Below are 48,071 nucleotides of genomic sequence, written 5' to 3'. Positions count from 1 at the left end.
TCTATTCTTTCTCTGCGCTGTGCTTATCTCAATGGTCAACTTTCCACTTGATATATGTGCAAAACTGAGATGCACCCCTTTCTTCTTCCTCTTTCCTTCTGCCTCCTGCCTCAAAAGTCCAATTTCTAGCTTAGCTGCTTTCCTTTAGATGCTTCCGATCTGGGAGCTTGAACTAATAAATCGCAGAGTGCGTAAGCACCCTGCGATTCACTCAAAACTACTCGTCAATTACTGCGGTTTTTGACCGTTTTGCATCCGGTTTTTAGCATTTTGCCGGCGCTGCTGCATCATTTGAGCTAATTGGCTGCGCTGTTCGGCAGTGAGCACTTCTCGCATTGCGAGTGTAATTTCAAATTGGACCTCTTCAAACTGCTGTCTCAATCCCATTATTTGACGGTGTTTTTCACGGATTTCGCTGGCATTTGCCGTGCCGGACATCATCGTGTCCAATTCTTGTCTGGCTTGGCGGACTGCTTGCATCCGCTGGGAAACTTGGTCTTTGTAGCGATCGCGAACTGCCTGCATTTGCTGCTTTTGGTCTGCGCTTAAATTAAGTTTCTCGAACATCCCACCTTCCCTGCCACCTGGTCGATTGGGACGCTGGTTTTGTGCAATTGTTTCCGGTTCTATGGGATTGGGAACTGCTATTGCTGCGGCTGTGCTGCCGAGAGTCAGCATTAAAACGGCTAGGGCAGAAATACGACGAATTGACATGAAAATTGCCTCTTTGATATTACTTATTTGTTGGCGGTTGACTGTCAGCACCCTGGCTGAAAGTCAACCAGTCTGTTTGTGAGCGATCGGTCATATTTTCTTGGGGAGAATCATGCAGTACGCCCTCCCAGTTAGTAACTAAAAATGCTTCTAACTGAGCTGTTTCCTTATCTAGCAATTGTGCAGTCTCAAACGCACGGTAGCCAGACCAAAAAACTAGCAAGCCAGCGGCGATCGCAGAAGGAAAAACCCACTTGGGAAAACCGATCCTTCTTGACCTCTTACTAGACCGGGTAAATTGGGGTTCTCGTAGATAATTGAGCTTTCTCTCACCCGCCTCATCCCTCTCTATTGCGGCTAAAAGTTTTTGCTCAAAATCAGGCGCAGCTTCTGGAAGGTTTGGGCGATGTTGCTTCAAGAAATCAACTAACTTTTGGTCGCTGCTTGGGTTATTCATAGCTCGCTGACACCTTCTTTTTGCAAAAATTGTCGCACAGCATTTCGGGCATAAAACACGCGAGATTTGACAGTTCCTGCTGGCAGTCCCAAAATTTGGGCTACTTCTTTTTGCGGGATGTCTTCTAGGTCGTGCAGCACCAAAACGCTGCGGTGTTCAAAGCTCAATTGATCCAGTCCCCGCTGCACTAAATCTTCATAGTGCAACTGCATCAAGTCGGATGTGTTATCTTTGAGAATAACCCCATCCATTACTTCTTGATTTTTAAGTTGGGAGTCAAAAGAATGCTGTTTAGCAAATGCTTGTCTTTGGTCGGAAGCCACATTCCAAGTGATTCGATAAAGCCAAGTAGAAAAGTTTTCCTGGTGCTTGAGTTTGGGCAATCCTTTCCAGACTCGCAGGAATACTTCTTGTGCTAAATCGTCAAGAAGTGACGGGCCGCAGAGTTGGTAAAGGGTTGACCTGACTTTGTGTTGGTAGCGTTTGTAAAGGTAGCGAAAGCAAGTGCGATCGCCCTTTAAACATTGAGCAACTAAGTCCGAGTCGGAACAGTCATCGGTTAAAACATTGGCTGGCACACCTAACACCTGTGAAGTCTCCCCCACCAGTTCGTTATCTGAAGTGTTTAGACAGGACAGCTCTAAAAAAGGTTCAAAGGATTTAAATTTTTTTTTCGACGAGGCGGCAGCTAGGGAAACGGCACTGCCGTGTCCTGATTTTTCCTGTAATTAACGGGTTTCGAGGTGTAAAGCCTGGGAACCCAGATCCAGAGTCCGAGCCTTGGTTGAGAAAATGGACGCTCTGACTCGCCCCAGAAGCGTTACTTTCGCTAAGCGCCTAGTAACAAGTAGAACCAGTAAAAATTTGCTCAGCCGGTAGGTACATGACAATGCCCATTGGTGTCAAGTTAATCTCAAATGTAGTGCGAGTCTTCTGTAGAGCGATTAAAACCCGATCCCCCCGCAACGATTCGGGGGGACAAGAATCTTCTCTTTCGTCCCCCTTTTTAAGGCTACCGCGTACACACAAGTGGATTATGAGCTACTTTCCACTCTTGCTGTTCAACCAATGCCTTGGTAGCAGGGTAGATTAATTGTATAAGTACCCTGATAAGGCTGTTCTCTTAAGTATGCATAAAGCAATTGTGACTTGTCTAATAACCGACGGTATTGTACAAGTGATTTAGAAAAGGTATATATAGCGGTTCTCAATTAAGGGAGGTACAAGTTTAGATTGAATAAGTGAATAACTGGGGAATTTACGAATCAATTAAAAAGTCCTCAACCCCCCAATTTGCCATCTAAATTTGTACATCATCTACCTGAGAAAAGCTATAGTAGACTTACCGCTTTTATTAACCTGAGACTTTGAGGCGATCGCCTGTCTGCGATATTGCTCGATCCAGGATTGAATTGCCAATTTAAATTCAGCTTTTTGTGCATCTTGAATTCCTTCTGGATCGAAGCGAGCGCAATAATGAATCTCAATCAACAATGCTAACTCTTCGAGACCATATAATTCCGGTTTTTCTTTTTTCAACCTCTCGATCCAATTTTTTAAAGACTCGGAAGGAGGGCGAATCAATCCCGACTCATTTAACGCCTGTTCGATTAAATAAAATTCCGATTTCTGAGTCAACGAATCTTTCTTATAAATAGCTTTTAGCCATCTTTGTTTCTTAGATAAAAGGCGTACATTTTTCTTAAAATTAGGATTACACCTCCAAAAAAATATTAATGCCAGCAGGATGACTCCCCCATACTTCAATCCATTGCTACCTGATAAATATCGCAACCCCAGCACAATTTTGTAACTCAATAGCGACCATACATCAGAGATAAATGCCCCTCGGGGAGCAGCAGCATCCTCCATGCTTTCCCAATCAGAAGGCGTAGGATCAAAAGCTTGCCATTTTCCCGCGATATAAGCCAAAGTCCAAGCATGAGCATGGCGACTCCTTACAATATATTGGTTCTCCAAAGAACTAAATTCGTGAACAGAATATCCAACAGCATAACGGGCTGGAATACCGAGTTTTCTCAGGAGCAGTGTGGCAGCGGTAGCAAAATATTCACAATGTCCAGAGCGAGTGTCCAGTAAAAATGTTGATAGAGGCGTAGCATCATTATCTTTGCCCCTCAGCTTCAGTGAATAAACGAAATTTTTTAGGAAAAACCACTCTATTTTATCTAATATTTCTGGTGGCGACTTTCCTTGAGTATTCACTTGACTGAGGATTTTATTAAGTGCAGCTATTTCTGATTTTGGTATTTGCAGGTCGTCTTCTGTAGGCGGGCTATCTACAGAATAACTATTATTAAAGTAGCTTCTATAAGCCAGCATATCAACTTTTCCCACCACTTTTATTGTGCCATATTTATTCTTTTCCATCTGATTGACAGGCAATGCGTCAATTTTAAAAGTTCCATCTGGCAGCTTTAATAAACCTTGGTTGCCTTGGAGTGTAGCCGAAATAGTAATCGTTGATGGATTGGGTAGTTGGTCACCTAAATCCCAAGTTGTGCCATTAATCTTTGGTTGTACGGGAACAAAGTTAGGATTTAAGGCGAGCCAAAGTGAAGAGTTGTAGCGATTATAAGTGGCTTCTCTTAGCAGTCGGGGAGGAGTCTGTTTAGCTTCAGGAGCAACTCTAAAAATTATTTCATTTGACTGTTTTAATAATCCCACTGACCCGATGTTCGTTTGTTTTTTCAAAAAATCTGTTTCTTGAGAGTTCCCCTGACTAAGCCATGAGATTGCTTGCTGTTCTACTGCTAGGTGAAGTTGGTGCAGGCCCATCTGTCCTATAAATCCTATACTGCCAGCAATTAACATCAGACCCAGCCAGAGAATAGATGAAAATCTTTTCGGTCTCACAAACCACAAAGCAATAGCAGTTAAGGCAAATATCCCAGCATAAAAAGAGCTCTCTCTACTGTTCGTCGCACTAGCGGATAGCAGACAACAGATAAAATATGGATAACTTAGATTCACCATCAAGGGGTTAAGTGGTGCTTTTTTTGTGGCTTTGTTTAGCCACAAAAACATTAGGCGTATATCCAGACTTGCCTTAACAAAATATACCTGAGTAGCTACCAGTGGAAAAAATACACCAGGAAGCCACTGCAACAAATTATATATCAAGTAAATAGAGCGGTTGGCGACAAGGAGATAAACCAGCAAACAGCACAAAAAAATCAGGCAGAAATTAGCAATGCGCCTAAAATCACTAGCTGAAAAATCCCACCGATAAGGCAACCAGTTAGCTGCCTCTAAAATCAGAGCAATTGGCAAAGCGAAAAACCATAGTCCCGTCTGCCAGCCCCAAAAAATTACACTAGCACCCAAAAGAAAAACTGGCATTTTCATAATTTCATTAACTCCTCTTGTATTTGACCTAGCTTTAAGATATGGCAGCTTGTTAAGTCATCTTTAATCAGCTCTAAATTTAAGCTATCTAATTGAGCGTCTGGCTCTGTTAAAATTAAAACTAATGTATGGATACCGCGGCTTCTCAGATAATTTACTAATGTTTTTCTAGGTTCGTCCCAACACAAGAATATACAAATACAACCACTTAGGAGAGAGACTTTCTCCATCAAAACTGAGGTAAGCGAGTCAAAAGCTTTATCCTGACAGGCAGCAACTGAGGCGAGAATTTCTAGCATTTTTTCAGTAGAGTTCAGCCCTCTACCAAAGGTAAAACAATAAGCTTCTTGAACGACAAACATCAAATCCAATAATGATTCTTGAGTCTGAACTTCATAGGATAATGAAGCCGCAATTGAGATAGCCTCTTCTAAAATTTCACTATATTTTACACTTTGAAATGTATCCAAAATTAGGGCGTGCCTCACAAAAAACTCATCCTGTTCTTCTTTGACCATTGGCTTACCTGCTTTTGCCCAACTTTTCCAGTGAATTTTGCGTAGCGGATCTCCCGCTCGATAATCCCGCAGAGACCTAAATTCCTCCGAATCTCCTACGGATGAAGCTAATGTTACGCCACCTGATTGATATCTTCTTGAGCCAGGAAGCTGAATTGGTGGTAAATGATATAGTTTTGGTAAAATTAAGATAGACTGGGGCAAGGAAATTGTTTTACAAGCATTCCAAATCCCAAAAGGATCTGACCTAGTAACTGTTAGACCAGTCACGCGGATAACACCTCTGTAGGACGGCGTAATTTCACATACCACTTCTGTTTTGCTATTGGGTAGGAGAGAAGGCAATTCTATGGGTTTAGCTGTGGCGCATTGTTTTCTAGAAATTAGCCACAGCCAACGATAATAGCCGAAGTATTTATCCAATGAATTGCGCTGTTCTTCACCTGGTTCAGGTGTTTCTGTAAATTCTTGAAAACTTGGCCAGGTGTCGGCAAAATTTTCCCCCATTTTCAGATTGTTTTGAGTCTGGCTAGTTTTGTTATGAATGAGAATACGGTATTTTAAAGTGACTCCAACAGTTGCAAACTTTGGCAAGAAACGTACTGCGTTGAAGCGGAAGCGAAAAAATCTACTGAAAATTATGGCTATTCCTATAATTGACAACAGGAAAGTAAAGATTTGATAAGTCACAGTCTGATTAGTATCTAATCCTAAAATTCCCGCTAAAAGCGTGCAGCTAAGCACTGCTAACCCATTGTTAGTCAATCGCTTCTTTCGCGATCGATTTACACGCGCACCGAAGCGAAAAATAGCGTATAAAACACGTTTCATTTTTTAGGCGGGTACAGGAATAGATTTGATAATTTCTTCAACAACACCTGGGGCCATTCTACCCGAAAAACGCGCTTGAGGTTCCATTACTAGGCGATGAGCGATGACTGATACCGCCTGTTCTTGAATATGTTCGGGGGTAACAAACTCATAGCCATCGAACAAAGCTAATGCTTGAGCAACTTTCATTAAAGCTAGGGAAGCTCTGGGACTCGCCCCTAGTTGTACGCCTTCGGCTGAGCGAGTTGCATTCACGATATCTACGAGGTAACGCTTCAATTCTTCACTAATTCTAATTTGCTTTACCTGCTGTTTTAAGCTAATTAAATCCTCTAAATTAACGCAGGTTTGAAGTGTATCAATAGGATGTTGATGGATTTGATCTCTTAACAGGTTAACTTCGTCTTCTGGCGAGATGTATCCTAGACTAAATTGAACTGCAAAGCGATCCATTTGGGCTTCAGGAAGTGGATAAGTGCCACGAGATTCTACTGGATTTTGAGTAGCAATGACAAAAAATGGGTCTTTAAGTTTGTGCAAATTTCCGTCAATGCTGACTTGAAATTCTGCCATTGCTTCTAGGAGGGCGGATTGGGTTCGCGGTGATGACCGATTGATTTCGTCAGCTAAGATAATATTAGCAAAAATTGGACCTTCGTGGAAATGGAACGTGCGTTGATTGGGGTCGAGCATGGATATGCCCAAGATATCGGATGGCAAAAGGTCAGGTGTAAATTGAATGCGTTTAAAGCTGACATCGACAGATAAGGCTAGGGCTTTAGCTAGGGTAGTTTTACCTGTACCGGGATAATCTTCTAGGAGGACGTGCCCGCCACTCACAAAGGCTGACAGCAATTTCCTGATTGCTGCTGATTGCCCTTTCACGACTTTTTGAATGTTGTTGGAAATCCTTTGATAAATTTCTCTGCCCGACTGAGAGTGATTTTCTGTAATTGCTTTATCCATTATTTATTGTGTTCGTAGCGTTCGGTTACTGTCCCGCTGATTGGCTTGTCCCGATTTAACTATTTACAGCATTTTTCCAATATGTATAAGTTTTTAAACCAATACTTTCTTTATTTTCATTATATATCTCGTCCAAACACCTGAAAAGAGCCAAAGCATAATTCTTCAATCCCAAAGTTGTCAAACTTGTGAGAATCCTAGTCAGCCGCAGAGAGTTGTGATTAAATGGTTCAATCCACTCTCTTTTTCTTGACAAATATTCCTCGGATTTGGCAATTACAATTTCTGCGTTTTCCCCTTCGCGGCATTCCAGCCCGTAAAATGCCAGCATGACTTTTAGAGATTTGACTAAGCGACTTCTCAACTCTTCAGTTGTTCTAAAAGCTTGAATTACCTCATCATTTAAAGTCGGAGCACTGGAATTAAAGCGGCTCTTTTCTCTCAGCGGAAACAGCCATTGAATGTAATTGTGCACGGATTCCAGCTTCTGGTAATCCCACGACCAAATATTCTCGATCGCCCGACCTTGTGAATCAGGCTGCTGACCGAGATAGAATGCTAAAATTTTGTTGTGTTTGGTTGAATCACTCATTGATAAGCTGTTTTTTATCTAAATTGTATTTTTGGGCGGGCGGCACGCCCACCCCACAACCAGAAAATTAAATTTTTGTGTGGAACAGGCATCCTGCCTGTTCTTCAAAATAGTTTTCTTGAGTCAGTTTTAAGCGACTTTAGCTATTAGCCAGGGGTTTAAACCCCTGGCTGCTTCGCCCACTTTACCGCAAAGTAACAAACTCTTCAGCAGTCGATGGGTGAATGCCAATAGTCGCGTCGAAGTCTTTCTTCGTAGCTCCCATATTAACAGCGATCGCCATTCCTTGAATAATCTCGCCCGCGTCTTTCCCAACCATGTGCACGCCCAAAACTCTGTCAGTATTAGTTTCAACGATTAACTTGACAAAAGTTTTCTCGTCTGCACCTGTCAAAGCGTGAAACATCGGTCGAAACTTGGCTGTGTAGCACTTAATTGAGTCGGGAAACTTTGCTCTAGCCTGCACTTCGTTTAAGCCGACTGTACCTGCTTCCGGCTGCGAAAATACCGCTGACGGGACATTTTCGTAACTGATTGCTCTGGGATTGTTGCCAAATTCAGTATCTGCAAAAGCGCGTCCTTCGGCGATCGCAATTGGCGTTAAATTGATGCGGTTGGTGCAATCTCCGACAGCAAAAATGTGCGGCTGACTGGTGCGGCTGTCTTTGGTAACTGCGATCGCACCATTATCGATTTCTACTCCCGCATTTTCTAAAGCCAAATTTTCCAAGTTCGGCAAGCGCCCGGTAGCGCACAACAGCGCGTCTACTACGAGCGTTCCTTCGGATTTTCCCGACAGAGTTAATTTTAAGCCTTCTGGAGTTTTCTCAATGTGGTTGATCGAGCTTTCGGTCAAAATGTTTATTCCGTGCTTAATCATTCCTTCTTGCACGTTGGTGCGAATTTCTGTGTCGAACTCGTTCAAAATTAAGTCGCTGCGGATGATTTGAGTTACTTCGCTTCCCAACCCATTCATAATGCAAGCAAATTCGACGCCGATGTAGCCGCCACCCCAAATGGCAAACCGTTTTGGCTGCTCTTTTTGCAGGAAGATTTCGCGGGAGGTGATCGCGTGTTCGATGCCGGGAATTGGGACTCTTCTCGCTTCTCCGCCGACTGCAATTAAGATTTTGGCTGCGGTAAATTTCTTGTCACCAACTTCGACGGTATGGGGATCAATAAATTTGGCGTATCCTGAGATTAATTCGACTCCGGCTTTTTCGAGGAAGCTGATGTGCAGTTTGCTCAGCCGCCGCACTTCTGTGTCTACGCTGGTGATGAGTTTTTCCCAATCAAAGCTGCTTTCTACTGGACTCCAACCGTAGCCCACCGCATCTTCGTAAAGGTGCGAAAATGTTGAGGCGTACACCATGAGTTTTTTGGGGACACAGCCGCGAATGACGCAGGTTCCGCCTACTAAGTCATTTTCGGCGATCGCCACTTTTGCGCCGTAGGATGCTGCTCGCTTGGAACTCGCCAATCCGCCGGAACCCGCACCTATCACAAACAAGTCGTAGTCGTATGTCATAATTGTCTGTACCTTTTTATCGCCAACTTACCAATTTTACGCTTTACTTTTCTTAATGATATCTCAAAAATTTATTGTTTTTTTTGGGGTCAACTACTTTACTTTTTGCCCTTAACGAGGTATTATTAAATAATAGGAATCTGTGCGTTAATATAAAATTGCTCACACTGCCATTACTAGAGTATAACACAAGCGAACGACAAAAAAAATATAAAAATTTTACTCTTTTGAGATCGCTACCAAGAAGGAAAGACCGAATTGTCGATCGCTCGTTATAGCCGAGTCGAACTCCGGTAAATCCCTGTAAAAAAGCGAAGCTTTGATGATATTCCCGATTTTTAAGGGGTAGTAGGGGGCAACAATCAGGCGGGCTCAGGGCTAATCGCAGCGCAGCGACAGAAAACTGATACTACCCTAACCTATCGGAGCAATCACGGGAGATTACTCTACTGTTTTTGATAATTTCATAAATCCTTGATAATTGCTATATTATAAACATAAATTTATTCTAGGGCTAGCTGTATGATTGATTGGCTGGTACTCTGGGGAGTGACGCAAGGAGTCGGCATTCTCGTCAAACCCATCTTAGAAGAGTTAGCAGTAGATGGCGCGAAGGAGTTTGCTAAAGATGTTTTTTATTCCGTGAAAAACGTCATATTTAGCGAAAAAGACCCCCGACAAGTCGCAGCGGGCAAAGCGCTCAAAAAGTTTTTGGAGTTGGTGCAACAGCAGTTAAAAATCGGCGGACTTCCTCCAGAGAAAATTAAGCTGTATATTAAAGATGGTAAACAGTTTATCAATAACAAGTCTGTTAAGAAAATTTTGGGCAAGGCTTTTGAGAGCGATCGCAAATCTCTAGATGCAAAACTTCTCGAACAAACCTGGACTCAACTAAATTTAACTTCTTTGCCGCTAAGATTTAAGTGGCAAACCATCGCCAATCAGTATCTCGCAGAAGTTCAAGAAATTCTCTTTGACTCAAAAGACTTGCGCGATATCTTGAATGCTCAAAATCTGGATAGCATTCAGAAAAATACTCAAGAAACGGCCGGGATTATCCCCGAATTTGACTTGAGGCAATATCAAGAAGCTCTGTGCGAGCGTTACAGCAATCTCAATTTAAGCAGCGTCGATCCCAATACCTACGATTATCGCGAAAAGCTGAAGGTTTGGGAAATCTTTATTTTCCAAGATGTGCGATCAATTTACGAATCATTTCTGCCCCAAGCTTACGAAATTCCTAAAGAACATCAACGGCGGCTGCAAGACAGCAATCAATTAGAGGCGATCGATCTAGAAAACTTAGAGAAATATCGGCGCGGTTATTTTTCTCAGCCCATCGTATCCGTGCTAGATGTTATCAATGACAAGCAAAAGTATCCCTACATTGTGATTTTAGGCGATCCGGGTTCTGGCAAGTCTACTCTGTTACAAACTTTAGCATTAAACTGGGCGCGCTCGCCCTTAAATAGCGTGACATCTCTGCCGATTCCGCTGCTAATAGAATTGCGGACTTACATTCGCAGCGTGGAATCAGGAGATTGCAAGAACTTCCTGGAATTTTTCCATCAAAGTCCGGGTTCAATTTGTCACTTGAATCAGCATCAATTGCAGGAACAGCTTAAAACAGGCGACGCTGTGGTGATGTTCGACGGGTTAGATGAAATTTTCGATCCGGGGAAACGAGAAGATGTAATTACGGCGATTCATCGGTTTACTAATGAGTATCCGCGCGTGCGAGTGATTGTCACGTCTCGGATTATTGGTTACAAACCTCAACGGTTGCAAGATGCAGGGTTTTATCACTTTATTCTCCAAGATTTGAACGCGGAACAAATTCAGGATTTTCTTCGCCGCTGGCACGAATTAACTTTTACTGATGCTGTGGGAAAAGTGCGAATTCGCGATCGCATGAAAAGAGCATTAGCGTATTCATCAACGATTCGAGATTTAGCGGGTAATCCCTTATTGTTGACGATTATGGCGATTTTAAATCGCGGACAAGAATTGCCGAGAGACAGGGCGGAACTTTACAATCAAGCTTCGCGGGTATTGCTGTATCAATGGGATGTGGAAAGGTCTTTAGTAGAGGATAGCAGGCTCGATCCGAAAACGATTCATGCTAAAGATAAGCAAGAAATGCTGCGGCGAGTCGCTTACAAAATGCAAGCAGCACCTGAAGGGTTGGCTGGCAATATTATTAGTGCGGAAGATTTGGAGGAGATCCTGACAGCATATCTGAAGAATAAAGATTTCCATCGACCGAAAGAGCGGGCAAAGTTGATAATTAACCAACTGCGAACTCGCAACTTTATTTTATGTTATTTGGGTGCGGATAGTTACGGATTTGTCCATCGAAGTTTTTTGGAATATTTCTGTGCGTCGGAGGTTGTATATCGATTTGAAAAAACGCGCCAACTTTGTTTAGATGAGTTGAAAACAGAAGTTTTTGGCAAGCACTGGGATGATGAATCTTGGCAGGAAGTTTTGTGCTTGATTGCGGGATTGATTGCTGGAAAGTTTACAGGGAAATTGATTGAGTTTTTGATTGAACAGCATGGGGTAGCTCAAAAGTTCAGCAATCTGTTTTTGGCGGCGAAGTGTGTGAATGAGGTGAGGGATAGAAAAGAGATTGCTTCGGTGGAGAGTCAATTGCTTGAACGCTTAAAAGAGTTAACCAAGTACAACTTCAAGTACCATTATAAGCGCGATGGAGACAAGGCACGTCTAGTGAAGGAAATTCGCACTCAAGCAGTAAGTGCGATCGCCTTTACTTGGAAAGATGACCCGGAAACCTTACCTTGGCTCAAACAACGCACTCAATCAGACCATAATTGGGATGTGGGATATGCAGCAGTCCAAGAATTAGCACGGGGGTGGAAAGATGACCCCGAAACCTTACCTTGGCTCAAACAATGCGCTCAATCTGACCATAATTCGGCTGTGCGACGTGCAGCATTCCAAGAATTAGTACGGGGGTGGAAAGATGACCCCGAAACCTTACCTTGGCTCAAACAACGCGCTCAATCTGACCATAAATGGGATGTGCGACGTGCAGCAGTCCAAGAATTAGCACGGGGGTGGAAAGATGACCCCGAAACCTTACCTATCCTCAAACAACGCGCTCAATCTGACGATAATTGGGATGTGCGCTCTTCAGCAGTCCTAGAATTAGCCCGGGGGTGGAAAGATGACCCCAAAACCTTACCTTGGCTCAAACAATTGGCTCAATCAGGCCATAATTCGGTTGTGCGACGTGCAGCAGTCCTAGAATTAGCACGGGGGTGGAAAGATGACCCCAAAACCTTACCTTGGCTCAAACAACTGGCTCAATCAGACCATGATTCGGTTGTGCGACGTGCAGCAGTCCTAGAATTAGCACGGGGGTGGAAAGATGACCCGGAAACATTACCTATCCTCAAACAACGCGCTCAATCTGACCATAATTCGGATGTGCGACGTGCAGCATTCCAAGAATTAGTACGGGGGTGGAAAGATGACCCGGAAACATTACCTATCCTCAAAGAATGCGCTCAATCTGACCATAATTCGGATGTGCGACGTGCAGCATTCCAAGAATTAGTACGGGGGTGGAAAGATGACCCCGAAACATTACATATCCTCAGAGAATGCGCTCAATCAGATGATCCTCCAGGTGCACAACTCTCCCTGTTTTCATAGGAAAAGTTGACCGAATTAGAGAATCTGTAATCTAAACAAAAAAAGTATTCACAAATTATGCTAGTTCAAAAATAGTTGAATTAATATCAAATAGTTCTCGGAGACAACCACTATGCAAGTCACGACCGAAGAAATTATTTATCCATGCAGCGACGGTCAACCAATGGCAGATAGCACAATTCAATACAAATTAATTGTCAAAATCAAAGAAGGTTGCGAATCGCTGTTTAAAAACGACCCAAACGTGTTTGTAGCAGCCGATTTACTGTGGTATCCAGTTGAAGGTAGACCAGATATTTCTCAAGCACCGGATGTTATGGTAATATTTGGCAGACCAAAGGGCGATCGACGTTCCTACCTGCAATTTAACGAAGATAATATTGCTCCCCAAGTTGCGTTTGAGATTCGCTCTCACAACGACAGACAAACCAAAATGTACAAAAAACTTTCATTTTACAATCGCTATGGAGTCGATGAATATTACCTTTACGATCCCGAAAACAACGATTTGAGCGGTTGGCAAAGAATTGAAGGAAACTTAGAATTAATTGATCCGATTGAGGGCTGGGTAAGTCCGAGATTGGGAGTACGATTTGAGTTGGGCGAAGCTGGATTAGAAATATATCGACCCGATGGACAAAGGTTTCTTTCCTATGCGGAATTGGAGGAACAGGGGGAATTAAACCGCCAGCGTGCCGAACAGGAAGCTCAAAGGGCCGAACAAGAAGCTCAAAGGGCTGAACAAGAAGCTCAAAGGGCCGAACGTTTGGCAGCAAAACTGCGCGAATTGAACATCGATCCTGAAAGCATTTAAGCGACAAATTGTTTAATTTAGGGCTTACGCATCAAGACCACAGAAACCGGGTTTTTTATGGTTTATGCGCGCTGTAGGGAATGATTTTCGTGAAAAAACCCGGTTTCTCACCACCCTTGTGTAAGTCCCATAATTACAACTTGTCCGACTTGTTTAAAGTCGCCAAGCAATCTCCATTCTTCGAGATTGGTTGACTCCAATCCGCTGCATTTGCAATGACGCCTGATACTGAAATTAGCGTCCAAACGATCGCCCTTCCACCCGCCAAAACCGATAAGAAGTGTTAAGTTAGTAGTTAGTTGTGTCGATCGCACAGAAAAAAAATGCCTGAACTACAAACCGATACATACCAAGACCTCGACCCGCAAGTCCTCTCAAAGCCCGTTGTTGTCGGTCTGGAAGAGGTAACAAAAGTTTACGGGATTGGCGACCTAGAAGTTCGCGCCTTAAACGGCGTCAGCTTGACCGTAAGACAAGGAGAATATTGCTCGATTATGGGCGCATCGGGTTCCGGCAAATCTACAGCTATGAATATTATCGGCTGTCTCGATCGACCTACGAGCGGCAGTTACTACTTAGACGGCGTAGATGTCGCCCAAATGCCCGAAGCAGAATTAGCCGGAATTCGCAATTTAAAATTAGGTTTTGTCTTCCAACAATTTCACCTGTTGCCTCAATTGACAGCCTTAGAAAATGTCATGTTACCGATGGTTTATGCCGGCATTCCCGCAGCAGAAAGACGCGAACGGGGAGTAGAGGCTTTAACAAAAGTAGGCCTGGAAAGTCGGCTGCAAAACAGACCGAATCAACTATCAGGAGGACAGCAGCAGCGCGTAGCCATCGCCAGGGCTATTGTCAACCGTCCCGTGTTGTTACTGGCTGACGAACCTACAGGTGCATTGGATACAAAAACTACTCAAGAAGTAATGGATATTTTTACCGAATTCAACGAAAGCGGCATGACTGTTGTTATGGTAACGCACGAACCGGAAGTGGCGCGCCAAACTCGCCGCGTTGTCTGGTTCCGCGACGGTCAAGTTATTCACAATAATCTCAATCCCGAAGAGCTTTCACACGCTGTGTTTTAGTATAATAGTCCGTGAAAAGCGAAAAGAAAATTGGGCGATAGAAATCGCTTCTAGACAAACGAAGCCCGCCTACGCGGACTGAAGAATTAAGAGGGTATCAGTCCTATGCAAGAGGACTTTAGCTATTAGACAGGGGTTTTCAGCCCCTGGCGGACTAATAGACAAAACACCAGATATTTGCTTAATGAAAAGCACTCGGAAAAGCTTCCCAAACTCGATCGACAAAATCTCTAAGTTGCCGAGATGCGATCGCACCATCCTTTTTCTCAGCATCCAGAGAATGCAACTGGGTCAACAGTGAAATTACCTCAGTATCTAAAGCCGCCCGAAACAAGCTAAGCGGCCAAAGCAAATCAGCACCATCTCGCAAATCTGATAAAGTGTATTCTGTGGGTGAATCCTTACCCGACACCGATACAACTAACATCAAAGGGCGCACCCAACAAACTTGACGTGCCTCAACCACTTGGATTACCTCGGAATGCAGGCACGCATCTCCACATTCTAAACTGACAATTTGACCAGGCTTAAAGTTCAAAGCACAACCCATTAATGCTCACACTTAATACAGACATAACAAAGCAGCCAAATAAGTGCTGCATCTCTCCACAGCACCCGAAAACATTATATCATAATTCCTTCTTCCCTCTTCCTTCTTCCTTCTTCCTTCTTTCTTCCCTCTTCCGACTGCCATCCGTTACATCCGTTACATAATCCGTTGCCGAACTTCCTTCTTCCTGACATCCGTTATATCCGTTACATCCGTTACAGAATCCGTTGCCGAACCTTCTTCTCCTCAACTTTCATCAAGCTTTTTAAGATCCATTTCGAGCTGGGCACTCAACAATCGTGCTTCTTTTTTACCACCGCCACCATTGGCATAATCCGCCACGGAAATCGGAGTACCGATCGCAATTTTTACCTGAGCACCCCATTGAGGAATGCGCGGGCGATAGCGGATACTCATCGGTACAATTTTCACCCCCAAACCCGGTTTGCTCAACTCTGCTTGCATTGCCAAACGCGCCAATCCCGGCTTAATCGGATGAACTTCGCCATCCTGAAAAATACCGCCTTCGGGAAAAATCACCAACATTTCCTTGTCGAGGAGTAGTTCCACCCCATAACGGAGACTGCCAATTGCCGGATGCTTAAGATCTACCGCAAACCCCCCCAAATTTCTGATGAACCAACCTTGCAGTCCTTTCACTTCATCAGCAGTTACCATAAACCGCAAATCGCGTCCAGTCACCTTCTGTCCCGTTGAATAGGGCATCATCAGGGCATCCCACCGGGAGCGGTGCGTAGGGGCTAAGATGACAGGCCCGTCTTTCGGCAAGTGCTCCTGTCCGGTTATCTCAATCTTGCCAAAATGAAACGGTAGGACAACATAGTGACCTAGCGGATAGAGCAAGGAGGTTAACCAAGGAGAAACGCGAGAGGTATTAGATGCTACCTTGGCAGGCATTGGCTTCACTAGAGATGATTTACTGGACTCAACGGCGATCGTGGCGGTGTGGGGCATAGCAATTAAGCTGCTGTCTCGAGATCTAAAGTCTAAAGTAAGTGACTGGACAAATCTTTAGTTTTTGGGTCGGGACACTTTTGCTATTGGCCTTGTACCGATCGAGCGATCGCGCCCGCAAGAGATAATCTCTAACAGGTAAAACCTCAGCCAACCGGACAGCACTAATACAAAGTAGTCGGCCGCCTGGAAAGCTCGATCGGGCAATTACGGATCTATTATTCCAGCTAAAGGGTCAAGTTCGATTAAACATCGCCCAGAAGAGAGTAAAAAATTTTACCTGTTAATTTTTCCGGCGCGCTTCAAACCAAGAAAGCAACTGATCGCGGCAAACAGACTCCATAATACCGCCGAGTACCTCTAAGCGGTGACACGAATGCGCGCTGTCTGGAATATTAGCCGCAGTCCGAATCGTGCCAGTTTTCGGGTCATCTGCTCCGTATACCAGCAGACGAATCCGAGCTTGGACGATCGCACCAGCGCACATCGGGCAAGGTTCCAGCGTTACATAGAGCGTGCATTGGTTAAGATGCCAGTCTTGCAAAACTTGGCCGGCCGCCCGCAAAGCCAAGATTTCAGCGTGAGCAGTCGGATCGCAGTCTCGCTCTCGCCGATTTTGCGCTTCGGCAATCAATTTGCCAGTACCGTCAACAATGGCAGCACCCACAGGTACTTCACCCGCATCACCGGCTGCTTGTGCCAGTTCCACAGCCCTAGTCATCCAGCGTTTGTGAATAAAATAAGTAGTATCACTAATAGACAATGGCTCAGTTTTAGAATTCACCTCATACCTACGTAACAGAAAAACTTAAGATCGAGAAAGCAAGTTACATTACAGCTTAATAGAAAGCCATTTTTAATTATGGACACCACCAGGATAAATACTGAAATTGTTGAGCTGTTGTGCCGCATTAGCCGGCAAAAGCTGCGCGAACAAGATATCACTCCTTTGGTAGTGTTTGTGACTGCTTTGATTTCCATCCTGCGCGGAGTGATGATTATTGACAGGACGATCGCAGTTGAAGAAGAAGAACGGCTGCAAAAGACTCTCAAAGCCTTTGCCAGCGGCGACCGCGATCGGGTAGAACTAATTCAGCGCCTTGTCAAAGGAGTCTCCAAACAGCAGGTTTACTTCAACCCCACGGAATTGCTAACCCTGACAGCTTTGTTCTCAGAATCAGAAAAACTGTTGCTTATCGGTTCCGGCTACGAAATGTCAGCGGCCGACGGACACATCGATATGCGGGAGCAAATGTACTTACAGTCGATCGCAAATCGGCTCGGCCTCGACTCCAGACACATTGCAGTCCTAGACACTTTATTTACTAAAGAAGGAACCCTCGACTCACAAGCTTTTGCCGAAGTTCAAGCTTTACTCGATCCCAGCGAATTTGAGTCCCGCGATCCGGTATTTGGCAAAGCAGCAAAGCACTTGCTGAGTATTTTACTCCGCAAATAATCCAGCGCATATAAATTTTGGGGCAGTAAAAGTAGTGAGAGGAATTCGAGGATTTGACGCTGTGTCCATTTGAGAAGGGACTTGGGCGCTCTTACCCTCCTCAAAAACCGCGTTGTTTAACCCCTACCAAGAGCGTGGCACGGCGTATGTTCGTAAAAAACCTGGTTTCGGCCTCAGTCCCGCTTTATTTTTTTTGAAAGAGTCGATCGACCCTTGTATCCCATTGAACCGAATGCCTCTAAAATCTAAAAGCGACTTGTCGCTGCCTTGATTGACTCAGCTCAATCTCAAATCTCAAATTGATTGATTATGCAAATTGAATGGCAAACCGCCAAAACCTACGAAGACATTCTCTATCACAAAAGCGGGGGCACCGCCAAAATTACCATCAATCGACCTCACAAACGGAACGCTTTCCGTCCCAAAACCGTGCAGGAACTGTGCGATGCCTTTACTGATGCCCGCGAAGACACAAAAATCGGCGTTGTCCTTTTCACCGGTGCGGGGCCTCATACAGACGGCAAATACGCCTTTTGCGCCGGCGGCGACCAAAGCGTGCGGGGTGCGGCGGGATATGTAGACGAAGGTGGCATACCCCGGTTGAACGTGCTCGACTTGCAGAAGTTGATTCGCTCTATGCCCAAAGTAGTAATTGCTTTAGTTGCAGGCTACGCAATTGGAGGGGGTCACGTTCTCCACTTAATTTGCGACTTGACGATCGCTGCTGACAATGCTATTTTCGGACAGACCGGCCCCAAAGTCGGCAGTTTCGACGGTGGTTTCGGAGCTAGCTATCTCGCCAGAGTTGTGGGCCAGAAAAAAGCCAGAGAAATTTGGTTTTTGTGTCGCCAGTACAGCGCGCAGCAAGCCCTAGAAATGGGTTTAGTCAACTGCGTCGTGCCCGTCGAACAACTAGAACTAGAAGGGATTCAGTGGGCTGCGGAAATTCTCGAAAAAAGTCCGATCGCGATTCGCTGCTTGAAATCCGCTTTTAATGCCGACTGCGACGGTCAAGCCGGTTTGCAAGAACTGGCGGGAAATGCCACTTTGCTGTACTATATGACCGAAGAAGGCGCCGAAGGCAAACAAGCCTTTTTGGAAAAACGGCAACCTGATTTTAGTCAATATCCTTGGCTGCCATAGCGGGAGGGAAAAATCAGTTTTTTTTATGCGCTCATATTAAAGTAGATACTGCTGATTTTTATGAGTTAGTAAAGCCAAATGCACCCGATCTTCCAAAAGTGTCAGTAGTGATACCAGTTCCCAAAAAGAATGAAACTGCTTTGTCAGATCCAAACCATGATAATGATCAGTGATTCCCCAATCGAAAATGGTATGACCTATCCTGCTGCCGACTAACTAAACCGAGACTGCTGCTGCCGATTTTTCGGTTAACGTTGTGCCTGTAAGCTGGCAGGCATGGCGATCGGAAAAAGTGACGGTGGCATCCTGCAGCTTCAGAGTCGATTCTTGCCACATTCCAATTTCTTCTATGTTTTCCCAAGATGACCTAAAAGGCGAAACCGCTAAAGCACAAGCTTTCCAGTGACTTTGAACCGGGCCGCCTAGTAAAGCGCAAACACCTCCGCGTCTGCCTTCAGGGGTATAGTGACGGCAGTGACCACAAGCTGAAGTTAAAGGTGAAGTTAAGGAGGTTTGCATAAAAGTTCTTAGGGAAATCATTTTCATCTCTAATTCTCCTTTGTAGAGCTAGCAGGTTTTAGAGCATCCCAACCTTTATGCTGTCTGGGTTGTAGCGATCCCCGAAGTATAATTAAATTTTATAATTTATTTATAATCTCGTTATATATAGAAACAATTAGCTCCGTGCTTGCTCATTGTATAGGTCAAAACACAGGTTAAAAGTTTATAAAGCCGTTAGGGATCAAGACAAAGTACAAATGCCCAACGAGTATGAGAGGTTACAAATAAGCGGTAGCTTAGAATACAAAAATTGGCTGAGAGTGTCGGTAAGCAGCCTCTGGGAAGTAGGAACAATTCAGTTTTCCAATGAAAATGAAAAATAGCTGCCGGCGATCGACAGCAGGTGATCGAGCCCCTGTTGCATTGACGCCAAAAGTAGCTAATCATAAAATAGGCAAGTTTTCAAGCTTCTTGTTTATATCTACAATCAAAAGATTCAAATTAATTCAGAGGCGGTAGGAGTTGTGCTAATGAGTAAGCGTTCTTCGGTGGAATCCCCAAATCATCAATCCTCTTCAACCCCAATCAAGCCTGCTTTGCAAGCAGTCCTGGGGAGTCTAGATGTAAACCTAGAAGCAGAACTGACAACATACAGAAGGCACAGGCGGCGGGCCGAACAGTGGGTGTCGCCCTCAGTTCGTACCGGCAAGCAAACAGCCACAACCGAGCAACAGCTAGCCCAAAATTTGGCGTCGGAGACTGCGGAAGAAACCCAGCAGCCGCTATCGCTGCCCCTATCCCTTGCCGGCACTCAGGGCGATGCCCCGCTAGCAACTACCAGGGGTGGCACAAAATTATCTAGCAGTGCTTTCGCACCCAACAATTATCTCGAATCAAGCGAAAAACTGATCGAAAGTTTGGACGAGTCAAAAGCTGAGCCTACGGTAGAACGCAGTTTAGCCGCCAGTTTGTTAACTCCCTTGGGACTGAGTTCGATGCTGCTGTTTTTGCTGTCGTGCACAGCTTTGGGCTACGCAGTCATGTACCCGTCAAATTTGGTTAAGATGGCAGGCCTGAACCGTTTCCTCGATCGCAATGCACCCTCTTCAAGCGACAGTCCCGCCTCTACTGCCATCTCAGATACCAGCACCAAGGAACTGCCGAAAGCTCCAAATCTGGTATCCAAGGAATTTGTCGAGCTAGATTTGAGCACTCTCAGCAATGTTAAGCCGACAGTCAGCCCGATTCCTTCCCCCTCACCAAAAGCATCAATTCCGCCAACCCCTCCAGCGCCTCCGGGCCCCAGCGGGGTTGTGCCGATTCCTACAGAAGACGGCAACCCCCCCAGAGGCAGGGAACAAGGACTCAACAATCTGAGTACGGCTTTGCTTCCCACTCCCAGCCCTAGCACTGCCCAGCCTGTGCCGACACTGCCAACACTGCCTACAACACCATCCCCAGCCCAGCCTGCCGCCACATCCCCGGCGACAGCATCCCCAGCCCAGCCTGCCGCCACATCCCCAGCCCAGCCTGCCGCCACATCCCCGGCGACAGCATCCCCAGCCGCCGCATCCCCGCTGGGAAGGCCTGCACGGGCGGCAGACGGTTTCTATTACGTTGTCACCGATTACACCGACGAAAAATCACTGCAGCAAGCCAGAACCGCAGTTCCCGATGCCTACGTGCGGAACTTCTCAAAGGGTGTCAAGATCCAAATGGGGGCTTTGAACGATGCTGCCTCAGCAGAACGTTTGGTTAAAGAACTCCAAGAAAAAGGGGTGAAGCCACAATACTATCAACCATAAATTAGGCAAAGACAATTAAACTAATGATCGGGGAGTAGGTTGGGCCGAGGCACGAACCCTCGGTTTCGCTTAACCCAACATTTGCTCAGTTTTGATGGGTAATGCTGGCGCCCTACCCATCTTAAAAATAATCATGACGACCTAACTTAGAGGGAATTAAAATTTCAAAATTAAAAATTAAAAAGACGATTGAGGAGTTTTCATTTTTAGTTTTTAATTCTGATTTCTCTGTCTTAATTCTAAAGTTGAAAATCGGGAGACTGGCAAAATGGGATTATTCGATCGCCTATGGCGAGTGATTCGAGCCAATATTAACAGTTTGGTCGGGGCAGCAGAAGACCCAGAAAAAATTCTGGAACAGGCTGTAATGGATATGCAGGAAGATTTAGTGCAGCTCAGACAAGCTGTGGCAGGAGCGATAGCAGCTCAAAAACGCACTGAACGCCAGTGCTCTCAAGCTGAGTCTACAGCAGCAGAATGGCATCAGCGGGCGCAGCTAGCTTTGCAAAAAGGCGAGGAAAATTTGGCGCGGGAAGCTCTGACCCGCAAGAAATCTTATCAAGAAACGGCAACGGCGATGAAAGCCAGTCTCGGGCAACAGAACGCTGTTGTGACTAAACTAAAAGAAAATATGCGGGCGCTCGAAAGTAAAATTTCCGAGGCCAAATCTAAAAAAGATATGTACATTGCCCGAGCTCGATCGGCCGCATCGTCGGAAAGGCTGCAAGAAATGATGGGCAATCTCAGTACCGGCAGCGCTTTGAGCGCGTTTGAACGGATGGAAGAGAAAGTCATGCAGCTAGAAGCTCGCTCCGAAGCAATCGCAGAACTCGGAACTAATGATTTAGAAAAGAAGTTTCTCTCTCTCGAAGGTGCCGACGATGTGGATACCGAGTTGGCGGCAATGAAAGCACAAATGCTTCCGGGCAACAATACACCCAAATTGCCGTCGAGCGAGCCACCCGCATCCTGAACCCCAGGCAACAGAACAAGAGTCAGGACGAGCAAAAACTTCTCAACAGCCTAGCTAGAGATGGCTCGAAGCCTGTTGGGGAATTCCCGGATCGACGTTAAACTCAATAGATATGTGCATGAATAAGCTTGCCTGCATCACATTACTCGATCGCTTTAAACTGGATTTATCTGTCTGCAAAAATTGCCAAAAACTAAATCGCACTAAAAATCTGACAAGAGTGAATTTCACAACTGCGGGCTAGGGCTATCAAGCCTGCTTTCCGCCTACTTCGTACACCTCACCCAGGAAAAATAGCATTATGGGATTATTTGACCGCATTAGCCGAGTCGTCAAAGCCAATCTTAACGATCTGGTCAATAAAGCTGAAGACCCGGAAAAGATTTTAGAACAGTCTGTTACGGATATGCAGGAAGACTTGGTGCAGTTGCGTCAGGCCGTTGCCAGCGCGATCGCCACTCAAAAGCGCACCCAGACTCAGTACAATCAAGCTGAATCTCAGTCTAACCAGTGGCAGCAGCGCGCTCAGCTAGCCCTGCAAAAAGGAGACGAGACTTTGGCCCGGGAAGCGCTGGTGCGCAAAAAGTCTCACGCTGAAACGGCGGCTACGCTCAAAGCCAGTCTGGATCAGCAATCGGCTCAGGTGGAAAGTCTCAAGCGCAATTTGATCGGTTTGGAGAGCAAAATTTCCGAAGCTAAGACTAAGAAGGATATGCTCAAGGCGAGGATATCCGCTGCTAAGGCTCAGGAACAGCTCAACAATACCATTGGCACCTTGAATACTGGTAGTTCAATGGCAGCTTTCGATCGCATGGAAGAAAAAGTTTTGCAGATTGAAGCTCGCGCGGGAGCTTCGGCAGAATTGGCCGCCGGCGGCAGCAATTTAGAGGAACAGTTCCGCTTGCTCGAAAGCGGCGGTGATGTTGACGACGAGTTGGCTCAGATGAAAGCTCAACTGACCGGGGGTTCTGTGTCTCAAGGTCAATTGCCGGCAGCGGGTAAAACGGCAGCAGCTAGTAGCTCGGAGTCGAGCCCGGTGATTGACGCTGAGTTGGAAGAATTGCGCTCGCAGCTCAATAAAATGTAGTAATCTGTATCAAAATTTACCTATTTCTCAAATCGCAGGTTTGATAGAATGCTCCGCCGACCTACAGGGCTAGCTTGGGAGGTCGGAGTTTTTTTTCGTCATTTTTGAACACACAAAAGATGGTTATTGTCAACCATCTTTATATTGACTTAAGGAATTAAGTGTTTAAAAAGTGATAGAGTAATTTTATTCCTTGCAAGACGGCTAGCTTGGGAGGTCGGAGTGTTGTTAGTTATAAACACAAAATAGGACTGCTGTCAACTATCTTTATATTGACTTAATAAATAAACTTTTTCTAAAGTGATATAGTAATTTTATTCCTTGCAATTGCGCCGGCCGCGCCCGAGCGTAAGTGTAAATAACTATCAAATATGGCTAATCTGTCATGCCCGTGCAATTTTCTAGAGGCTTTTGTAAAATCAAGTTTTTCAAGGCATTAGCACTTGGTTTCTCAATTGCAGCTATTTGCCCCGCACTGCTATCAGCTCTAAGTGTTAGCGAGTCGATGGTTGCTACCGACTCAGGGGTGCAAGCGCCAATTTTGCAGGATAATTTACTGTCTCAATTAAAACTAAATAAACAAACAGCAGACTATCACGATCGGCTTCGTGATTTATACTCGGGTTCAGAATTAGATAGAGGCAGTAAAGAGCAAGAAAATAGCATCCCGGAGTTCGAGCAATTGACCCAAAGCGAGGCCCCAGAAACTCTCCCTCAATTGCCGAATCGAGGAGAAAACAGACACGAATTTCCAATTCCCAACCCGCGGCTGTCAAATCCGGCTCCCCTCCCGTAACCCGCGCCACCACCGCTCTTGCTTTCAGCCGCACAGCTTTTGCGGTTTGCTATTCCCGCGCCGGCACAGCCTGCAGAATTCCTAAGATTCCGGGTACGATAAAAGTCGCTGGATTTGAAGTAGTTGGCAGTTGACTTACCGCGAGCCGATCGGGCAAAATCCCAGAAGAGAAATCGCGATCGGTATCAGTACCTGCAGGCGAGAAAGCGATACATCTTTGCTGGGCAAAGATTTTCCACTGTCGCCGGCAGCAGATAATCGGGGTAGAACTCGGGTTGCGGCGCTGAGGCTGTTTCAGGATTTTACTCAGAGGGGAGAGAGAGATGTCTTGGCGGCGCGATCGCAGTTCTGTCTGGCAGTGGCAGCAGTTAACGCTACGGTGAGCAGCAGCAGCCCTGACAGTCGATTTTTGACTTGCGGGGTCAATTGCAGTACGTGCGGTTGTTGGCTCCTGAGACGCTGCTGCGGGTGCATCGGACTCATAAAATTGAGTCAACAGTCAACAGTCAACAGTCAACAGTCATTCCGGTCCAACTGGAATTGATATGAGAGGCTGCAGGTGGTGCGATCGGATGTGAAATTGGCTGGGCCAGAGCTTTTGCCGAGCGAACAATGCGGTATAGGAGACTCAGATATATTGCGGGGTTAGCGTCAGGATGCAATGCTTGCCGATAGCGGGATTTTTGATTCAGGCGAGTTGCGGTATCCGATGCCAGCGCACCCGCGACAACCAAGGAGTTTTGCAGGTGACGCCATTTGTAGATTTTGGCAATGTTTGGAATCCCAGGCAAAGCGCGGTTTTGGAAGCGAATACTTTGCTGTCAGCGGGATTGCGGCTGCGGTGACTATATGGCGAAAGGTGGAATGCTCGCGGAGGCGGGGGAATTACTTTGATTGATATTAAGTCGAGCAACAGGAGTTTACAAGAGCGCGGGCTGTATTTTTCTGTATAATTCAAACCTTTTTAGGAAAGCAGTCGTTTTGCCCTTGGCGGAACTGAGCAATTCCGCTATATAGTAATAAGTATCATTTGGCACTCCTCTGTAGCTGCCAAGAGTGCATTTTAGTGATAATCTTTAAATTAAACTATGTCTAAGGTGCGGTTGCTGCTTTTAAGTTCTTTTGCTGCCGGTTTTGGGCTTTGCTCAATCATTTTGGCGATGTTTACGATGACTTCCCGGCTGTCGTTTACGTCTTTTTTTACATTTGTTTTAACTTTGGTGTTTTTTGGAATTAATCTGCTTTTTGCTTTGCATTATTATACATCACTTACTAAGCAATTGAGTGTTAAAAATAAAAGGAAAGCGAGAATTTAGCGGTTGTGAAGCACAAGCGGAAAAAGGCATGGAGACTTCTTTCTGGAATTGGAATGGAATCAAGGAAAACGCCTCTGCGTTAGGAAAAATATCTAGCTGTAACCCATAATTATTTAAAGTCTAATTATTTAGGAGGTCTGTCTGGAAACAAAACTAAAATGGTATGATTTTGCTAAGAAGCCGATCGCACTAAAATGACTGTACAGTCGCACCCGCGCGCCACAGCTTCCGGGATGTTCCCCTGAATCACCTGCTTCAGCAGCCCTTCGCGGCTCGCTCCCAGGACGATCGCATCGCACTGATCGTTCTGAGCCAAATCAATTAAAGCATCAGAAACCGATTTAGCGCAAACCGAAGTCGCTATTATCGAACAGCTAACCCTGCGCTTAATAAACTCCGCCGCTTGCTTTAATTCGCCGCGATCGGGTTCTGCAACAGAAGGCTGATGAACCTGACACAATTTAATCTCCGGTACAGCACTCGCAGCCACCAAAGCAGGTAGCAGCCGCAAAGCCGCAGCTTGCTGGTAACTGCCCCGAATAGGCACCAACCAGCGCTGCAAACCCATCAGCGTGTGCAGGCCCAATTCTGGCCCGGGAATGTCTGAATTCGGCGGGGAAAGTTCAGTCTCAGGAGTGGCTGATGAATCTGAGGAGATCGCCAATGTGGGATTATCTGCACCATCAACTCCTTCGGTATTGAATTCCCATTCTATAGACGTATATTTCCGCCCGCTAAAAGCGACGGGAAACTCATTTTTCTTACGTGTGGCTAATAGTTTTTCGCTCCATTTCACCAAAATTACCTCGCAGCCTGCTTGCCGAATTACGGTATCGACCACATCGCCAAAAATGCGTCCTTTTGTGGAAAATTCGCCTTGCCAGCCCATCAAAATTAAATCGATATGGCCCTCCTTAATTGTCTCCAAAATCGCGTTAGGCACGTCATGAGCTACCCGTATTTGGGTGTGTACGGGCAAGTTCCAATTGCGAACAATTCGCTCGGCTTGTTGCAGCAGACGGCGGCTTTTGGTTGTCCGCACAGCGGTTTCAGAAGGGGAACTGTTGCGCGGTACTAAGATGATTTGCAGGCATTCTAATTCGTAATTGCGATCGCGCGCAATCGCCGCGGCCAGCCGCAGCAAAGCGGGCGCTGTTTGAGGGTTGGAAAGGGGCACTAATAATCGGCCGTTTCCGACTTGCGGAGCCCTGGTTTGATAGACAATACAAGAAGGTTCTGGATGCGGGCCCTGGGTTGTTTCTCCGCTGAGGCGATCGGATTCAACTCGGATAATGTCGCTGCGGGTAATAATTCCCACCAAACGGCGGCCTTCTATGACTGGCAAACGGCTGATATTGTAGTTGTTGAGCCTGTACAATACCTCGCTTAAAGTATCCTTTGCTTTGACTGCGATCGGCTGTACAGTCATAAATTCTTTGAGCAGCGAGTTGCCGGGTAAATTGCGCTCGCTGGCATTTGCCAAATCGGTTTGACTGACAATTCCGACTAATTTGCCATCTTCAACGACTGGAAATCCTCGGTGGTGCGATCGCGAAAAAGCTTGCATCACTTCATCGAGAGTCAGCAGACTCGAGAGAGTTTCAACTCGACGCTGCATCACGTCATCTGCGTGCAAGTCGCTCAAAGTATTGCTCGCAGCTTTTGCCTTTGTCAGTTGAATGCCGTTAAACTCCAAAAGGCGAGTATACAGCGAGCCGCTCTCTACCTTTTCTGCCATTAAATAAGCAACTACAGAACAGATCATCAAAGGCAGCACTAATTTGAAATCCGCCGTAATTTCAAACACAATTACTACCGAAGTAATCGGAGCTCTAGTAACCGCGCAAAAAAACGCTCCCATTCCCGCCAAAGCGTAAGTTACCGGCGAACCAACGCCCAGGAAATCTGCCTGCACAATGCCCACCATGTGACCGAGTGCAGAACCCATAACTAGGGAAGGAGAGAACAATCCTCCCGGAGCGCCAGAAGCAGCGGAAATAATTGTTAGAAAAAAGTGAGCTATAAAAGCAATTAAACTCGTTATGCCACTTGCTTCCCCGGTCAGCAGAAACTCCCGCAAACCCGTATTGTTGCGGAAAGTTTCTGGGAGAAAAGCTATTACTGAACCGCAGATTATGCCAGCTAGAGCCACTCGCGCGGGCAAAGCTAATTTGAGAGATCGCCTGTTAAATTGCAAGCTAGCAATAATCCCTTTCGTGAACAAAGCTCCCAGCAATCCTGCTAAAATTCCTAGCAGTATGTAGAAGGGAATTTCCTGAGCTTCAAAACTGCTTCGGTACTCGCGAAGGTTCAAATTTAAACTATCGCCGCCCAAAAGCTGCGAGACAACTGCACCGATAAATGAAGCGATAATTGCAGTCCCTAAAGTCAATCCCGAAACATCGTGCAGCAGTTCTTCAACTACAAACAAAACTCCTGCAATGGGAGTATTGAAACCAGCAGCCAATCCCGCAGCAGCACCGCAAGCAATCAATTGTCGGCGGTAGTCTGGGGAAGTTGGCATCAAGTGACCGATCCAGCCAGCCAAAGATGCTCCTATTTGCACAGTTGGGCCTTGCCTGCCTAAAGTTAAACCGGAACCAACTGCTAAAATAGTCGTCAGAAGTTTGGCTACAGCTACTCGCAAATCTAAGGCAAGATTCACTCCGCCGAGAGCAGCTTTGACGTGAGGAATGCCACTGCCTGCAGTTTCGGGAGCAAAACGCTCAACCAAGAAACCTGTCAGCAACCCGCCGCATAAACCGACGCTGGGCAGTAATATCCAAGCTGGGATTAATGTCGAGGTAGCAACTCGCCAACTGCCGAGCCATCCGACTCCCGACTTTAGCAAAACACCAGCCAGTCCTGCCACCAAGCCGATCAGACAAGCTTCAAAAATGGCTAGGCGTTTCGGCCGTAAAAAAAGTTGAGATTTGATGACCCTGGAAGGTTCCCTAAATTGTTTAGGGATAGTTATGTACGGCATAAATAGCGTAGATGACCTGAGAATTGTCTGCTCGATCGCACTTTAGCGAAAAATCCTTCGACTTAGCAAAATATAACTAATTTTTAACCGGAGGTTCACGCAGAGTAACGTAGATGAACTTTACTAATCTGCGTTACTCTGCGATTATTTACCTGATCACCTCTACTAATGTTTTTTTTTAATCCGGCACTTCCAAGTCGGGCTGACCGGTGGCCGGCTGTGTCGCCCCAAATCCTGTTTTGTCGTGTCTGCGGTTTACCCAAACCGTTGAGATTCCCATGGATGCGGCGGGTAGAATGTCGTGATATACACTCTGATCAACGTGCAGCAGTTTTTCGCAAGGAATTCCCATTGTTTCTAGGGCTATTTCAAAGTTGCGAGTTGACGGTTTGTACGATCGCACTTGTTCCGCAGCAATTAACCAGTCGAATTCGACTTTTAAATATTTGGCTGTAACAGCAAACAAACCATCGTCAATAGTGGAAATTACTGCTAGTTTGTATTTATGCTTTATTGCTTCCCAGGCGGCAACTGTATCTGAAAATGGTTGCCAATTTTTGATGGAATCAACCACAGAGTTTATTTCTGTGCCTGCGGCTGTTTCTGTGGGTTAAAAATTAAATAAATTTTTGACCATTTTTTTTGACTATTTCTTGCACTATCTCCTGCTATCTTATATAATGATTATTCGGGTTTTATAGTTCGGATTCAAGGTCAGTAAAAAGCTCTAAAATTCCGTCATCGCTGAAATGAATTTCCCTATTGAACAGCAAGTTTTTCAACGCGGGTAATATCTCCTTTTCCCAAACTATAAAAGTGCCGTAGCCGTCAAAACTCACTATTTAAAATTGATTAAATTATAGCATGGTTCGCTCCGAATTTAGGGTTGATATTCCGCAAAAATTTCAATTTTTCCCACAATGTTTTGATTAAATTGAGCCAATTCTTCTGCAGGAATCCAATATTCTTGGTGAATCGAACTGCCCACATTTTGAACTGGATATTTTTTTAATAATTCTGCCGCCACCCGAAAGCGCGTGACATAGCCGAAATATCCCGATGCTGCATCTCTTGTATTCCAATCTCGCGCTATTTGTATGGCATAGGCTTTGTGAACTACGGGATAAAAAGTAGGCTGAAAGGATAAGCGTGGCGGAAATGCCAGAAAATCGCTTTCTTTAATTAATTCCATTTCTTTTTTGCCTACGGCTCGGAACAGCGTTACTGTTTCTTGATCTGAGATATTGATATTTTTAAACCAAGCTTTCCAACCATCCCAATTGTGAACTATTTTCGCCAATTCAGCGTAACCGGCGGCGCCGGGATGGGAGCCATCGTTTTCGGTAAGTTCTTTGTGCCAAATTTCCGATTTTTGCAGCGGGGTACAAACATCTAGATAAGGCACGTTTAACTCGCTGCAAACTTGAGAAAACTGTTCGGATAAGTTGGCAATCCGGCTTGTACGCTCAGCATCGATAACTGGCGGTGGCCCTACCATTAAAACTGGGACTCTTTCTTGGGCAGACTTGAAAATATATCGCGCATTTTCAATTGATTTCTCAACTTCAATGCGAATTTTTTCGTTTTCTAGGTAAGTGTCGTTGACGCCAAAGGAAAATACTATTCTGCCGTCGCCGTAGTGAGGTAAGCGGCAAGAAACTTCGCTGAACCAGCGAGTTTCTATATCGGCACTGGTTTCTCCCCTTATTCCTAAATTGTAGTAGGTAATATCGTGTCCTTGTCCGCAAGCGGCCGCGCAAATCCGTCCTGTCCAACCGAGACATTTTGGATCGCAAGTACCATTTACAAAAGAATCGCCGATAAAACAAATACGCATATTATGTGTGGGAATTGTTGACTGTTGACTGTTGACAGTTGACTGTTGACTAATGATTGATGACAACTGACAACTAACAACTGCCAACTGCCAACTAACTTTAATTCTTGCCGATGACGGACAATCCTTCTACAATTACAGATGGTGTGTGGCAAGAACCGTTCCACTCGGAGTCTCCTCCCAATTCTACCAATTGTTTGAGGACGCTGTAGACGTTGCCAGCTACCATTGTGTCTTTGATTCTGCCGACTATTTCACCTTTTTTGACTCGGTAGCCGAGATCGACGTTAATCGAAAAATCGCCGGAAATTCCGGCACTGCCGCCAAGCATTTGATCGACTACAATTCCGTCGTCTAATTTAGCGATTAAATCGATTAGCGAAAGCGAACCTGGTTTAATCAAAACATTGAACAAACTCGGCGTCGGATAGCTGCCTAAACCTGGGCGAAATCCGTTGCCGGTGGTGCCACTGCCCAAGGCTCGACCGGTGGTGCGATCGGTATAAAATAGCTGCAACACTCCGCTGTTGATAAAGACGATCGCCCGAGTGGGAGTACCTTCGTCGTCAAAGGGACAGCTATAGGGCCCGATATCCGGTTGCTGCGAGAGGGTGACAAGCGGCGATGTCACTTGTTGGCCTAATCGATCGTTCCAAGGCGAAGCGCCTTCGAGTACCTGTTTGCCGTTCAACGCCGCACAGACAGTCCCCCACAGCAAATCGGCGGCTTTGGCTGTAAACAGCACCGGCACGCGGCCCGTGGCGGGGGCTACATTGTCTTTCGCCCATTCCAAACGTTGCAAAACTCGCCTGGCGCTGGTGTTTAAGTCGAGAGTGCCGCGTTCGGTTTCGCCTTCCCAAATGTTGAGGAAATCTTCTCCCCGCACTAATTCTGCTGATAAGTAACCGCTGAGGGTGGTGTCGGTGTGACTCGAATCCAAGCCTCTGGTGTTCACCAAGCGGGTGCTCTCGATTTCGCAGTCGAGTTCGGCGGTGCAGAGGCTTTCTGGATAGGCTTCGCGGACGATCGCGATCGCCTCTTTTCCCCAGTTTACTAGCTGTTCTGCCGGCACCGACACTCCGCGATCGGGATAAACAACTTTTTCACCGGTGCCGAGTTCGATGGTTTCCGGTTCGTTAAGTTGCGAAAGCGCGATCGCCCTGTCCACCAAAATTTGCAGTTCCACAGGCCCGTAGGCCACCGCCAAACCCGGCCGCCCATCCCGCCACAGCCGCAGTGCAATGCCTTCTGCTTGGGCGGTTTCTAGCTGTTTGAGGCGGTTTGCTTCAAAAAAGACCGGCCGTGAGAGCGATTGCGATTCCAATACCTCAGCAGCTTCTGCACCTGCTTTGGTGGCTAGTTCTAACAGTTGTTCTGCTGATTGCGGGTTGGTCATTGTTCTCGGTGGTTGGTAATGGGCGATCGGTAATACTATTTTCGATTTTCGATTTTCGATTTTCGATTAAAGAATTGGCAAGGACTTACTGGGTATGGGTTTGGATCGCGGGCATACATTTAGATTCTTTGGGGAAACTGCTGGAATGGGCGATCGCAAGATTGTACGCATTTGTGATTGTTTCCATCTTGCCAATCGCGTCACTCGATTTTAGCTTTTAGATTTTAGGTGTTAGATTTACTCCACAGATGAATCTGGGAACTTGAACTAGAATCTAAAATTTTGATATCTCCACGACAGGAGTACGTGGCACGGTATCCGTTTTTGGCTGTGGTCAGAAATCGAATTTTTTGCAGCAGGTCAAATCTCAAAGCAGAGATTTTGGGTCAAAAAAAACTGGTTACTTAAATCGGATAGAGAATGCTGCCTGATATCAGTTATTGCCAAGCGATCGACTAAATAGTTAGTTCGTGCAGCAGCCAAAATCCTGCAAAAGATTCCGATTCGGGATTCGACTGAATTGCTAAAAAATGTACTTTTTTTGCTTGCTTTTTAGCTGCTTCAAATCCTTTCGCTTCTCTCTCAGTTGCTGCGTCTCTGAGATTAGCTAAAATCCAGCGATCATTAGCTCCCGTATCTAATACCAGCCTAGCGGGTGGGCCGCTCTCAAATTTCAGAAAAGCCAACTCCAAGCCCGACATCCAACCTGCCAGGGCTGTTGCTCTCGACGAGTAGATAATTAGTCCCGGAATTTGCGTTTCTGGGGCGAGGCGTGTCATCGGCAATCCGAAAGCTTCGCCAAATCCGATATCCCACTCGGACATTTCGTCAAAAGCTGCGATCGGCAAACTCACAAACGCCCATTTTTCACCGATTAAAGCATCCGGCAGCGCAACTGGTGTTTCGGGTATAAATTGAACACTTGGGTTCACAACCGGTTGATAGCCCGGTTCGGCGGGATAAACGTCTTGCATTCGTTCTTCCAGCCACAGGCTGAGGGCGAGGGTGCGGCGGCTGCAGGCGGCGGGAATGTCCAAGTCATCGCAGGCTTTGGTAATCATGTTCGCCATTTGGCGACGGAAAAAGCGGATTTTTTCGGGGCGTTTCGGTGCTGCGGCGATCGCATCTTTAATTGCACCAGCCAGCCACAGGGAATTCACGGTAGAACTGGAGCAGAATTGCGAGTAGCGAAACAGAGATTCGGCTTTGTCGCCTACATTCAGCGGGCTTTCGCAGATCAACACTTCCCATTTTTTTTTCTCTCGCTCGTCTATGATTGGACGGCTGTAAAAGTCGAGTTCCCAAATAGTAGCCATGCCGCGCTGTTAAAAATTAATCCTTTCTCATGTTACCGGACAGCGGGCAAGTTTCTGATTCTGACAATATAAGGCTGATTTTCAATCGCGGGCGATCGCACTTTCCCAAAGATTGCCACTTTCCCTTGTAGCTTCCCGTATAATTTTTGGCAGCAGTTCACCACCGGAAGCATTAGCAACTCCTCGGAGAACTGTCGCGGAGCAATCTCAACACGCGATCGTTTGTTAAACTTGTGCAAGCCTGGGAAAACAAACAGTATAGCTTGATTCCATGAGACAAATCATTCTCGAAAAGATTGTTTCAACCTTACAACCTTTAGATTTTGTTCTCGCTTTGTGGCAAGGAGGTTCAGCAGCCCACGGATACACCGACGAGTGGTCAGACCTCGATATTGCGGTTGTGGTTGAAGATCACTGCGTAGAAGAAACATTTGAGATTGTTGAAAAAGCCCTCGCAGAAATTTCCGAAATCGAACTCAAATATCGAGTTCCCGAACCCGCTTGGCACGGTCAATCGCAGTGCTTCTGGCGACTGAAAGAAACCCCCCCATTCTTGCTAATTGATTTCGCCGTTTTTCGGCGCAGCAGCCGCAACGATTTTCTGGAAATAGAGAGACACGGACAAGTCCCGATCGCTTTTGACAAAGTTAATCTAATTGTACCGCCTCCTTTGGACCGAAGCAAACATTTATCTACAATGCAGTCGAGATTAAACGAAATTAAAATCCGTTTCGATTTGCTGCAACCTCTGGTAAAAAAAGAGATTTATCGCGGACATTTAGTAGATGCGATCGGCAACTATCACAATTGGACGCTTCTACCCTTAGTTGAACTGTTGGGCATGATTTACCGTCCCCACAGATACGACTTTGAACTAAAATATTTCACCCGAGATTTTCCGCCCAAAATAGTCGCTCGCGTCGCACCGCTTTTCTGCATTGCCAACCTTGAAGATTTGGCAGCCAAACAGGAAATAGCTGAGGTTTTTTTTGCAGAAACTTTACCGCTTGCACAAGCTAATTTTTCCTCTGACAATGCCCTAACAGTACCGCAATAGGCTCAATATTTCGTACCGAAAGCGATTAATATAGTAGCATCTACCTTAAAGATTAACATCCCATGACAAAACTCAGCGTCAACATCAACAGAATTGCCCTCCTCAGAAACTCTCGAAACATCGGTATCCCCAGCGTTACGGAAGCCGCAAAAACAGTAATTGCTGCCGGAGCTCATGGCGTTACAGTCCATCCCCGCCCCGACGAAAGACATATCAAAGCTGACGATGTTTATGAATTAGCTAAAATGCTAACCGTTGAGTTCAACATCGAAGGAAATCCGTTTCAGCCGCCATTTATGGATATAGTTTGCGACGTAAAACCGGCTCAGTGTACCTTGGTGCCGGACGCTCCCGACGTGCTAACATCCGATAGCGGTTGGAATATTCCCGAAAATCGCGATCGGCTGTTACCAATCATTCAAAAATTAAAAGACAACGGCATCAGAGTCAGCTTGTTTATGGACGCAGATGCTGCTCTCATGCCGCTAGCAAAAGAAGTTGGAGCAGACAGAGTAGAACTGTACACGGAACCCTACGCAACTGCTTATCGCGAAGGTAGAGTAGAATCTGTTTTTCAACAATATGTCTTAGCAGCTAAAACCGCTCAATCAGCAGGTTTAGGAGTGAATGCCGGACATGATTTAAATTTGCAAAACTTAGCTAAATTTTGCTCCATTCCTGATATACTCGAAGTATCAATTGGTCATGCTTTAATTGCGGAAGCGCTAGAAATGGGGTTGTCCAACACAGTACAAGCTTACCTAAACATCCTGGCTGGTTCGTAGTACAAATTAACCTCGTGTGTGAGGGCGGATTTGGCAGTGATAAACTCGTTTTTATCAAATATAAAAACTAAATCCGCCCTGCAAACATACAGTATCAAAACTTACGCAAAAAATGGTTGGACACGCTACAAATATGGTAAGGTGGGGTTCGCAGCGACCTAGATAATTAGGCGCTCGTCAAAAATGAAGTAACACTAGGGGCTGTCACCCCGTGGTGGTGCTAGCCGTTTTCTAGTAGCAAGGCAGAGCCAGAATCCCAGACACCGCGTTTTTTGGGTGTGGGCATTTCTTTAGCAAGAACCTCGGAAAAAGCTTTAATTTTCCTAGACCAAATTACTAATATTCTGTGATGATATTATCCGTAAGGAGTATCATTAAAATGTCCCGACAAACTGAGGCTACTACTTAGCTCCCGCACTGCCAATTTGCTACCAGCAGGTTTTGTGCAAGTACGGGATATTTACGTGTATCCTATCTCCTCCTGTAGCCTCTGTGCGATCGCCCGATTTAATCCGGTGAAAACAGGCAAACACAAGTAACCATATACAATTCCTTACCCCCCTCGGAAGTGCGACATGAAAAAACTAATTTTACTGACTGGAATGCTACTCATGATGACGGCAAAATCAGTATTTGCCAGCCCAGTAGCCCCCAAAATTGCACCGAGCGAGCTGATGGCTGCCTCGGAAATTACAGAAACCCTTAACAAACCCGTTACCTCTGAATCAGTTCCCAACCTCGAACCGATCAAGCGAATGTCAACCTCGGAAATCCGAGAAACCATCAACCAACCCACCACCTATATTTTTGAAGGCGTCAAAGGGCGAGAACTCACTCTCTCCCTGTGGGCGGGACAACTGACAGCCCAACTGTACAGTCCCAATGGTGAAAATATGGGGGTTATTGAAAAAGCAGACAATCAGTGGATGGGCCAGTTGCCAGAGTCCGGCATCTATCGCGTGCGAGTTACCCCGAAAGGTGAAACCACCAGCTTCGTACTCGGACGCGACTTTAACGCTAAGTGGACTTATAGGCCCGATCGCGCAATTCCCATAGCATTCAAGGAAAAACAAGCCACAATCAAACTCAAAATGTCCGGCTACCAAATCCAGCCAATTACGCTTCAAGGCAAGCAGGGACAGACAATTAGGGTGACAGCTAGCAACAAAAATCTAGATCTGGCGATCGAATCTCCGACGGGACAACTCCTGGATCAAGGCGAAGGTCAAACTTTTGCTCAACTCCCGGACTCCGGTATCTACCGGGTAATCGTAGTTGCCAAGAGGCCGGTCAAGTCTTCAATCCGAGTTTCTGTGCAATAGCAAAGATTGCACAAATACTGTCGGGCGATCGAATTTGCGTCGCCAAAAAAAACAGCTCGCCCAATTGGCGAGCTGTTTTTTGCGTAAAATCAACCTTGGATCAGCGCTTCAAAACGTTCTTGTTTCCAAATGCAGCTTAAATCCGAGTCAGCTAAAGCTAGCTCTCGGTATAAATTAGGGATAAACTCAACAGCTCGCTGCAAATTGTCAAGGGCCAAATCAGCAAATCCCAGTAGCGCATAACAGCAAGCTTTGTTGTAAAAAGCGTTAGCAAAATCAGGATTTATTTCTAAGACTGTTTCGTAGCAAGCAATCGCCTCAGAGTAGCAGCGTTTTCGCGCCAATTCCACACCCCGGTTGTACCAAATCAAATAATCTTCAAAGGGACGCTCAGATGTGGGAGTAAACTTGGCATTTCTCTGATTTAAACCTATTAATTTCTCCAAAGCAACTCTCCGTTCGCCCACAGCTTCGGCTCTGCCCGGTTGTAGAGCGATCGAGCGGCTAAAACTAGCCACTGCTTGTTTGTAAAGTCCCATAGAGTTCGCAGCTATACCGCGATTGTACCAAGCCTTCGCGTCGTCAGGCTTAAACTCGATCGCCCGTTCAAAACTGTTGAGCGCCTGATAGTAAAGCTTGAGTTCCAACAAGGCATTACCTCGGTTGTACCACGCCCAAGCAGCCTCGGGGTGCAAATTTAAAGAGCGATCGAAACTCAGAACCGCCTTCTCGTACAGCCCCATATCGATCAGCGTCAGTCCCCGGTTGTGCCAAATACTCGCCGAACACGGACTGAACTCCAGAGCCCGGTCAAAACTGTTGAGAGCTTCCAACCAGCGGCCCAACTTTCCTAAAGCAATAGCCCGGTTGTGCCAGCCAAAGCTCGCATTCGGCTCCACCGCCAAGGCCTCATCAAAACTCTTCAGCGCCTCTAAGTGCCGTTCTAATTTCCCCAGAGCCATACCTCGGCCGAACCAAGCCTTATAATGATCTGATTGCAACTTCAAAGCTCTGTTAAAGTTCGCCAGAGCACCATGATCATCGTTAGCTTCGAGGTGGCGCGAACCCAGATGGTAATACCAAGCCGCTTCCAAGTTTTGAATTAAGTTCATAATATTTCGTATCTATCTTAAGGATGATTCTAGCTGAAATCCTACTGGGAGTAAAACTGTAATTCCACTAAAAATCGGAAACTTTTGATACAGGGCGATCGCCCGTACACACTACCCGTAACAACCTCAACAATTTGCGGTCGAAACTAACTATTTTCCTCTGGTAAAAAGCTCTTTCATCTAACCGCACTCATCGTTTTTTAGAGCTGCTGCGAATCTTAACTCTGCGTGAATCGCGCAACTCTTACCACCGCATCCCGAATTAGGTTTGCAGTTACACAAAGAGTCCTAGGGCGCCCCAAGTCTAACTGCAAATCTCACAGTGCTAATAGCTTCTACTTCTGGTTGCCCAATTCAAGCAACCACAACCGCTGTTTTAGCATTCTCACTCAATAGCAACTGGCCTGTTGCATCAATACTAAAATCTTTCCCCAGCAGAAAACCCTGGCCCATCAACCGCTGGCAAACAACCAGCGCAGTAATCCGGCGAATTTCTTCCATCACGTCAGCAGGAATCAAATAACTCAAACTCCAGATCACGGACTCGCAGTCATACCAAATCAAACGCTCAATACTGACAATCATCAAAGCGGCTACACTGTCAACAGACAGCCGCCCTCTGAGATCCGCAATCAAATCCTTACCAATTAAGCTATTGCGAGTCATCATCGCTCTAGCCATCTTCCCAATTTCTTGTTCGAGTTCTAAATGATTCATGCTTGGCACTGGCTTTTATTTTTTTAAAGCACTACTAAAAGTAAAAACAGTAGCCGCTACCAGGCTCTGCCCTAGCGTAGCTGACGCAGGCTCTACCGCAACTCTTTTAACAAAGTATACCTAAAGAAAGATAAAAAATATATCTAAAGGGAGATACGAAAATATTTTTTTGAGATAAATTGGTAAACCAATCCCCACAAGAGTTTTTACGAGCAGCGAATTGAGTATTTATACTTGCTAGGACCCGGAGTAAAGTCAATCAATACGGATGAATCCGGGGGGTTGTACCCAGGCTGCTTTTGGTCAAAAATGGGTAAATTCGATACATACTTAATAAAGTAGTTACTTCGGAGAAAAAACAGCAATGGCTGCAAACCAGGCAGACATCGATATTGCCCCCTTGATCGACTACGGCCTGATCGACCCCACCGCTACGCCAGAGCAAGTAGAATACTGTTGCCAACAAGCAGAGAGATTTGGGTTTGTCACAGTTTGCGTGTATCCCGCCTACGTCAGACAAGCAGTTGATCTGCTGCACGGCAAACGTCCCAAAGTGTGTACAGTTATAGGTTTTCCCACCGGTGCTTCGACTTCAGCGGTGAAACTTTACGAAGCTCTAGAAGCAGCAGATAATGGAGCCGTAGAGTTAGATATCTCCGTTAACTTAGGATTGTTGAAAGCTGGAAGAATCGACGAATTCCACCGGGAATTAGCCCAAATTTGCGAAGAAACTAATCTCACCATTAAAGCAATTATCGAAAGTTCGCTCCTTTCCGATGCCGAAAAACAATTAGCGGCTGAGATTTGCATGGAAGCCGGCGCGGCCTACATCAAAACCAACACTGGCTTTTTTGGCCCGGCGAAAGTTGACGATGTGCGACTGCTGAAAGAAGTTACGAAGGGACGGATTGGGATTAAAGCGGCCGGCGGAATTCGTACTCACGAACAAGCTTTAGATTTGGTGGTAGCTGGGGCAACTCGTTTGGGGACTTCTCGTGGCCCAGAATTAATCCGCCAGCGCGATAATTTAGATAAAAGTCATTAGTGATTAGTGATTAGTCATTAATTATTAATTATTAGCAATGGCTAATTGGGAATTGGTGCGCCCTTACGCACCATACAACTAAAACTTCTGCGTCCTGGACGGTTTTTGCTACTGTCTAATAACAATACTTCGGACAGTTTTTGATTGCCAACTGTAGAATGACTGTTCCAGGTCGATCGACCAACGATGACAATGAAACTGTCGGAAGTAATGTAGTAAATCTAAACTCTAAAATCTAAAATCGAGTGACTCGAACTTACAAAGCAACTGGAATCAATCTTAAGAGTGCGCCCATGGGCGAATCCGATCGAGTGCTGACAATTTTGACGCGGGAATTCGGCTTAATTCGAGCCGTAGCACCGGGTGTTCGCAAACAACGATCGACTATCGGCGGTAGAAGCGAATTATTTGTCGTTAACGAATTGCTAATTGCCAAAGGCCGATCGCTCGACAAAATTACCCAAGCCGACACGGTACAATCCCATCCGGGTTTGAGCCGCAACCTCGGGAAACTCTCCGCCGCGCAATATCTGGCCGAATTAGCGATCGCCAGCGCCCTTTCCGACGAACCCCAAGAAGAACTTTTTTGGTTGCTGGGCGAACATTTGAGCCGTTTGGAGCGTTTGTCCGATCGGACAGAAATCGAATCCGCCGCCGTGCTTGTCGCCCACCTCAGCCACGGCATCTTTCACCTGCTAGCCTTAGCAGGCCTCGCGCCCCAAGTCCAAGTTTGCTGCGCCACCAGAGGGCCGCTCATCCCAAATTTCACCGATCCGAACTGGCAAACCGGGTTTAGTATACCCTCTGGGGGAACCTTCAGCTTGCCCGAGCTAGCTAACCTAGAGGCAGAACTCTCTTCAGAAATCGGTAGCTTGTACAAATCCGCCTCCCGTTCCCGGCAAACGAATGGAAGCAAGCACTTGACAAATTTTGAGATCAATGCTAAGGAATTAGCAGCGCTGCAACAGTTGGCTAGTCCAGAACTAGGAGAGGGGATTGCCGATCGAACAACTTGGGTATCAGTAGAAAATATTTTGCGACAATATGCCCAGTATCATTTAGGTTGCACGATTAGATCGGGAAGCTCGATCGACACCTACCTAGAGAGTTTTGAGTTTTAAACTTTGAGTGTTGATTTAAATAGGTGAACGGGCGATCGTACATCGCACCCCCAACCTGCCGGATACCCGAACCAGCCGACCATTTCAGGTAAATTCTCAAGGTTGTTGCAACATCAGATAATAGATAGAGATAAAGTTACGAGATTATTAATAAACTTAGGGGTTAACACCTCAATTTCAAATTCCCATCCCCCCAACCTCCACCATCCCAGGCCATCCACCCCAAATCCTATGATGCGACTGTCCGATTCTGATTTGAGAATATCTGTGTTAGCTGTGACCCACCACAAGATGGAAGAACGAGAAAATTTTCCAGATTTTGACTCTTATCCCGTCTCCGCCGATCGACAATGGAGCAACGTCCCAGACCCAGAAATGGATAAATACCCCACAACTCCCAAAACAGAGTCAACCAACGGCAATAGCCCACAAACCGAAGCAATCGCCCCGGTTCCCACACCAGAGCAAGCAGCAGAAGTCTCGGAAGCAGTAGCCGAAACTCCCGAAAAAGAAACGGGATTTCTGCCAGTGCTTAAAAACCCAAATTTTCTAGCATTGTGGAGTGGGCAAGTTTTTTCCCAACTAGCAGATAAAGTTTATCTCGTACTGACGATCGCCCTCGTAGCCAGCCGTTTTCAAGCGCCAGATCAAACCATCAGCAGGTGGGTATCGGCAATCATGATCGCCTTTACCATTCCCGCAGTGCTGTTCGGGGCCGCCGCAGGCGTGTATGTCGATCGCTGGTCGAAAAAAGCAGTGCTGGTAGCCACAAACCTCCTGCGGGGAGGCTTTGTTTTAACATTACCCGTGCTGCTGTGGCTCTCTGACGGGTGGGAACTCGGTCAACTGCCGCTCGGATTCTGCTTGCTGCTGCTAGTGACATTCCTCGTTTCGACTCTAACTCAATTTTTCGCCCCAGCAGAACAGTCAGTGATTCCCCTAATTGTGGAACGCCGCCACCTGCTATCAGCAAACTCGCTCTACACCACAACCATGATGGGTTCGGTGATTATTGGCTTTGCAGTCGGAGAACCCTTACTAGCTTTAGCCGACACCCTATTTTCCAACCTCGGCGGCGGACTCGGCATCGGCAAAGAATTAGTAGTAGGCGGAAGTTACGCCTTCGCCGGAGTGCTGTTGCTGTCGATGAAAACAGGCGAAAAAAACGAAGTCGAACACGAACCGCCGCACCCCTTAGCAGATTTGCGAGATGGCCTGCGTTACATCAACGATCAACCGAAAGTCCGCAATGCTTTAATTCAACTAATTATTCTATTTTCCATTTTTGCAGCCTTAGCAGTTCTAGCAGTTCGGCTGGCAGAAATCCTCCCCGGTATGAAAGCATCACAATTTGGCTTTTTGCTGGCGGCGGTGGGGGTTGGCATGGCTGCTGGGGCAGCGACAGTCGGCTATCTAGGCCATAAATTTTCTCACTCCCAACTGAGTTTAATCGGATCGATCGGCATGGCACTTGCTTTGATGGGCCTTTCTGCATTTACACACCATTTGTGGCTATCGGTGCTGTTCATTACTCTGTTGGGTTTATTTGCCTCATTGGTGGGAGTGCCGATGCAGACTACAATTCAAGCAGAAACTCCAGAAGAAATGCGGGGAAAAGTCTTCGGGCTGCAAAACAATGCCACTAATATCGCTTTGAGTTTACCGTTGGCTTTGGCCGGGGTAGCAGAAACTTTTCTGGGTTTGCCGACAGTATTTTTGGCTTTAGCAGGATTAGCGATCGCTGGGGGTGTCTTAACCTGGTATATTTCCCGTAGCACTAATAGCAAAGTCGATCGAATCTAAAAAATAACAAACTCTGATTTACTGGAATGCACATCGCTTGGCTAGGAAAAAAATCACCTTTTTGCGGTAACGTCACTTACTCCAGGGAAGTCACCAACGCACTATTAGACCGGGGATACCAGGTTAGTTTCCTGCACTTCGCCCAAGAAGCGGGCCCACTGGACAGGAACAATACGGCGTGGAACATGGCAAATGGTTCATGGGGAAAGGGAATTGCTCAAACCTCATATACCAATTCGCTTTCGTCCGCTAGTTGCAACGAAGTCTCTTTACCGTGTCACTACAAATCGCAAATTTATACGATTCCCACTCTCAAGTCCCGCACAGTGCTGATGAAATCTCTGCGGCGGCTGAAACCCGATGTGGTTCACGCTTCCCTGACGCTTTCACCTCTAGACTTTCTGCTGCCGGAAATTTGTCAAGAATTGAATTTGCCTCTAGTGGCGACTTTTCACCCGCCGTTCGATCGCAAATTGCGAAATTTGACATCGGGAACGCAACACCTGATGTATCAACTGTACGCTCCGTTTTTGGCGAACTACGACTCGACGATCGTTTTTTCTCAGATTCAGCGGGATATATTGGTGAAGTTAGGAGTGCCACAGGAACGGGTGGCTGTAATTCCCAACGGCGTCGATGCTGTTAAATATTCTCCAGGGCCTTCGGGGTTGAAGTCGGAATTAAAGGCCGATCGAATTTTTGTTTACCAAGGCCGCATTGCCCAGGAGAAAAATGTAGAAGCCCTGCTCAAGGCCTGGAAACACTGTAATTTTGGCCCTGGAAACGTATTGGCGATCGTAGGCGACGGGCCCCTAGCCGCCTCGCTGCAACTGTTTTACGGCGAAGAGGATGGCATTGTGTGGCTCGGATTTGTCGCCGAGGAGGAACGCCGGATCGAAATTCTGCGGGGTGCAGACGTATTTATTTTGCCTTCTTTGGTGGAGGGACTGTCGCTGTCGCTGCTAGAAGCGATGGCCTGCGGTTTAGCTTGTTTGGCAACCGATGCCGGTGCTGACGGCGAGGCCTTGGAGGAAGGCGCGGGGATAGTTTTGAACACTCAGCGGGTACGGAGTCAGTTGCAAACCTTGCTGCCGCTGTTTTGCGACCATCCTGAGTTGGGAATGCTGCTTGGTCAAAAAGCACGCCAACGAGCGATGGAGCGATACACTCTCAGTCAGAATATTACTGAGTTGGAAAAGCTGTATGCAGAGGTTTTGCAAAAGCAGCGCGTACTAATTCGGGGTTTAGCATAATTCAGGAGGAAGAAGGAACTCCGAACCCGTTGAAATTAATCCGTGTATCCGTGTCAAAATCCGTGTCGTGCTTTCCTTCTTCCTTTGCAAATGACTTACAAAAATCCCGCTCCTACAGTTGATATTATCATCGAATTAGCCGATCGCCCCCATCGGCCGATCATACTCATCGAACGCCGCAATATTCCCTACGGCTGGGCACTTCCCGGCGGTTTTGTCGATTACGGGGAAGCGGTAGAAACGGCGGCAAAACGCGAAGCTTTAGAAGAAACAAGCTTGAATGTAGAATTAATTGAGCAATTTTACGTTTATTCTGACCCCAATCGCGACGCCCGCGAACACACTATCAGTATTGTATTTTTGGCTTCCGCAACGGGCGAACCTCAAGCCGCCGACGATGCTAAAAATTTACAATTTTTTGAATCTTGGCAGATTCCCCATCAATTATGTTTCGATCACGATCGCATTTTGCGCGATTATTGGCGTTACCGTCATTATGGATTGCGGCCGCGTTTGTAGGGTGAGGATTTGTTAACCGCAGATGCACGCGGATTAACGCAGATTGATTGCTATGATTTATCTGTGATTTATCTGTGTTAATCTGCGGTTAAATTCATTAAACTAAATTGTATGCCAAGCTTGACAATATTAGGCGGAGGTGCTTGGGGTTCGGCACTGGCAAATCTGGGAGGCAAAAAAGGATCTCGAGTTAATTTGTGGTCGCGCAGCAGTTCTGTTAATCTAGAATCAGTTATAACAGGTGCGGATGTTGTTGTTTCGGCAGTTTCGATGAAAGGAGTTGGAGCAACAGTCGATCGACTTTTGGCTTTAGAGTTAAGTCCCAGTACAATTATAGTTACTGTCACCAAAGGTTTAGACCCTGCGAGTACGCGCACTCCGTCTCAAATTTGGCAAAATGCTTTTCCTAACAATTCAATTGTGGTACTTTCCGGCCCCAATCTTTCTGAGGAAATTCAGCAGGGATTGCCGGCTGCAACGGTAGCGGCGAGTTCGGATTTAGCCGCGGCCAAGCAAGTGCAAAATATTTACAGTTCTGATATTTTTCGGGTTTATGTGAATGAAGACCCGCTGGGGACTGAGTTAGGTGGAACTTTGAAAAATGTATTTGCGATCGCTGCTGGAGTTTGCGACGGTTTACAATTAGGAACTAATGCTAAATCTGCTTTGTTGACTCGCGCTTTGCCGGAAATGATTCGGGTGGGAGTTCGTTTGGGAGCTCGCGCAGAAACTTTTTACGGTTTGTCTGGTTTAGGAGATTTGCTCGCTACTTGCAACAGTCCTTTATCGCGTAATTATCGGGTTGGTTTCGGATTAGCTGAAGGCAAATCTTTGGAGCAAATTTTGCAGGAATTGCAGAGCACTGCTGAGGGTGTTAATACTACTAATGTGTTGATTGATTTGGCAAATCAACGCGGCATTGAAGTGCCTGTTTCTCGTCAAGTATATCGCTTATTAAATGGTGAAATTACTGCCGAGCAAGCCGTTTTATCGCTGATGGAACGAGCTTTGAAACCAGAGATTTTATAACCTGTACCACTAGATAGGTAAGGACTTAAGCAAAACCTAAGCCCCTACCCGTAGCTGAAGTTTCAAGAGGTGGTGTCACCCGTTGCTAGTTATGAATTAAGAGTTGTAAGCGACATTGGTTGAGCGGTCAGATTGATGTTTTGCTCGGTCGGTAGAGAAAGAGTTTAAGGAATTGAAGATGAGTTGTGAATCCCAAACTCTTTAACTCATAGCTGCTACTTAACTCATAACTCCTAATTCATAACTTGCAGAGCGAGTTACACCAGCTTTACATCTTGCCGTGCTGCATTACCTGCTGAAGGTGCTGCCGAATTTCCTGCGCGTGCTCCATGTCAGCTTGCTGCAATTTTTGAAACAGCTCAGCACAAGGCTGAGAACCCATTTCTTGAGCATCTTTCATGTAAGCGTCGTAGGCTTTCAAAGCTTCAGACTTGTTTTGCAAAACTGTTAACAAATCGTACTCGAGGTTGCTGATGACTGTACTACCGTTAGTGCTCATAAACTTACCCTCTGCTAGGATTTGTGCCAATTTTGACCGATCCGGGGATGACTGTTCATCTATCTAGAAGGGTAGATAATTTTTACTTTCCGCCGTAATAAAACGCAACTTCTTTATCTTTCAGTGGTGCGAAGTCAGCAGCAACGAGCATTTTATCGAGCTCGTTTTGAGGCAGATGTTTGACACCGATTCGGACAATGCGCGATCGCATTGTATTTGACACGCCACTGCGCTGTCTGCCGGCTTCTAATCCCATCACTTGCTGGTAGAGGTCTAATTTTGCTTGGGGAATCGGAGTACCGTCAAAGTCGATTCCCGAGGCGATCGCAACATCGATCGCATCTGCACCAGTTGTAGATTGAGCCGTTGAGTTTGTTTCTGAAGACATTGTGCTATTAAATGGAAGTTTGTTGTGGAAGCATTTTATCAGATCACTCTTTAATTTGGTAAAATTTGTCCATATTTTGCGCTTGCATGAATATTTGACGTTTGCATGAATAATTGGCGTTTGCTCGAAAGTCCGCCGGGGGTTTTAACCCCCGTCTCACAGAGCAAGTCCACTTCAGTGGACTAAAGATAAAAATAAAAAATGCTTTCCCGTCCTTTTTCGAGGACTTTTGCTATTAGACACGGGTTTAAACGCCGGGCGGACTTTCGGACTGACGAACCAACAAAATGACAGACTTAATTATAGTGAAAAAAAACGATCAACTTCGCTCAAATCCACATTTCCTCCACTCACAATCACGCCAATCCTCGCATTTTCAGCCTTCACAACACCTGACAACAAAGCCGCCGCCGCTAACACTCCTGTCGGTTCAACAACTATCTTCATGCGTTCCCACATAAAAAACATTGTGCTGCGAATTGCGTGTTCTGAAACTGTTGCCATATCATCAACATAATGCAGCACCAAAGGAAAGGTTAATTTCCCCAAAGATGGCGTGCGCGCACCGTCAGCAATCGTATCCGGGTTAGTAACAGTTTGTAGCGTTTTCGTGCGGAACGATCGCGCAGCATCGTCTGCTTGCTCGGGTTCTACTCCTATTACTTTACACTGCGGAGACAAAGTTTTTGCTGTGATCGCGCATCCCGACAGCAAACCCCCGCCACCGCAACAAACTAACAGCAAATCCAACTCCCCAACTTCTGCGATTAATTCCAGCGCCGCCGTACCTTGTCCCGCAATCACCCGCGCGTCATCATAAGGAGGAATAATTGTCAAGTGTCGCTCCTCGGCAATTTTGGCGGTGAGCTCTTCCCGCGCAACTTGAGTGCGATCGTACAAAATAATTTCCGCACCATAGCCGCGAGTCGCCTCTTGCTTGACTTTGGGCGCATCAGCAGGCATGACAACAGTAGCAGGAATTTCTAGCAACCGCGCCGCCAGGGCGATCGCCTGCGCGTGATTTCCCGAAGAAAAAGTCAACACTCCCCGCTGTTTTTCGGCTTCAGATAGCTGCATCAAAGCATTGCAAGCACCCCGAAATTTAAACGAACCCGTGCGCTGAAAGTTTTCGCATTTGAAAAATACCTGAGAATTTGTGCGTTTGTTGAAAGTTTCCGAAGTCAGCACCGGCGTCTTGAAAGCTTTGCCCTGCAAGCGCTTTGCCGCCGCCTCCACATCGGCGAAAGAGACTGACAAGGGATTTTGGGTACTCAATGGGGCACTCATAGATTTTAGATGGGGGCGATCGAGGACTTTATTTGTAGGAGGGGCATGGCCCGCTTCACTCCTACGATTAAATTATAAATTTTTATTATATTTTGGAGGACAAGAATTATTAGGTGTCGCACTTAATGGTTAAAAAAGCTGTTGACTAAAATCAAAGTTATGACAATTTACTATCAAAAAGTAAAGTGGCGTTTTTACTTGCATAGGAGAGGGATTAATGAATACAAATTTAACCACATCCCGATTAATTGTATGGAAATGGCACGGCGCTGTATCCAGATTTCGGGTAACGGGTATAATAAACCGGATTGGATGGTGAAATTGCCCTCGCGAGTGCGATCGACTCCAACCATCGACAACAACGCAAAAGAGGACACGGCAATCCCATTTCCCTGCCCAAAAAATAGCGACTAAATTGTTTAACAATTAAAAAAAAAGGACACAGCCATGCTGTGTCCTTACCCGTATTTTGTAGGGACACAGCCATGCTGTGTCCCTAACCGTACCGCTGATATCCCGATTAGGATTCTTGCCGTTTAGAACAAGAACAATTCAGAATTACCGGTCGGTCCCAAATTGACATCGACAGTGGCAAACAAACTGTTACCACCAACCGTAGAACCGTTGCTATCGTAATACAGTTTAGTAGACAAACCGTCGTAGATAGCCATGATGGACGGCCCGGTTAAAGTTGCTTCAAACACAGTTACATCAGACACTGTGCTGCTGTAAGCGTAGAAACTCGAACCCAAAGGCCCAGATCCGGTTGTAAAGGCTGCAAAACCAGTGCTGTCGAGGTTAATTACATCATCAGTAATGCTGTAATTGGTAATTACATCCCCGCCGTCAGCAGTAGTTCCGCTGAACACAAACACATCCAAACCAGCACCGCCGTTGAGAACATTGGTTCCCACACCACCGATTAAAGTGTCATTCCCCTCGCCGCCGTTGAGAGTATCGCTACCCGCGCCGCCGAAGATGCTGTCGTTACCTGCACCGCCGTCGAAAATATCAGCACTCGATCCGCCGTTCAAGATGTCAGCAAACTCAGTGCCGGTGACGTTATTAGCTGTCGCACTTCCTGTAAATAAGACAGGAGTGGTGAAGTTGTAACCGCCAACACCAGAACCGAAATTGTTAACTCCGTTTGTCGGGAAAGTACCGGGATTAGTGATTAAATCCACAACGCTGCCTGAGTTGGTAGTAGTACCAGCAGGAGAAGATGCGATCGTACCTGTAAATACAAAGTCCGCCGTGCCCAGATTGCTAGCAGCAGTACCCAGATTCGCAATTAAGGTAGAACCAGTGGCTGCGGTACCGTTCGAGTCAAAATACAACACCGTCTCGTTCGACGCATTAGTAAAGGCGAAGAAACCAGCAGCCGTAGAATTGCCCAGGACCTTAGTTTGTGCATCTTCCAAAGAGGCATAGCTTCC

At 46.1% G+C, this 48,071-nt stretch carries 46 protein-coding genes; 20 read left to right on the top strand and 26 right to left on the bottom strand.

Features of this window, described 5'->3' with window-relative positions; genetic code table 11:
* Positions 1 to 228: 228 nt before the first annotated feature.
* The 8 genes from QUA57_RS03060 to gor form a co-directional block, all read right to left on the bottom strand.
* A complete protein-coding gene (locus tag QUA57_RS03060) occupies positions 229 to 714 on the bottom strand; it encodes a Spy/CpxP family protein refolding chaperone (RefSeq protein ID WP_333059259.1) in 486 nt (161 codons plus the stop codon).
* A gap of 19 nt (positions 715 to 733) precedes the next feature.
* Positions 734 to 1,171 (bottom strand): hypothetical protein, encoded by a 438-nt coding sequence (locus QUA57_RS03055; RefSeq protein WP_333059260.1) that lies wholly within the window; start codon positions 1,169 to 1,171, stop codon positions 734 to 736.
* On the bottom strand, positions 1,168 to 1,758 hold the full coding sequence (locus tag QUA57_RS03050) for a sigma-70 family RNA polymerase sigma factor (RefSeq protein ID WP_333059390.1): 591 nt from the start codon (positions 1,756 to 1,758) through the stop codon (positions 1,168 to 1,170). The genes QUA57_RS03055 and QUA57_RS03050 overlap by 4 nt, the downstream gene beginning before the upstream one ends.
* Positions 1,759 to 2,488: 730 nt before the next feature.
* Positions 2,489 to 4,429, bottom strand: a complete 1,941-nt coding sequence (locus QUA57_RS03045) for a transglutaminase-like domain-containing protein (RefSeq protein ID WP_333059261.1) — start codon at positions 4,427 to 4,429, stop codon at positions 2,489 to 2,491.
* A 107-nt stretch (positions 4,430 to 4,536) separates the two neighbouring features.
* Positions 4,537 to 5,889: a DUF58 domain-containing protein gene (locus QUA57_RS03040; RefSeq protein WP_333059262.1), complete on the bottom strand. Its 1,353-nt coding sequence runs from the start codon at positions 5,887 to 5,889 to the stop codon at positions 4,537 to 4,539.
* 3 nt (positions 5,890 to 5,892) lie between these two features.
* Positions 5,893 to 6,855 (bottom strand): MoxR family ATPase, encoded by a 963-nt coding sequence (locus QUA57_RS03035; protein WP_333059264.1) that lies wholly within the window; start codon positions 6,853 to 6,855, stop codon positions 5,893 to 5,895.
* Between the two features lie 55 nt (positions 6,856 to 6,910).
* Positions 6,911 to 7,447, bottom strand: a complete 537-nt coding sequence (locus tag QUA57_RS03030; protein ID WP_333059265.1) for an opioid growth factor receptor-related protein — start codon at positions 7,445 to 7,447, stop codon at positions 6,911 to 6,913.
* A gap of 184 nt (positions 7,448 to 7,631) precedes the next feature.
* Positions 7,632 to 8,975, bottom strand: a complete 1,344-nt coding sequence (gene gor, locus QUA57_RS03025; RefSeq protein WP_333059266.1) for a glutathione-disulfide reductase — start codon at positions 8,973 to 8,975, stop codon at positions 7,632 to 7,634.
* A gap of 522 nt (positions 8,976 to 9,497) precedes the next feature.
* Here gor and QUA57_RS03020 point away from each other — a divergent pair.
* The 3 genes from QUA57_RS03020 (at position 9,498) to QUA57_RS03010 (ending at position 14,558) form a co-directional block, all read left to right on the top strand.
* The gene (locus QUA57_RS03020) at positions 9,498 to 12,656 is read left to right on the top strand and encodes a HEAT repeat domain-containing protein (protein WP_333059267.1); all 3,159 of its coding nucleotides are present in this window, start codon (positions 9,498 to 9,500) and stop codon (positions 12,654 to 12,656) included.
* Between the two features lie 112 nt (positions 12,657 to 12,768).
* Positions 12,769 to 13,470 (top strand): Uma2 family endonuclease, encoded by a 702-nt coding sequence (locus QUA57_RS03015; RefSeq protein ID WP_333059268.1) that lies wholly within the window; start codon positions 12,769 to 12,771, stop codon positions 13,468 to 13,470.
* A gap of 323 nt (positions 13,471 to 13,793) precedes the next feature.
* Positions 13,794 to 14,558: an ABC transporter ATP-binding protein gene (locus QUA57_RS03010; RefSeq protein ID WP_333059270.1), complete on the top strand. Its 765-nt coding sequence runs from the start codon at positions 13,794 to 13,796 to the stop codon at positions 14,556 to 14,558.
* A gap of 181 nt (positions 14,559 to 14,739) precedes the next feature.
* On the opposite strand, the gene QUA57_RS03005 is transcribed toward QUA57_RS03010, so the two are convergent.
* From QUA57_RS03005 to tadA, 4 genes are all read right to left on the bottom strand, one after another.
* On the bottom strand, positions 14,740 to 15,108 hold the full coding sequence (locus tag QUA57_RS03005) for a hypothetical protein (protein ID WP_333059271.1): 369 nt from the start codon (positions 15,106 to 15,108) through the stop codon (positions 14,740 to 14,742).
* A gap of 79 nt (positions 15,109 to 15,187) precedes the next feature.
* The gene (locus QUA57_RS03000) at positions 15,188 to 15,358 is read right to left on the bottom strand and encodes a hypothetical protein (protein ID WP_333250939.1); all 171 of its coding nucleotides are present in this window, start codon (positions 15,356 to 15,358) and stop codon (positions 15,188 to 15,190) included.
* The gene (locus QUA57_RS02995) at positions 15,355 to 16,083 is read right to left on the bottom strand and encodes a lysophospholipid acyltransferase family protein (protein WP_333059272.1); all 729 of its coding nucleotides are present in this window, start codon (positions 16,081 to 16,083) and stop codon (positions 15,355 to 15,357) included. The genes QUA57_RS03000 and QUA57_RS02995 overlap by 4 nt, the downstream gene beginning before the upstream one ends.
* 283 nt (positions 16,084 to 16,366) lie before the next feature.
* Positions 16,367 to 16,867: a tRNA adenosine(34) deaminase TadA gene (tadA, locus tag QUA57_RS02990; protein ID WP_333059273.1), complete on the bottom strand. Its 501-nt coding sequence runs from the start codon at positions 16,865 to 16,867 to the stop codon at positions 16,367 to 16,369.
* A gap of 78 nt (positions 16,868 to 16,945) precedes the next feature.
* Between tadA and QUA57_RS02985 the strand changes: the two genes are divergently transcribed.
* Positions 16,946 to 17,542, top strand: a complete 597-nt coding sequence (locus QUA57_RS02985) for a TerB family tellurite resistance protein (RefSeq protein WP_333059274.1) — start codon at positions 16,946 to 16,948, stop codon at positions 17,540 to 17,542.
* A 309-nt stretch (positions 17,543 to 17,851) separates the two neighbouring features.
* Positions 17,852 to 18,685 carry a 1,4-dihydroxy-2-naphthoyl-CoA synthase gene (menB, locus tag QUA57_RS02980; RefSeq protein WP_333059275.1) on the top strand — a complete coding sequence of 278 codons (834 nt, stop codon included), beginning with the start codon at positions 17,852 to 17,854 and terminating at the stop codon, positions 18,683 to 18,685.
* A 216-nt stretch (positions 18,686 to 18,901) separates the two neighbouring features.
* On the opposite strand, the gene QUA57_RS02975 is transcribed toward menB, so the two are convergent.
* Positions 18,902 to 19,231 carry a hypothetical protein gene (locus QUA57_RS02975; protein WP_333059276.1) on the bottom strand — a complete coding sequence of 110 codons (330 nt, stop codon included), beginning with the start codon at positions 19,229 to 19,231 and terminating at the stop codon, positions 18,902 to 18,904.
* Positions 19,232 to 19,716: 485 nt separating this feature from the next.
* Here QUA57_RS02975 and QUA57_RS02970 point away from each other — a divergent pair, with 485 nt between their 5' ends.
* The gene (locus QUA57_RS02970) at positions 19,717 to 20,991 is read left to right on the top strand and encodes a hypothetical protein (RefSeq protein WP_333059277.1); all 1,275 of its coding nucleotides are present in this window, start codon (positions 19,717 to 19,719) and stop codon (positions 20,989 to 20,991) included.
* Positions 20,992 to 21,259: 268 nt separating this feature from the next.
* Positions 21,260 to 21,964 carry a PspA/IM30 family protein gene (locus QUA57_RS02965; protein ID WP_333035694.1) on the top strand — a complete coding sequence of 235 codons (705 nt, stop codon included), beginning with the start codon at positions 21,260 to 21,262 and terminating at the stop codon, positions 21,962 to 21,964.
* 54 nt (positions 21,965 to 22,018) lie between these two features.
* Here the strand turns inward: QUA57_RS02965 and QUA57_RS02960 are convergent, their stop codons facing one another.
* Positions 22,019 to 22,195 (bottom strand): hypothetical protein, encoded by a 177-nt coding sequence (locus tag QUA57_RS02960; RefSeq protein WP_333035693.1) that lies wholly within the window; start codon positions 22,193 to 22,195, stop codon positions 22,019 to 22,021.
* A 70-nt stretch (positions 22,196 to 22,265) separates the two neighbouring features.
* Here QUA57_RS02960 and QUA57_RS02955 point away from each other — a divergent pair, with 70 nt between their 5' ends.
* The gene (locus tag QUA57_RS02955) at positions 22,266 to 23,051 is read left to right on the top strand and encodes a PspA/IM30 family protein (protein WP_006635936.1); all 786 of its coding nucleotides are present in this window, start codon (positions 22,266 to 22,268) and stop codon (positions 23,049 to 23,051) included.
* Between the two features lie 505 nt (positions 23,052 to 23,556).
* Positions 23,557 to 23,847: a hypothetical protein gene (locus QUA57_RS02950; protein ID WP_333250936.1), complete on the top strand. Its 291-nt coding sequence runs from the start codon at positions 23,557 to 23,559 to the stop codon at positions 23,845 to 23,847.
* Positions 23,848 to 23,896: 49 nt separating this feature from the next.
* Here QUA57_RS02950 and QUA57_RS02945 read toward each other — a convergent pair whose 3' ends face one another.
* Positions 23,897 to 24,343 carry a hypothetical protein gene (locus tag QUA57_RS02945; protein WP_333059279.1) on the bottom strand — a complete coding sequence of 149 codons (447 nt, stop codon included), beginning with the start codon at positions 24,341 to 24,343 and terminating at the stop codon, positions 23,897 to 23,899.
* A gap of 160 nt (positions 24,344 to 24,503) precedes the next feature.
* Here QUA57_RS02945 and QUA57_RS02940 point away from each other — a divergent pair, with 160 nt between their 5' ends.
* Positions 24,504 to 24,692, top strand: coding sequence for a hypothetical protein (locus QUA57_RS02940; protein WP_333059280.1), 189 nt, complete (start codon positions 24,504 to 24,506; stop codon positions 24,690 to 24,692).
* A 643-nt stretch (positions 24,693 to 25,335) separates the two neighbouring features.
* Here the strand turns inward: QUA57_RS02940 and QUA57_RS02935 are convergent.
* The 5 genes from QUA57_RS02935 to QUA57_RS02915 all read right to left on the bottom strand — a co-directional run bounded on the left by QUA57_RS02935 (position 25,336) and on the right by QUA57_RS02915 (position 32,698).
* The gene (locus QUA57_RS02935; protein ID WP_333059281.1) at positions 25,336 to 28,149 is read right to left on the bottom strand and encodes a chloride channel protein; all 2,814 of its coding nucleotides are present in this window, start codon (positions 28,147 to 28,149) and stop codon (positions 25,336 to 25,338) included.
* Positions 28,150 to 28,327: 178 nt separating this feature from the next.
* Complete coding sequence (locus tag QUA57_RS02930) at positions 28,328 to 28,723, bottom strand: HAD hydrolase-like protein (protein WP_333059282.1); 396 nt, start codon at positions 28,721 to 28,723, stop codon at positions 28,328 to 28,330.
* A gap of 306 nt (positions 28,724 to 29,029) precedes the next feature.
* Positions 29,030 to 29,986, bottom strand: a complete 957-nt coding sequence (locus QUA57_RS02925) for a GDSL-type esterase/lipase family protein (protein ID WP_333059283.1) — start codon at positions 29,984 to 29,986, stop codon at positions 29,030 to 29,032.
* Between the two features lie 100 nt (positions 29,987 to 30,086).
* Positions 30,087 to 31,382, bottom strand: a complete 1,296-nt coding sequence (locus QUA57_RS02920; protein ID WP_333059284.1) for a TldD/PmbA family protein — start codon at positions 31,380 to 31,382, stop codon at positions 30,087 to 30,089.
* Between the two features lie 455 nt (positions 31,383 to 31,837).
* Positions 31,838 to 32,698: a Tab2/Atab2 family RNA-binding protein gene (locus QUA57_RS02915; RefSeq protein ID WP_333059286.1), complete on the bottom strand. Its 861-nt coding sequence runs from the start codon at positions 32,696 to 32,698 to the stop codon at positions 31,838 to 31,840.
* Positions 32,699 to 32,969: 271 nt separating this feature from the next.
* On the opposite strand from QUA57_RS02915, the gene QUA57_RS02910 reads away from it, so the two are divergent.
* From QUA57_RS02910 to QUA57_RS02900, 3 genes are all read left to right on the top strand, one after another.
* On the top strand, positions 32,970 to 33,755 hold the full coding sequence (locus QUA57_RS02910; protein WP_333059287.1) for a nucleotidyltransferase domain-containing protein: 786 nt from the start codon (positions 32,970 to 32,972) through the stop codon (positions 33,753 to 33,755).
* A 62-nt stretch (positions 33,756 to 33,817) separates the two neighbouring features.
* On the top strand, positions 33,818 to 34,540 hold the full coding sequence (locus QUA57_RS02905; RefSeq protein WP_333059288.1) for a pyridoxine 5'-phosphate synthase: 723 nt from the start codon (positions 33,818 to 33,820) through the stop codon (positions 34,538 to 34,540).
* Positions 34,541 to 35,115: 575 nt separating this feature from the next.
* Positions 35,116 to 35,862, top strand: coding sequence for a hypothetical protein (locus QUA57_RS02900; protein WP_333035678.1), 747 nt, complete (start codon positions 35,116 to 35,118; stop codon positions 35,860 to 35,862).
* A gap of 89 nt (positions 35,863 to 35,951) precedes the next feature.
* On the opposite strand, the gene QUA57_RS02895 is transcribed toward QUA57_RS02900, so the two are convergent.
* Positions 35,952 to 36,974: a tetratricopeptide repeat protein gene (locus QUA57_RS02895; protein WP_333059289.1), complete on the bottom strand. Its 1,023-nt coding sequence runs from the start codon at positions 36,972 to 36,974 to the stop codon at positions 35,952 to 35,954.
* A gap of 354 nt (positions 36,975 to 37,328) precedes the next feature.
* Positions 37,329 to 37,691, bottom strand: a complete 363-nt coding sequence (locus tag QUA57_RS02890; protein ID WP_333035674.1) for a hypothetical protein — start codon at positions 37,689 to 37,691, stop codon at positions 37,329 to 37,331.
* 364 nt (positions 37,692 to 38,055) lie between these two features.
* Here QUA57_RS02890 and deoC point away from each other — a divergent pair, with 364 nt between their 5' ends.
* From deoC to QUA57_RS02860, 6 genes are all read left to right on the top strand, one after another.
* The gene (gene deoC, locus QUA57_RS02885; RefSeq protein WP_333059290.1) at positions 38,056 to 38,736 is read left to right on the top strand and encodes a deoxyribose-phosphate aldolase; all 681 of its coding nucleotides are present in this window, start codon (positions 38,056 to 38,058) and stop codon (positions 38,734 to 38,736) included.
* Between the two features lie 245 nt (positions 38,737 to 38,981).
* Positions 38,982 to 39,857 carry a DNA repair protein RecO gene (gene recO / locus QUA57_RS02880; RefSeq protein WP_333059291.1) on the top strand — a complete coding sequence of 292 codons (876 nt, stop codon included), beginning with the start codon at positions 38,982 to 38,984 and terminating at the stop codon, positions 39,855 to 39,857.
* Positions 39,858 to 40,088: 231 nt separating this feature from the next.
* A complete protein-coding gene (locus tag QUA57_RS02875; protein ID WP_333059292.1) occupies positions 40,089 to 41,660 on the top strand; it encodes an MFS transporter in 1,572 nt (523 codons plus the stop codon).
* Positions 41,661 to 41,686: 26 nt separating this feature from the next.
* Positions 41,687 to 42,913 (top strand): glycosyltransferase family 4 protein, encoded by a 1,227-nt coding sequence (locus QUA57_RS02870; RefSeq protein WP_333059293.1) that lies wholly within the window; start codon positions 41,687 to 41,689, stop codon positions 42,911 to 42,913.
* Between the two features lie 90 nt (positions 42,914 to 43,003).
* Positions 43,004 to 43,432 carry an NUDIX hydrolase gene (locus QUA57_RS02865; RefSeq protein WP_333059295.1) on the top strand — a complete coding sequence of 143 codons (429 nt, stop codon included), beginning with the start codon at positions 43,004 to 43,006 and terminating at the stop codon, positions 43,430 to 43,432.
* Between the two features lie 111 nt (positions 43,433 to 43,543).
* Positions 43,544 to 44,461 carry an NAD(P)H-dependent glycerol-3-phosphate dehydrogenase gene (locus QUA57_RS02860; protein ID WP_333059296.1) on the top strand — a complete coding sequence of 306 codons (918 nt, stop codon included), beginning with the start codon at positions 43,544 to 43,546 and terminating at the stop codon, positions 44,459 to 44,461.
* Between the two features lie 268 nt (positions 44,462 to 44,729).
* Here QUA57_RS02860 and QUA57_RS02855 read toward each other — a convergent pair whose 3' ends face one another.
* The 3 genes from QUA57_RS02855 to QUA57_RS02845 all read right to left on the bottom strand — a co-directional run bounded on the left by QUA57_RS02855 (position 44,730) and on the right by QUA57_RS02845 (position 46,635).
* Positions 44,730 to 44,960, bottom strand: coding sequence for a hypothetical protein (locus QUA57_RS02855; protein WP_333059297.1), 231 nt, complete (start codon positions 44,958 to 44,960; stop codon positions 44,730 to 44,732).
* An 82-nt stretch (positions 44,961 to 45,042) separates the two neighbouring features.
* Positions 45,043 to 45,348 (bottom strand): small RNA NsiR4-regulated ssr1528 family protein, encoded by a 306-nt coding sequence (locus QUA57_RS02850; protein WP_333059299.1) that lies wholly within the window; start codon positions 45,346 to 45,348, stop codon positions 45,043 to 45,045.
* Positions 45,349 to 45,648: 300 nt separating this feature from the next.
* Positions 45,649 to 46,635 (bottom strand): threo-3-hydroxy-L-aspartate ammonia-lyase, encoded by a 987-nt coding sequence (locus QUA57_RS02845; protein ID WP_333059300.1) that lies wholly within the window; start codon positions 46,633 to 46,635, stop codon positions 45,649 to 45,651.
* 159 nt (positions 46,636 to 46,794) lie between these two features.
* On the opposite strand from QUA57_RS02845, the gene QUA57_RS02840 reads away from it, so the two are divergent.
* Positions 46,795 to 47,049: a hypothetical protein gene (locus QUA57_RS02840; RefSeq protein ID WP_333059302.1), complete on the top strand. Its 255-nt coding sequence runs from the start codon at positions 46,795 to 46,797 to the stop codon at positions 47,047 to 47,049.
* A gap of 122 nt (positions 47,050 to 47,171) precedes the next feature.
* On the opposite strand, the gene QUA57_RS02835 is transcribed toward QUA57_RS02840, so the two are convergent.
* A partial coding sequence (locus QUA57_RS02835) for a calcium-binding protein (protein ID WP_333059303.1) occupies positions 47,172 to 48,071 on the bottom strand: 900 nt, incomplete at its 5' end.

The organism is Microcoleus sp. Pol7_B2 (genome assembly GCF_036701035.1).
In the GTDB taxonomy this organism is placed as follows: domain Bacteria; phylum Cyanobacteriota; class Cyanobacteriia; order Cyanobacteriales; family Microcoleaceae; genus Microcoleus.
The sequence above is the reverse complement of the archived record's forward strand: the minus strand, read 5'-3'. Positions and strand labels throughout refer to the sequence as shown.

What these genes read in the sequence shown, in the direction of transcription:
- QUA57_RS03060 (WP_333059259.1), bottom strand. Translation starts at nt 714, where the DNA reads ATGTCAATTCGTCGTATTTCTGCCCTAGCCGTTTTAATGCTGACTCTC.
- QUA57_RS03055 (WP_333059260.1), bottom strand. Translation starts at nt 1,171, where the DNA reads ATGAATAACCCAAGCAGCGACCAAAAGTTAGTTGATTTCTTGAAGCAA.
- QUA57_RS03040 (WP_333059262.1), bottom strand. Translation starts at nt 5,889, where the DNA reads ATGAAACGTGTTTTATACGCTATTTTTCGCTTCGGTGCGCGTGTAAAT.
- QUA57_RS03035 (WP_333059264.1), bottom strand. Translation starts at nt 6,855, where the DNA reads ATGGATAAAGCAATTACAGAAAATCACTCTCAGTCGGGCAGAGAAATT.
- QUA57_RS03030 (WP_333059265.1), bottom strand. Translation starts at nt 7,447, where the DNA reads ATGAGTGATTCAACCAAACACAACAAAATTTTAGCATTCTATCTCGGT.
- gor (WP_333059266.1), bottom strand. Translation starts at nt 8,975, where the DNA reads ATGACATACGACTACGACTTGTTTGTGATAGGTGCGGGTTCCGGCGGA.
- QUA57_RS03020 (WP_333059267.1), top strand. Translation starts at nt 9,498, where the DNA reads ATGATTGATTGGCTGGTACTCTGGGGAGTGACGCAAGGAGTCGGCATT.
- QUA57_RS03015 (WP_333059268.1), top strand. Translation starts at nt 12,769, where the DNA reads ATGCAAGTCACGACCGAAGAAATTATTTATCCATGCAGCGACGGTCAA.
- QUA57_RS03010 (WP_333059270.1), top strand. Translation starts at nt 13,794, where the DNA reads ATGCCTGAACTACAAACCGATACATACCAAGACCTCGACCCGCAAGTC.
- QUA57_RS03005 (WP_333059271.1), bottom strand. Translation starts at nt 15,108, where the DNA reads ATGGGTTGTGCTTTGAACTTTAAGCCTGGTCAAATTGTCAGTTTAGAA.
- QUA57_RS02995 (WP_333059272.1), bottom strand. Translation starts at nt 16,083, where the DNA reads ATGCCCCACACCGCCACGATCGCCGTTGAGTCCAGTAAATCATCTCTA.
- QUA57_RS02985 (WP_333059274.1), top strand. Translation starts at nt 16,946, where the DNA reads ATGGACACCACCAGGATAAATACTGAAATTGTTGAGCTGTTGTGCCGC.
- menB (WP_333059275.1), top strand. Translation starts at nt 17,852, where the DNA reads ATGCAAATTGAATGGCAAACCGCCAAAACCTACGAAGACATTCTCTAT.
- QUA57_RS02975 (WP_333059276.1), bottom strand. Translation starts at nt 19,231, where the DNA reads ATGAAAATGATTTCCCTAAGAACTTTTATGCAAACCTCCTTAACTTCA.
- QUA57_RS02970 (WP_333059277.1), top strand. Translation starts at nt 19,717, where the DNA reads ATGAGTAAGCGTTCTTCGGTGGAATCCCCAAATCATCAATCCTCTTCA.
- QUA57_RS02965 (WP_333035694.1), top strand. Translation starts at nt 21,260, where the DNA reads ATGGGATTATTCGATCGCCTATGGCGAGTGATTCGAGCCAATATTAAC.
- QUA57_RS02955 (WP_006635936.1), top strand. Translation starts at nt 22,266, where the DNA reads ATGGGATTATTTGACCGCATTAGCCGAGTCGTCAAAGCCAATCTTAAC.
- QUA57_RS02950 (WP_333250936.1), top strand. Translation starts at nt 23,557, where the DNA reads ATGGTTGCTACCGACTCAGGGGTGCAAGCGCCAATTTTGCAGGATAAT.
- QUA57_RS02940 (WP_333059280.1), top strand. Translation starts at nt 24,504, where the DNA reads ATGCAATGCTTGCCGATAGCGGGATTTTTGATTCAGGCGAGTTGCGGT.
- QUA57_RS02935 (WP_333059281.1), bottom strand. Translation starts at nt 28,149, where the DNA reads ATGCCGTACATAACTATCCCTAAACAATTTAGGGAACCTTCCAGGGTC.
- QUA57_RS02925 (WP_333059283.1), bottom strand. Translation starts at nt 29,986, where the DNA reads ATGCGTATTTGTTTTATCGGCGATTCTTTTGTAAATGGTACTTGCGAT.
- QUA57_RS02920 (WP_333059284.1), bottom strand. Translation starts at nt 31,382, where the DNA reads ATGACCAACCCGCAATCAGCAGAACAACTGTTAGAACTAGCCACCAAA.
- QUA57_RS02915 (WP_333059286.1), bottom strand. Translation starts at nt 32,698, where the DNA reads ATGGCTACTATTTGGGAACTCGACTTTTACAGCCGTCCAATCATAGAC.
- QUA57_RS02910 (WP_333059287.1), top strand. Translation starts at nt 32,970, where the DNA reads ATGAGACAAATCATTCTCGAAAAGATTGTTTCAACCTTACAACCTTTA.
- QUA57_RS02905 (WP_333059288.1), top strand. Translation starts at nt 33,818, where the DNA reads ATGACAAAACTCAGCGTCAACATCAACAGAATTGCCCTCCTCAGAAAC.
- QUA57_RS02900 (WP_333035678.1), top strand. Translation starts at nt 35,116, where the DNA reads ATGAAAAAACTAATTTTACTGACTGGAATGCTACTCATGATGACGGCA.
- QUA57_RS02895 (WP_333059289.1), bottom strand. Translation starts at nt 36,974, where the DNA reads ATGAACTTAATTCAAAACTTGGAAGCGGCTTGGTATTACCATCTGGGT.
- QUA57_RS02890 (WP_333035674.1), bottom strand. Translation starts at nt 37,691, where the DNA reads ATGAATCATTTAGAACTCGAACAAGAAATTGGGAAGATGGCTAGAGCG.
- deoC (WP_333059290.1), top strand. Translation starts at nt 38,056, where the DNA reads ATGGCTGCAAACCAGGCAGACATCGATATTGCCCCCTTGATCGACTAC.
- QUA57_RS02875 (WP_333059292.1), top strand. Translation starts at nt 40,089, where the DNA reads ATGATGCGACTGTCCGATTCTGATTTGAGAATATCTGTGTTAGCTGTG.
- QUA57_RS02870 (WP_333059293.1), top strand. Translation starts at nt 41,687, where the DNA reads ATGCACATCGCTTGGCTAGGAAAAAAATCACCTTTTTGCGGTAACGTC.
- QUA57_RS02865 (WP_333059295.1), top strand. Translation starts at nt 43,004, where the DNA reads ATGACTTACAAAAATCCCGCTCCTACAGTTGATATTATCATCGAATTA.
- QUA57_RS02860 (WP_333059296.1), top strand. Translation starts at nt 43,544, where the DNA reads ATGCCAAGCTTGACAATATTAGGCGGAGGTGCTTGGGGTTCGGCACTG.
- QUA57_RS02855 (WP_333059297.1), bottom strand. Translation starts at nt 44,960, where the DNA reads ATGAGCACTAACGGTAGTACAGTCATCAGCAACCTCGAGTACGATTTG.
- QUA57_RS02850 (WP_333059299.1), bottom strand. Translation starts at nt 45,348, where the DNA reads ATGTCTTCAGAAACAAACTCAACGGCTCAATCTACAACTGGTGCAGAT.
- QUA57_RS02845 (WP_333059300.1), bottom strand. Translation starts at nt 46,635, where the DNA reads ATGAGTGCCCCATTGAGTACCCAAAATCCCTTGTCAGTCTCTTTCGCC.
- QUA57_RS02840 (WP_333059302.1), top strand. Translation starts at nt 46,795, where the DNA reads ATGACAATTTACTATCAAAAAGTAAAGTGGCGTTTTTACTTGCATAGG.